This window comes from Opitutus sp. sgz309028 (assembly GCF_059821195.1).
This window is the reverse complement of record NZ_JCAMRR010000001.1, coordinates 345,382-403,052: the sequence shown is the minus strand read 5'-3', so window position 1 is coordinate 403,052 and position 57,671 is coordinate 345,382. Positions and strand designations below refer to the sequence as shown.

Genomic DNA, 57,671 nt, shown 5'->3' with positions numbered 1-57,671 from the left:
GCGGCGTGAAGCGGATGTAGCGCGCGTCGACCGGCGCGAAAGTCACCTCCTGCAGCATCGGATTGTTGCGGATGTTGCCGAACACACCCGATTCGACCTGCGAGGTCCAATGGCGGCCGTCGAGGCTGGTTTCGAACCGGTAGCGATCGACCACGCCTTCAAAGACCCAATCCTGTCGCGGCAGGTAGGCGAAACCGCCGATGCGCCGCACGTCGTTCAGGTCGATGGTGAGTCGCGGGGGCGCCGATGACCCGGGAACCGCGCGCGCTTTCCAAAGCGTGTGCGGGTCGGCATCGATGGCGTTGCCCGGGCCGTGGTCGGACTTCGCCTCCGCATCGTCGGCGGCCACGATGCGCCACCCCGTCGGGGCGAGACCGACGATCGTTCGCGCGGCGGTGAGCCCAAGGCGTCCATCGGATGTCAGTACCGCCGCGTGGACGGTGCCGCCGGACGGAAGCGCGATCGGCGAGCGATAGGTCGTGGAGTTGGGTGTCGGCTCGGAGCCGTCGAGGGTGTAGACGATTGGGAGCGGGTGAGGGTGGGAGAGGGCCACGAGGCCGTCGCGACCGCGCTCGGAGATCACGGGGGCGGCGGGAACCGATTGTTGGAACAGGCCGATCTCGGCGAGCGTGGGTTCGAGCCGAGACTGCGTAATATTAATTCTGATACGGTCCGTCGTCACCGGCGTGGCGAGGCGCAGCAGACGTTTGTGGCCGACCGTGGTCTGCTCCTCGGGCGTCGTCGGGGCGGACCATTGCGAGCCATTCCAGATTTCGAGCGCGAACGTCTCGATCCGCTGGCTGCGGTGATCAACGGCTTCCTGGAGGGAGACGACGTCGAACGAGACGGGGGCGGGCAAGGCGAGCGTGAACGCGGCGGTGGTCCGGCCTGGGGCCGCTTCCCACCAGGTATCGAGGTCGCCGTCGTGGGCGAGGGCAGGGCCGTTTGCGTCGTTGGCGGAGTCGGCGGAGAAGGTCGCGCCGGCGGCGAGGTCACGCGCGAAGGTGTCGTCGATCACCCGGGCCATCCTGGCGAGCGTCGCGAGTTGATCCTCCGGGATCAGGCCGCGCGTATCCGGGGAGAGGTTGAGCAGCATGTTGCCGTTGCGGCCCACCGAACGATAGAAATAGTCCACGAGCTCGGCGGGGCTCTTGGCGCGTTTTTCGGGGGACCAGAACCAGCCGTTGAGAATCGGCGTGTTCACCTCCGCGGGATACCACCAGAGGTGGGAGCCCGGTGTCAGCCGGGCCCGGCTGCCGAGATCGTTTTCCTGGCGGTCGGGCCAGGTGTAGGCAGCGGGCGGTTCCGACAACGGAATCACGCTCCACTCGGTCGTGCGGCCGTGGCCGCCTTCGTTACCGACCCAGCGCACGTCGGGACCTTTCACCGAGATCACGGCGTCCGGCTGCAGTTTGCGGATCAAATCATACCACGCGGTGTAGTCGTAAGTCTGGTGAACGCTGGGGTCGGGATTGGCGCCGTCGAACCAGACGGCACTGATCGGACCATAGTCGGTGAGCAGCTCGTAGAGCTGGTTGAGGAAGTATCGGTTGTAGTCGTCAACTTGATACGCGTAGGGGCCGGAGGCGGAGGTGCGGGCGTGCGCGGGAGCGGTGTGGAACTCAACGGGGTCGGTGGGGACGACGGAATGCAGCTTGGCGCTTCCGTTGCCATAGTAGCCGGCGGGGTTTGTCGGGTTGGTGCGCAGTTGGAAAAGGTCGGCCGGAGACAGATAGATGCCCAGCTTCAGGCCTTGGGCCCGGGCGGCCGCGGCCACTTCGCGAACCAAGTCGCCGTGGCCATCGCGCCAGGGACTGGAAGCGACGGAATGCGTCGTGTAGCGAGACGGCCAGAGGCAGAGCCCGTCGTGGTGCTTGGCGACGAGGATGAGCAGCTTGCCGCCGGCGCTTTTCACTGCCCGAACCCATTGCTCGGCATCGAGCGCAGTCGGGTTGAACAGGGTCGGTGACTCTCTGCCGTCGCCCCATTCGACGCCGCGAAAAGTGTTGGGACCGAAGTGAAGGAAGAACGTTCGCTCGAGTCGCATCCAGGTCGTCTGGTTGGGGCGAGGAAGGACCTTGGCCGCTTTCTCGACGATGACGTCTGGCGAATCTCCCGCGGAGATTGTTTGCACCGTGGAATACTCAATCGTGGCGGGTGGCGGGCATGAGGACGTGCTTGCGACGACTTGGGCTTGAAGCGCGGCGAAGGCGGCTGACGCGACGATGGCTGCGCCAACATGTATAACTGGACGGCTGCGGACCACGGCTTTCTCGTTCGATACACGTGGCCCGCGGAGTGGGAGCAGGCGGTTGAGAATGGAGCGAAAGCCGGATTTTGGCCGGGGAGACGTCAGGCCGAAGCTGGAACGAAACGGGAGGGCCTGAGTAGCGGACGGGGCGGGAGGTTGGGGCGCAACACGCATATCGAAACGACATGACCCGAATCGCGGCGGGCCTCCGGGTGCGTGTGCTGTCTCGAAAATAGAAAGGAGACGGGGAAGCGACACGACCGCTGTCCAGAAGGGCTGAGAAGTGGGAAGGGTGTCAGCCTCTATCGAGGGTTTGTCTGTCCCATGTTTTCGGGACAGGCGCACTCGAGCGATCAATGGTAATCTCGCCCCGCCGTGCTCGGTGAGTACGGAAATCCCCCAAAGCCTTGTTCACCCCCTTCGAGAGCGCGGGCGCGCGCGGCAGGCCGTCGTCCCGACCCCCTGCCCGTCCTTTGGCGGCGCCTCGTTTCCCGCGCCCCGCGGGAAGCGAGGAGCGCGGCGAAGGGGGGCATGCGTCGGCCATCGATAACGCCACGTCTGTTCTCCGCTCAATCCCGTGGAGTGCCTGGTTGGCCGTGCTGTTGGCGGTCGCGTCGCCGTCAGTCGCGCCCGCGCGCACCATCTCAGCAGATCTCGAACAAGTAGCGGGACCGACGAACCGCATGCCGGAGTTTTGCGTCGGCGCGGGCCGTGCCAACGAGGGCCTCCGGGCCGACTGGCAGCGCCAGCTTCGGCGGGCGCGGCACGAATGCGGATTCCGCTACATCCGGTTTCACGGATTGTTTTGCGACGACATGGGCGTCTACTTCGAGGAGAACGGGAAGCCGGTGTATAACTGGCAGTATATAGACGAACTGTTCGATTTTCTGCAAAGCATCGGGATGAAGCCGTTTGTCGAGCTGGGTTTCATGCCGTCGGGCCTCGCGAGCGGGTCACAGACGATTTTCTGGTATCGCGGCAACGTCACTCCGCCGCGGGATTATGCGAAATGGGAGGCGTTCGTCGCCGCGTTTGTACAACATTGTACGGAGCGTTACGGCCCGGAGGAAGTCCGCAGCTGGTATTTCGAGGTCTGGAACGAGCCTAACCTCGATGGCTTCTGGATGGGCAATCCGGAGAAGAAACCTTACGAGGAATGGGCGGTGCGGGCGCGCGCCGAGTATTTCAAGCTCTATGCGGCGACGGCGCGGGCGGTGAAGTCGGTCGATGCGCGTTATCGGGTCGGCGGTCCCGCCACCGCCGGCGAAGGCTGGATCGATGAGACGCTTGCCTTTTGCGCCGAGCAGAAGGTGCCGCTGGATTTCGTCAGCACGCACAGCTACGCGACGATGAGCGGCTATCTGGACGAGAGGGGGAACGCCGGCACGGTGCTTTCGCCGGACCGCCATGCGATCACCGCCGGAGTGCTGGGCGTGCGCGAGAAGATCGATCGTTCGGCGTTCCCGGAGGCGGAGCTGCATTATACCGAGTGGAGTGCGTCTTATACGCCCGCGGATCCGATCCACGACAGCTATCACAGCGCGGCCTTCATTCTCGACAAGATGCGCAATATCGGCCGGGCCGCCGACTCGATGTCGTATTGGACATTTACCGACATCTTTGAGGAGGCCGGTCCGCGCACGACTCCGTTTCACGGCGGGTTTGGGATGTTCAATTACCAGGATCTGCCGAAGCCCTCGTTCTTCGCCTACAAGTTTCTGCACCAGCTGGGCGACCGCGAACTGGTCTGCGCCGACCCGGCGGCCTTCGTTTGCCGCGACGGGGGCGGAGGGGTGCAGGCGTTGTTCTGGGATTTCACGATCACTCATCCCGGCCCGTCGGTGATCAATCAGCAGTTCTATGCGGCCGATCAGCCAGCGCGTCGGCTCGATGCTGCGGAGCTGAAACTGAGCGGGTTGCGGCCGGGATCCTATCGCCTCGTGGCGACCAAGGTCGGATATCGCGCGAACGACGTGCAGTCGGCCTGGCGCGATCTCGGTTCGCCAGGACAGCTCACCCGCGCGCAGGTCGCCACCTTGCGACAGTCCACCGCCGGTACACCGATCGTCGACACGCACGTCGAGATCGGCGCGGACGGAGCATTCGCCCACCGGTTCGAGATGCGGGAGAACGACGTTTGGTTCGTCGAGCTCCTTCCGCTCCAGCGTTGAACGCCCGCCTCCGCTAGAGCGATGCCGCCGTTTATATAGTCCCGTAAAGGTCATTTAGGACCATTTCATTTATCGCTAAATTTTCTCCGGCTCGTCCGGAGGACGTCACCAGAAACAAAGAACCCCAAACATGAAGCAAATGCGAACCCCCCGTGTGCTGGCGCTCCTGTCAGTACTCTCCCTCGGAATAGGTCCGTCCTGGGCGCAAGTGCCGCCCGCGACGTCTGATCAGAGCAACGCCAGCCGCTCCAGAACCGAATCGGAGCTTCCGTCCAGCGAGGACGACGCAGGGATGATCATCCTCGATCCGTTCACCGTCACCACCGAGCACGAAGGCTACAAGGCCGACGATACACTCGCCGGCGGGCGTGTTCGCACGAGCCTCAAGGATACGCCGTCCTCGCTGTCCGTGGTCACGAAGAAGTTTCTGAGCGACCTCAACGTTAATAATCAAGAGGACCTCTTCATCTACACCACCAATACCGAAGTCTCCGGACTGTACGGAAACTACTCGGGTATGTCCGCCCGCGGGCAGGGCATCCCGTCGGGCGCCGCGGAAGGCACGCGGTTGACCAATCCGGGAGGAATCAATCGCGGCCGCGGTCTGACGGCAATGGACAGCACGCGGAACTACTTCCCGAGCGATATTCCGTGGGACGGCTTCAATATCAGCCGCGTCGATATCTCGCGCGGGCCAAACTCGTTCCTGTTCGGCACCGGCAGCCCTTCCGGCATCTCCAATGTGTCTACGAATGAAGCCACCTTCAAGGACCGGGGCGTGATCGAGGCGCACTACGGCAGCTACGGCACGACGCGCGAGTCCGTGGACTTCAATAAAGTGCTGGTGCCGGACCAGGCGGCCATCCGGGTCGATCTGGTGAACGATCGGCGGCTTTATCAGCAGGAGCCGGCCTTCAATCACAGCCAGCGCGCCTACGGTGCCGTGCGCCTGGATCCCAAGTTCCTGCGCACGGATTCGGCTTATACCAAGATCCAGGCCAGCTTCGAGCATGGCAAGGTGGAGTCCAACAACCCGCGCATTCTCCCGCCGATGGACTATATCACCGGATACCTGAACGATCCGAGTGCCAGCAAGACCGGTTACAATCCGTGGATCTATCATCTCAACGGCGACGTCGGTCTCGACCCCACGGAAAGCCTTTGGGCCAGTGCCGGTTCGCTGGCCAATCAGTATCAGTGGGCGAACGACGCCCAATTGTATTACGACGGCAAAACCGGCGCGCTGCTGGACGGGGGACAGGCAAGCTTCACCGCACCCACCGGCAATGGCTATGGCTCCCATGAAAACACCTGGAACGTCCACTCGAACGGTTACTACTCGCATGCCGTGGCGTCGAATTACCTCTATCGGCAGGCCCACAACGACCAGGATGGAGGAGAATTTGCAGGCGCCTACCGTGGCACCGTTCGGTATTTCGACAAGACGCTCAGCGATCCGAGTCTCTTCGATTTCTACCACAAGCTCATCGACGGCGACAACAAGCGCGAGTGGCAGCGCTGGAACGCTTACAACGTCAGCGTGGTGCAGAGCTTGTTCAACGAGCGCCTGGTCATCCAGGGCGTCATCGATCACCAGGAGTATCTGAACGGCAACAAGGGCATCCTCAGCAATCCCTGGCTCGTCCTCGATCTCAATAGCCACAATCTGAAGACTCCGACCTGGCTCGACGGCGCCACCACCAATCCGAACGTGGGCCGCCCCGTAGTGTTTGGGAACCAGGGCAATCACAGTATCAACAATTATACGCGCGACAACCAGCAGGTCACGGCGGCGTATAATTTGAACTTCGAGCGCGACTTCGAAATGAAGGGGATTCTGGGCCGGATTCTAGGTCGCCAGGAGTTCACCGGGCTGGCCGGCAGCTACGACAAGTATGAGGAGCACCGGAACTACCGGCTGAATGGCATCGATCCGATGTATAAAGTTTATAACGGCGACAAGACCAGGGATCAGGTGCTTCAGACGGACAATGCCTTCAACTGGCTCGCCTATATCGGACCGTCGATGCTCGGCACGACCGGTGCCGGCGCCAACCTGAGCAATCTTGCGACCAAGATTGGTGTTCCCAGCGCATATCCGTACACCGTCTTCTCGAAAGAGTGGACGGCGGGCGGCGCGGTCGATCCGACGGCGCCATGGACGTTCACCGGCCCCGACGGCACGGCCATGACGCAGGTCCAGGCGGATAATCCGGCAAACTATAAAGGCTATACGCGGGTATCGGTCCCGACGATTTATGGAGATCGCCTCCCCGACGTGCTCGCCACCGGCGGCACGCAGAGGCGGCAGAAGATCACCTCCACGGCCTTTCTCTATCAAGGACACTTCTGGGACGATACGATCATCCCGACGTTCGGCTATCGTCGCGATACCACGTTTCAGCAAGGTTCGGATGCCAGCCGGCACCGGGACACCAAAACGGGAATCTACGATCTGAATTACAGTATCGATATCGACGATCCCACCGGAATCAAAGCCACCACCAATTCGATCAGCTACGGCGTGGCCATCCACCTGCCGAAGGCGATCAAGAGAAACCTTCCCGAAGGCACGGACCTCACCTTCTACTATTTCCACGGTGAGAATGAGACGCCTCGGGTGCGCTATGCGATCGATGGTTCGCTGCTCCCGAACGAATCCGGCAAGACGGACGACTTTTCGGTTCAGTTCGACGGACTCAATGGTCGGCTGACAGCGCGGCTCACCTACTTCAAGACGCAGAACAACAATGCCTCGGCGTCCGTCGGGCAGCCGCTCGGCACGTTCATGGTCCGAGCGCTTCCCGAATGGACGGTCGTGCAGCACGCCTACAGCATGGCTCGCCAGGCTTTGCCGAAGGATGCGAACGGGAACACCCAGTTCCCCGCGAGTTGGGATGCGTGGACCCACGAATCCTGGGCGGATTGGCCGTATTCCTGGATGAGCCAGCATCCGCAAGAGGCGGCCAAGGCCAATGCGGACATGATGACCAAGTTTACGGAGCTGTATCCGCAGTCCTACTGGGATGCCTACGGTTACCACATCGACGTGGAAGCCATCAAGCGGGGCGACTGGCTGCACATCGTCAAAGGCACGGATTTCCCGTATTTCCCGCCGCAGCTGGGAGGCGGCGATACCGTGCACGGGGAATATCCGACGATCGACCAGAACCTCGAGTCCAAGGGCTTCGAGTTCGAGGCCACGTTCCGTCCGATCAGGAACTGGGACATCACGTTCAATGCCTCCAAAGTCGATGCCACGCAGACGGGCCTTGGTGCGGCCGCCGCGAAACAGCTGCAGGGAATGGCGGACCTGTTCCTCGGCACAGGCGTTCAGTATGCCGGCATCTGGGGTGGTTATGAGGGAGCGAAAAACAGCTTCCTCAAGGACATCTGGGCTCCCTATCTCACCCAGATCGCGCTGATCGGCGGCGACCAGCCCGAGATGCGGAAATATCGCTTCAACCTCATCTCGAACTACCGCATCGACCGTGGCTGGGCGAAAGGCGTCGACATCGGTGGCGCGTGGCGCTGGGAGGACCGGGCCATCCTCGGCTACGGCATCCACGAGACCGAGATCTACGGCGAAAAGGCGTGGATCGCCGATGTCAGCAAGCCGATCTACGGACCCACGGAGTCCCACGTCGATGCCTGGATCGGCTATCAACGTAAACTGAACTCCAAGGTTGACTGGCGAATTCAGCTCAACGTGCGCAGCGTCGGAGAAGGCAATCATCTGGTGACCGTCGCGGTCGAACCGGACGGCTCTGTCGCTCAGCAACGCATCGTGAGCGGTGCTACCTACGATCTCAGCATGAAGCTCATGTTCTGAGTTGAATCCAAGGCGGCCGGGGCCGGAGGAACGCTCCGGCTCGGGCCGCCCGCTTATGTAATTACGCTTTTCGGGTCCCTAAAAGGATGGGGTTCACGAAGGGGTGGGGCGCCGGAGTTTCATGCTGGCGCCTCATTTCCCCTCGGGCCGGACCTGGTTTCGGGACGCGAGACGATGCGGTCGACTGACGCGCACGGTCGTTCTGTCATGATACAGTTCCGGTTCGTTCACCGGCGCGGGGCGCAGATGAGAGGGCGGGCGACGCGCGAGTCGTAGCAAGCGCCCCAAATATAAATCCATTCGGAGCGCGCCAACAACGCGTCCATCGCTGCTGCGTGCGCCCGCCGCGCCGACCCTTTCCCCATGAGAGTATCCAAAACCTCCCGACATCCCCTCCGCGGCGCCGTCCGGGCGCTCGCGTTTCTCCTCCTCCTCCTGCCGGCTGTCGCGTGCGCGCAGCTGCCGACGCCGACCTATGGCTGGAATCTCGGCAACACCCTTGAGCCGCCCAGCGGCGAAGGCACCTGGGGCCCGGCGGCCACCCAGCAATTGATCGATGCGGTCGCCGACGCGGGCTTCAACACGATCCGCCTCCCGGTCGCGTGGGACAGCCACGCCAATCCGCCCAGCTATCAGATCGATCCCGCGTGGATGGCACGCGTCAAACAGGTGGTCGACTGGTGCTACGCGCGGAATCTCTACGTCATCGTCAACTGCCACTGGGACGGCGGCTGGCTGGATAGCAGCCTCGCGAGCGGCTATAACGCGACGGTCAACGCGAAGATGAATTCGTATTGGACCCAGATCGCTACCGCCTTCAGAAGCTACGACCATCGTCTGATCTTCGCCGGAGCGAACGAACCGCCCGTGGAGAATGCCGGCGAGATGTCGACGCTGATGACTTATTATCAGACGTTCGTGAACGCGGTGCGTGCCACCGGCGGGAACAACAGCACGCGTTGGCTCGTGATTCAGGGGCCGAGCACCAACATCGACAAAACCTACGAGCTGATGACGACCTTGCCGTCGGATTCTGCCTCCGGCCGGCTCATGATCGAAGTCCATCACTATCCCTACCAGTGGAGCCTCATGACCAACGACGAGACGTGGGGAAAAATGTTCTACTTCTGGGGGCAGGGCTATCATTCGCCGACGATCACCGATCGAAACTCCACGTGGGGCGAAGAGGCCTACACGGACGAGCAGTTCCAGAAAATGTATGCCAGGTTCACGAGCCGGGGCATTCCGGTGATCGTCGGTGAATTTGGCGCGGTCAAACGCACGGGCTACTCCGGTCTCACGGGCACGGAGTTGAACCGGCATCTCGCGTCCAGGACGTATTACAGCAAAACGATCGTGGACAAGGCGAACGCTCTCGGCCTGAAGCCGATCTATTGGGACGCCGGCGGCACGGGGAGCAACACGATGTGGCTGTTCGACCGCACCACGGCCGCCGTGATCGATCAGGATAATCTACGTGCTCTGACCGGCGGTGCCGCGCTCCCGTCTCCGGGCGGCGGCGGGATCATTCCGAATGGCGTCTACAAGCTCGTCGCGCGTCACAGCGGGAAGGTCCTCGACGTGGACGATCTGCAGACCGCGAACGGCAGCAACGTGCAGCAGTGGGGCTATTGGGGCGGCGAAAACGAGAAGTGGGTCGTCACGCACCTCGGCAACAATCAATACAGCATCATCGGCGCGCAGAGCGGCAAGGCGCTCGACGTGTCCGGCTGGGGCACCAGCAACGGGACGAACGTCCACCTCTGGACTTACGGCGCCGCGGCCAATCAGAAGTGGACGGTCAGCGCCACGAGCGGCGGCTACTACCGTTTGACTCCGACGCATGCGACGAGCATGTGCCTGGACGTGAGCGGTGTGTCCACGGCCGACGGCGCGAACATCCAGATCTGGACTTACGGCGGCGGCAGTAATCAGCAATGGGCGTTCCAGGCGCCATGAGAATCTGGATACGCCTTTGATCGAACCCAGGCGCACCGCACCGGCGGTGCGCCTTTTTTTTTGGGGTGATGCAGGCATTGTCCGCGATCGAATCATTCGATTCTGGAGGCGGTCCGGGAGTGCGGGCGCGGCCGCGACACGGCGGCCCGCTGACCTGGGCGCAAAAAGAGGATCGCGTTGCCACCGTCCAGCTGCGGCCCAGCCAAACAAAAACCCACCCGGCGCGGGCACCGGGTGGGTCGAGTTGCAACGACCGGACCTTACGAGAACGAAACGCCCGACTATAACGTTGGCGCTTCGATGAGGCCGCCGCCGTTGATCGTCAGACGATCGGCGCTGATCCGGCCGTGGAGCGTGCCGCTTACCGTCACCGCGCCGTTCGGCGCCGCTACGATCGCGTGCACCATCGCGCCGCCGTTCAGCGTGAGGCCTCCATCGGCGATCTCGAGCTCGAGCCATTCCGGATGGTCGACCGAACCGATCGTGCCGTTGATCGAGGTGCCGCGGGCGAGTTTCAGCTTCACTGGCCCAACGATTTGCAGCGAGGCCTGGCCGTTGAGCGTGAGCGCCTGTAACTCGTAGACCGACGGCTGCGTCGCGCCCGTCGCGCCGAGGACGAGGCGGCTGTTGCCGTTGACGGTGAGGTGGCCATAAACGCCGGCCGGCACCGCGACGACGCCCGCGTTGCCGTTGAGCGTGAGGTTGCGGATCGTGGCGAAGTCGCCGGCGGTGTCGGTCGGCCGGGTGAGTGCCACGTCGCGCACGCCGGCGGGCGCCGCCGGAGCGGTGACGACCGGCATCGCGATGGGATCGACCCTCCGCACGACATAGCGTGCCACGGCGCCGCCGTTGAGCGTGACGGTGTAGTTCGTCGGCGTGGTCGCGCCCGCGGCGTCGACGAGGCCGGCGAAGAGCGGGTGGCCGTTGAGCTTCACCGTGGGCGTGCCGGGCACGAGCAGGTCGCTGGAGATCGAACCGCTGCCGTTGATGGCGAACGACTCGCCGCTGAGGACCTGGATGGAGCCGTCGAGATCTCCGTTGAGCGTCGGTGCGTGGCGGACGAGCGCGGTGCTCGTGATCACAAACCTGCCATCGACCGAACCGGTGTAATTGGGATCGTTGGACGTGATGACGACGCGATACGTGCCGGGGAGCGTCGGAGCCGTGGTGCTGCCGTTGTAGGTGATCGTGACGGGAACGCCGGCGGGGCTGGTCGTGCCTGACACGCTTAGCGGCGCGCCGTCATACGCGGCGTAAACCGCGGCGCCGAACGGCGTGTTGGCGGCGGGAAACGTGATCGCGACGGGGGCCGGATCGATCTTGATGGCGAGCGTCTGGGTGCCGTCGCCGGACGCGTTCGTTGCCGTGATCGTCGCCACATATGAACCCGCCGCCGTCGGCGTGCCGGAAATCACGCCGGTGGTCGGGTTGACGCTGAGCCCGGGCGGGAGGTCCGCGGCGCTGAACGACGTCGGCGCGTTGATCGCTTGGATCGTGTAGGCGAATGACAAGTCAAACCGGCCGGTGGCGTTCGTCGCGCTCGTGATCACGGGCGCGGCGCCACCGGTCACGAAGACGATATCCGACGGGTAGGCGGTGGTCAGGTGGATGTCGTCGATGTAGAAACGAGGCGCCGGGTTGCCGGAGCCGTTGGCGATCGTGATCGTGGTGATGTTCGGATTCTCCGCGACACCGATGGCGTCGAGCGGCACCTCGATCTTCGTCCACGTGTTGGCCGCCAGAGGACCGACCGTGACCGACGGGTGGCTGAAGTTCCAGTTCTCCGAGGCGCTGACGACGAGGCTCTGACCACCGACCGGACCGCCGTTCGCCCAGAAGATCAGCGTGCGGTAGTCGGAGCGATCGACGGCGCCACCGCCGAGGAACAACGCCGCCCACGGACCCGCGTCGACGGCGATGGACGTCGGAGCCGAATGCGGGAGTTCGGTGCTCGCGTCGTTGGTCGCGGCCCAGCTCCAGTTACCCCAGCCGTGGCTGAAGCCGTTCTCATACATCACGAGTTCCTGCGGATCGGCGATGATGTCGCCGCCGGGCTCGAACGTGAGGCGGTAGCTCGCCTTCCGTCCGCTCCAGAAATGGAACGTGAGTTCGACCGGTTCGTTCGTGGTCGCGGTAGTGAACTCCTTTTTGAGCGTGATCGTGTTGTTCGCGTAGTCCGGCTGGTAGGAGTCGCCGAATTGCTTGAACGCCGTCCACTCGGCCTGTCCGGGGTAAGGGTAGTTGGGGGCGGCCACGTAGCTGGCCTGCATCGTGGCGAGGACGTCGCCGTTGAACGCGGTGGGAATCACGATGCCGCCGGCCTTGGTGCCAGCCGCGGCGCCGAGCGCCGGCGCGGCGTGGTGGCGCACGTGCAGCCGCCAGGGCATGCCCGCGCTGAAGTTCGCCGTGAACACCGTTTTTTCGCCGTAGTTGCCGGACGCATACGCAGCGAGCGCGCCGGCTTTCACGGTCAGGACATCGCCAATCAGCGTGTAGTCGACGCCGGGCGTGAGCGGCGTGGCGCCGTCGGTGAGCGAGACGAAGGTGTTGCCGTTCAGGTTGAGCGGGATGACGACATCCTTGGGCGTGCCGTCCGGCACGAAGACGAGATCGGTCGCGGCGGTGGACGAGCGGGTCGTCACACTTTGCAGATAGTATCCGACCAGTTCGGGATCTTTCCACTGGTAGCTCGTGCGGTCGAAAAGCTGGCCCGCGTCCCACACCTGCCAGGTGATGCCCGTGGACTGGAGGCTGGCCGTGATGAGTTCGAAGAACTTCAGCACTTCGCCGCGTTCGGTGGCCGGGTTGTTCGGATCGTAACTGAGCAAGCCGAGCTCGCCGACGACGACCGGAATGCCGTTTGCGACGAACGTGTTGTAGGTGTTGTTGACGGTGGCGTTGATGTCAGCGATCACCGCGTCGTCGACGGTGGTCACGCCGGCGACGTTCACGCTGAACGGCCAGAAGCCGTAGAAATGCACCGTCGCGATCAGGTTCGGATCGTCGAGGGCGTCCATCGTGGCTTTGAGCGAATCGAGCCATTGCTGGCCCGAGTTCGTGTTGAACGAGGGCAACACGAGCGGACGGGTGGCGTTGCCGCCGCCGGTATTGCGCACGATGTGGAAGAAGGACGTGTTCAGCTCGCGGAGCAGCGACATCTTCGTCGCGTCGTCGGCGTTGGGAAAATCGGGCTCGTTGATGCTCTCGAACATCAGCTCGCGCGGGTAATCGCGGAAGCGGGGTGCGATCTGCGACCAGAGGGCATTGAACTTGGCGAGCACCGCGTCGTGCTGGGTCGGCATGTCGCGCACCCAGCCGGAGTCGTGATGCAGGTTGAGCATCACGTAGAGGCCGGCCTCCAGCGACCAGTCGACGACCTGCTGCACGCGATCCAGCCATGCGGGATCGATCGTGTAACTTGGAGCGGGGCCGACCCGGTTGCCGGTGTCCCACGTCACGGGGATGCGGATGCTCTTAAACCCCTGCGCCTTGATCTGCTGGATGAGCTCCGGCGTGGTGAGCGGATTGCCCCAGGCGGTTTCGTTTGGCGTGGCGTCGAGGGTGTTGCCGAGATTCCAGCCGGGCTGCATCGCCTCGACGTAGGCTTGCATCGCGGTCTTGGCGGACGCCGGGACCGCGAACGAAAGGACGGAACAGAACAGCAGGCTGGTGAGCAGCGAGAGAGCGCGCGCGGCCAAGGCGCGTCGCGAGACGGATGACGGAGGATGCAGCATGGGACGGATGAGCGCGACGAAGGCGCCCGAGTTGGGGTCCAGGGGTTGAGGGAACGGCGGTCGCTGGGGGCGCAGCCGCGCTCAGTCTACCAGCATCCTCGCGGCGGCGCCTGTCACGAAAACGTGTTACAGGCTTTTCCCGTGGGTGGCGGGATCCAGCCGTGCGAGACGACTTATCGGGCGGGCGACAACACCGCGGCATAGCCGCCGGCGGGTGCGAGCGCGAGTTCTAGCGTGCCCGTCGCGGTGACCGGCGTCGTGGTTTCTGCGAGCGCTTCGGGGCGGGTGCCGGATTCCGGCGTGTCGGCGAACGCGCGCAGCTGCCACGAACCGTCGCCGAGGAAATTCAGCGGCACGCGCAGTGCGAGCGGCGCGTCGCCATTCATCGCGGCGAGATACCAGCGCGAACCGGACCGGCGCGCGAGGACGACATGGTGTGCGACTTCGGCCGAGAGGACGACCGTTTCGTCCCACACGGTGGGCAAGCCGCGGAAGAATTCGACGCCTGGCTGGCCGCGATAGTTCGTCGGACTATCGCAGAGCACGGTCAGCGGGCTGAGGTAGACGACGGTTTCGGCGAGCTGCCGCGCACGCGTGCCCATGACCTGCGCCGGCGCGGTGATCTTGAACTCGGCGGCGGTGCGATTGAGGAAGCCGCCGGGCGTAAAATCCATCGCGCCCAGCAGGCCGCGCGTGAAGGGCAGCGTGATGGTGTGCCGCGTGTCGCATTGGTTGCCGCCGAGTTTGTTGTATTCGTTGCCCAGCACGCCCTCCTGGGTGAGGAGATTGGGGTAGGTGCGCGCGAGCCCGGTCGGTTTGTAGACGCCGTGGAGATCGACCATCAGGCGGTGCCGCGCGGCGCATTCGAGCAGTTCCACGATCCATTGCACCGTCTCCTGCGAATCGCTGTTGAAGAAATCCACCTTGATGCCGACCACGCCGAACTTCGCGAGATGTTCGAGCGCACGCTCGAGGCCGAAGGTTTTGATATCGAGCGAATGCGCCCAGATCCAGAGGCCGACGCCGCGCTCGCGCGCATAGGCGACGAGGCCAGGCACGTCGATGTGCGGCAGCGGCCGCGTGAAGTCGCCCGACGGCTGGTTGGGCGGCGAGTGCAGGCCCTTGTCCCAGAGCGTCATGTGGTCATACCAAAACCAGTCCATGAGCTGATAGCGGAAACCCATCTCCGCGGCGAAATCGATGAACTCCCGGTGCGAACGGGTATCGCCGCGCGAATACACGCCGGTGTTCTCCGGTTGCGAAGGGTTCACGCCGGTCCACCACGCGTCCCACGCCGAGACGCCGGGCTTGATCCACGAGGTGTCGGCGAGCCGCGAGGGCGTGGCGAGGGTGGCGACGAGATCGTTGGTCAGCAGCTCGGCGGCGTGGCGCGCGAGCATCACGATGCGCCACGGGCTGACGCGGCGATCGCGTCCGACGACCAGACCACGTCCGTCGTGGCGCGGCGCGAGCGTGACTTTCGCGCCGGGGCGTGCGCCGCCGTCGGCGCGCGGGTTCAGCGCCGAGACGAACATGCCGGCCCAGTCGAGCAGATCGGACTCGGCGACCGCAGCGTAGCCGTTCGGCAACTGCACGAGCAGCGGCAACACGTGGGGCTGGGAAGGGTCGGCGTTGAGCTGGCTCAGACGCTTCTCCGGATACTGATTTTCCGCGCAGCCTGAAGGATTGCCCGCCCAGCATTTCAGATCGGAGGGGAAAACGAATTCGGTGAGCTCGTCCGTGACGACATAGTCGAGGAGACCGGGCTGGGGTGGAATCTCGTAGCGCAGCGCAACCCCGTTGTCGTAGGCGCGAACGACCAGGTTGATTCGCCGCGGAACGTTGGCGGTTTCCGTGAGCTCGAGTTTCAGCTCGCGATAGCGGTCGGGCTCGATGCAGCGTTGGCCGAAGTCGTTTTGCCAGGTGCCGTCATGCTCGCGGCGGGCCGCGGCGGTGATCCTCGTGCTGCGGCCGGAGGAGAAACCGCCGGCAAATTCCAGGCCGAGCTGCGAATCCACCAGCACCGGCTGCCCATCGAGCGTGACGCGGTAACGCAGGCCGTCGGAATCGCTCACGGTCACAACGACGCGGTTGTCGGGCGACGTGAGCGATTCTTCGGCGGCGTGGGCGCGTAGCCCGGCGAGGATTACCAGACCGAAAGCGAGAACACGGAAACGCTTGGCCGACGCCGCAGCGCGGGAATCGTCGACGGTCGAAAGCCTGATACGTCGAGAAGCAGCGCAGAGCGTCTGCCAGAGGCGGGCGGCCGGTGACTCCTTTGCGAGCGGCGGCAGGTCGCTCGGACCAGGTCGGCATTCGGATGGTTTCGTGTCCATTTTTGTTTCAGTTCCGTTTCGAGTGTCGGCCTTCCCAGTATTCATGTCCATGGTGGTTCACCTCGCGGGTCAGGTGGTCAGCGGCGCGTTTCCACCGGCTTGATCTCGAACACGACGGCGATGTCGTTTGGCACGTGGCGTGGTGCGGAGATCGTCAGTTTGTCGGCGGAGTGCGACCACGTGAGCTGCTCGTCGCTGCCGAGCAGCCTGACGCTGCCGATGGCGCCCTCGTAAAGCTTGGCCGCGGTGCCGAGCGACTTGATCGCGAGGGTGGAGGTGGGCGCGCCCATGACGAACGCGTAGAGCGTTGCGCCCTTGGTCGTGAAGCGCACGTCCTCAGCCGTGAAGGGCTTCACCTTGTCTTCGTTGAAATTACCGCCGTTCGACGGCTCCGTCGCGGCCATCTGCGGGCCCTCGCCCAACACCTTCCAGGGACGCGTGCCATGGATCGCTTCCTGGTTGATCTGCATCCATGCCGCGATGCCTTCGACGACCGCGATTTCGTCCTCATCCGGCATGCCGTCGCCGCGGAGAGGCACGCTGAGGAGCAGGTTGCCGTTCTTGCTGACCACGTCGATAAGCGTGTGCACGACGGTTTGCGCGGACTTGTAGGCGTGGTGCTCGAAGATGCCGCGGTCGTAGTGCCAGCTGCCGATGCAGGTGTCGGTCTGCCAGGGGAACGGTTCGATCACGTGACTGCGTCCGCGCTCGATATCGAGGGCCATGCACTGCTTTTGGTCGGGCTCGAGGCCTTTGCCGAAGAGCACGCCGTCGTCGCCGCGCCACTGACGATTGCGGTTGTAGAAATGCGCGGCGATCTTCAGGCCTGCGTCGCTGGCGGGCCAGAGCGGCAGCGCCGTGTCGTCGAAGTAGACGAGGTCGGGCTGATAGCGATCGATCAGGTCGATGGTGCGGTTGTAGAATTTTTCGCAATACGCCTGGTCGGGCGGCGTCACGCCATGGTCCCAGTCCCAGCGCGCGTGGATCGTTTTCGGATCGTCGAAGTGGGGGCTCGGCGTGTGGCGTTGTTCATACAGGTCCTGCGGATCGAGCCCTTCCCACCACGTGCCCTGGCCGTCGGCTTTCGTGAGTTTGCCGTCGTAGGGCACCCCGGCGAACGGGCCTTTCTGGTCGGCGCCCTGCGCGGGCTCATACCAGCTCCACGCGTGGGCGGCGTGGACGCTGACGCCGAACTTCAGGCCATTCGCGCGCGCCGCTTTCGCCCAGCCGGCGACGAGGTCCTTCTTAGGGCCGACGCGAACCGAGTTCCACGGCTGATATTTCGAGTCCCAGAGGTCGAGATTGTCGTGGTGATTTGCGAGGGCGAAAAAATACCGGGCGCCGGCGCGCTGGTAGAGCGCGACGAGTTTCTCGGGATCCCATTTCTCCGCCTTCCACTGGTGGATGACGTCCTTGAAACCCGCTTGCGAGGGATGGCCGTATTTCTCGCGGTGAAAGGCCGTGACGTTATTGCCCCAGGCCGGGCCGTCCTCGAAATACAGATGACGCGCATACCAGTCGCCGCGTTCGGGCTGGCACTGCGGACCCCAATGCGCCCAGATGCCGAACTTCGCGTCCCGAAACCACGCGGGCACCTCGTAGTGGCGGAGCGAGGACCACGTCGGATCGAACGGCCCCGACGCGACCGGCTCGGCGGCAGTGTCGACGATGATCGTGGGTGTCGCGTCGCTGGAGATCGCGTGCGCGAGCGATGCGGCGGCGAGGAATGCGGCAAGGCATGAGGAACGGAGGACGGGGTGACGGGGTTTCATGAGAGATGCGAAAACACGGGAGGACGCACGAGGGTGGAGCGGTTCAGTGGCGCTCGACGGGAGCGGCGCGGCCGTTGACGATCGCCTGAAGTGGGGCCGTGGGGTGTGGGCGTTGCAACGGAGTGAGCGGGTCGAATTCCACGATGGGGACCTGGCCAAAGAAGTCCCGGTCGCTTATCGCGGGGGCGCCAAAGCGCGCCCTGCATTCGGGCAGCTTGCTTTATTGCGCTCCTCGCAATCGCGGTGCGGAGTAAATTCTTCGGGTAGGTCTCAATGAATGCGGGACCGCCGCGCGCTCCGTCAAGCGGCGCGCCATAGCACAAACATGGGACAAGCGCCCGTCCCGTTCGCCGCCGGGCGCGAGCGGCTCAACGATTCAGGCTCGTGTAACGCGCGACCGCCTGCGCCCGCGAGTGGACGTGGAGCTTCTCGTAGATGCGGCGGATATAGGTGTTCACCGTCTCGAGCCCGATGCCGAGCGCGTCGGCGATCTCCTTGTAAAGATAACCCTGCGCGAGCAGCGCGAGCACTTCGTTTTCCCGTTTCGAGAGTTCGTTCGCCGGCTTCAGCGCGGACTTCGGCTGCTGAAGCGACTGCACGACCTTCCGGGCGATGTTGCCGCTCATGGGCGAGCCGCCGGCATGGACCTCGCGCAACGCGGCGATCAGGTCCTCGCGCGACGTGGTTTTGACCAGATAGCCGGTGGCGCCCGAGGACAGAGCGTCGAAGATGTGGTTGGAATCCTCATACACCGTCAGCATGACGAACTGGGTCTGCGGCGTGACGGGCTTGAGCTGGCGCACGCACTCGATGCCGCTGAGGCCGGGGAGGTTGATGTCCACGAGCGCGACGTCCGGCTTCGCCCGGGCGAGGTGGGGCAACGCGCTTTCGACATCGGGAAACACTCCGGCGCAGACGAAGCCCTCGGCCTCCTCGAGCCATCGCGTGAGGATGGTGCGCACGGAGGGGTCGTCCTCGACCACCATCGCGGTGATCGCGGCGGACGGAGCTGCAGAGACATTCGAACTCTCGGTTTTCGCGGACATAAAAGTGAGGAGGGCGCGACGGTAGCGGCTTCGGCGGGTTCAGGGGACGGGCGGCGCGGAGGCCGGAGGCGCGGCGTCGTGAGCCACCTGGACGACGAAGGAGACGTTGGTCCCGGCGCCGTCCTCGCTCGCGATCTCGCACCGGCCGCCGATCCGCGCGAGCCGCGATTGCATGTTGGCGAGCCCGTGCCCCGAGGTGAGCCGGTCGGTTTCGGTCGACGCGCGGCCGGGCGCCAGGCCCGCGCCGTTGTCTTTCACCGAAATGGTGAACGACTCCGCGTCCACCCGCAGCGAAATGCGCACCTCGCTCGCGCCGGCGTGCTTCGCGGCATTGTTGAGCGCCTCCTTGAACGCGAGAAACAGATTGTGGCGCGCCTCCGCGGTGAGTGGCCAGGACGGCACCTCGACCGGGAGATCGAGCCGGCAGCGCAGGCCGGCGGGCGCGAGGAAGCTCTGCGCGAAACGGCCCATGTAGTCGACCAGGCTGTCGAGCGTGTCGTGACGCGGGTCCACGGCCCAGACGATTTCGTCGAGCGAACGCGTGACTTCGCGCGCGGTGCTGTAGATGCGCGAGAGCATGTCGGCGGCGCGTTCCGGCGCGGAGAGCTCGCCGCGCGCAGGCTGGCTGAGCATCGCGATGCGCGAGAGGCTCGCGCCTACATCGTCGTGGATGTCCTGCGCGATGCGCGCGCGCTCGCGTTCGAGCTCGTGCCGTCGCTCCATCGCCTCGATCTGGCGCTGCATGCGGCGGCGCGTGATCGCGCGGGCGAGCCACCCGACGATGCCCGCTGCGGCGAGGATGCACAGGACGATGAACCAACTGGTCTGCCAGAAAAAGGGCGCGACGGTGAATGCCAGCGTCGCCCCTTCGAGGTTCCACACGCCGTCGTTGTTGCAGGCCATGACGCGAAAGCGATAGGTGCCCGCGGGGAGGCGGCTGTAAAACGCGGTGCGCTTTGATCCGGCGTCGATCCAGTGGCGATCGATGCCGTCGAGGCGGTATTTGAACAACACCTTCGTCGGCGCGACGAAGCTCAGCCCGCTGAAACGAAACTCGAGGCGCTCGTGATCGGGCCGCAGGCGGCTCGTCACCTGCGCGGCCGCCACCGGCTCGCGGCGGCCGTCCGTCCACAGCGAATCGATCACAACCGGCGGCGGAAGGGGATTTGCCTCGATGCGGGCGGGATCGGCGCTGATGACGCCCTTGCCGCTCGCGAACCAGAGCTTTCCGTCAGGCGTCTTGGTCGCGACGGATTGGAATCCGTTGGTGAATTCGATGATCGGCAGGCCGTCGTTGCGGTCGTAAACTTGGCTCGGGAACGTCGCGCTGGCGCCGTCGGCGCAGCGGTGAAGCTCGGTTTTGGCGATCCGCTGGAGTCCGTGATGCGTGCTGAGCCAAAGATAGCCCCGACCGTCGTCGAGGATCGCGCAGAGGGCGTTGTCGGCCAGCCCGTGCTGGCGATTGAGGTTCGCGAACCGGCCGTCCTTGAAGCGGCTCAGACCCTGATCCGCGGTGCCCACCCAGAGCGTGCCCTCGTTGTCGATGCATAGACTGGAAATGGCGTCGCTGGCCAGGCCGTCGCGCCGGCCAAACCGCGTCGTGCGACCATCGGCGATGCGCACCAACCCGCCCTGGGTGAACCCGCACCAGAGGACGCCCGCGGGGTCGCGCGCGATCGCGCACACCTCCGCCGCGGCGGATCCGTGAGGCTCGGCCAGCCAGGTGGAGTGCCCGTCCTTCCAGCGCCGCAGGCCATCGCGGTTGCCGACGAGCCACTCGCCTCCGGGGAGGGGCAGGAGCGAGTAAACGGGGTTCGCGTTCTCCTCGATTCCCGGCGGACGGACGAACCGATCGTGCTCGAGCCGATACGGGCCACCCCACCAGAAATCGCTCGCCCACACCTCGCCGCCCGGGGCGGCGGCGACTGCGGGGATGTAATAGTTGGCCAGTCCTTTTTCCGGGCCGTAACGCTCCCATTCTCCCGCGGCGTAGTGATACAGGTTGGCGCCATCGGTGCCGATCCACAGCGATCCGTCCGCTGCGCCCGCGACCGAAAGGACGCTGCAACCGTGCGCTTCCTCCGGCAGGCTCAGGACGGAAAAGGCGGAGGCGTGGATCGAGACGAGTCCCGCACTGCCGGCGCCGGCCCAGAGATTGCCCTCGCGATCCTCGTAGAGAAAACGGACCCAGTTTTGCGGCAGGCCGTTGCCGAGATCGAAATGCACGGGATGGCGGCCATCGGGATAGAGGAGATACAGTCCCGTCGTGATGTTGCCGACGGCCAGGGTGCCGTCGCGCAACTCCAGGGCGCACCCGACGAGCCCCTGCGACCATGGATATGGGCCGCGATCTTCGGTCCAGCGATCGTGGTGCCATTTGCGCACGCGACCGTCGCAGAAAATCCACACGCCGCCGTCGGCTGACGTGGCGACGCATTCGACATAGTTGGCGAGTCGCGGCGGCGGGAACACGGCGACGGACAAGCGTCCGTTTGCCAGCTGCGCCGCCTGGCCGTTTTGAGAAAGCCAGACGTTTCCGCTCCGGGATGAAAAGCTCATGACCTCCGGACGCCTGCTCGGGGAGACCAGCGTCGGGAGTCGTGTGTTGCCTTCCACGGCATCGATCGAGCCCGCCTCGTGCATCGCCCAGAGCCGGCCGTCCTCGTCGTCGCCCAGCCCGATGATCTTGTCGTTCAAGCTGCCGGGCGGAAGCGAGAATGACTCGAAGCGTCCGTCGTGAAAACGCGAGACCATCCCTGATTCGTGTCCGACCCACAACTGGCCGCGGGCGTCTTCGAACAGCCGCGTGATGCGCCGGTCCGGCAGGCTCGGCGTGTTGCCGGAATCGAACACCTCGAACCGTTCGCCGTCGAAGCGGGCGAGACCGCCGTTGGTGCCGAACCACAGGTAGCCGTCACGGGTTTGCACGGCGGAGGTCACCATGTTTTGCGGCAGCCCGTCGTCCGTTTGCCAGACCCGCACCGCATAGCCGTCGGCGAGAGACGCGGCACCCAGGACCTTCCCGCCCAGCGAGGAAAGAAGGATCAGCAGGCTGACAAAAATCGAACGGGAATAGGATGGCATGGGGCCCGGACGGTGAACCGCTACCGAGGCTGGCAAATACGGTTGCGGGCGAAACGCTAGATTCGTCGCCGGACGCAGCAAGGATGGAGAGGGTGAGCGAAATGGGTTTTGCGCCACGGTCGGGCGAACGAGACGATCGCCGCCGCGCGGGCGGGGCGCCCGGCGACAACCTGCAGAATAGCGGCAGACGCCCGGGATCGCATGTCACCAATTCCTGTGACACGAACCGGAGCGCGGCCGGCTGAATCGAGGCGCAGCGGCGCAGCTTCGGCTCACATCGGGGGACGGATGAAGCGAATCAGCGATCGTGACGGAACAGCCGCTGGTGCGAGTGGCGACGCGGAGGAAAAGGCCGCGGTTGGGCGGCACGTTCATTTGAACGGACTCAAGCGCGAGCGACGCGGGCTTGAAGAAATCTAAAACTCTCAGCGACGCTCTCGAAAGGATCCCGGCCGTAAGTCATGTCCTGCTCGATGATGAACGATTGGCAGCCTCCTGCGGTGGCGGCCGCGAGAATGGGATCGAAATCGAGGTTGCCGGCGCCCAGTTCGGCGAACTGCACTTCGCCGTCGGCCGTGACGCGGAAATCTTTGAGATGAATCAGCGGGAGACGTTTTTGTGCGGCGAGTTTTTCCGTCCATTGCAGCGGGCTGCCGCCGCCGGCCTGAATCCAATAGGTGTCGGGCTCGCCGGCGAGGGACGTCTCGGCGAAGATTCGGTCCAGAAGCAATCGCCCGCCGAGCTTGGTGAATTCTTGATTATGGTTGTGGTAGCACAATGTGATGCCGGCGGCGCGAAGCACGACGGCGGCCTGGTCCAACTGCCGAAGCCATCGCGAAACACCAGCTTCGTCGCCGAGATCGACGGCGCCGGCGGGAGAGGGATAGGCGGTGAAAGAAACGCCGAGCCGCGCGAGCCGCTCGACCGAACGTTGCGGTTCCGCGAGCAGTTGCACGGCCGGTTCATGAGTCGCGGTGATCTTGATTCCTGAATCCGCACAAATGCTGACGAAGTCGGCATCGGGGATGAGGCCGGGAGCCACGCCGCTGAGTTGCACGGATTGGAATCCGATTGCCGACAGCCGTTTGATCGAGGCGATGAAGTCTTCGCGGGTGGTCAGGAAATCGCGAAGACTATAGAGATTAACCGAAATTTGCTCGAGTCGCATGAGGAATGAAAACGGAAGGGTGCGCGCCCAAGAATCAGCTTCGCGTGACCTACGCGGATTTCGCCTTCGTGACGGCTTCGTTGGAAGGAGCGGTTGGCTGGAAGCGCGAACCCGCGATCTTTTCAGCGAGCCAGCGAGCGTAATCGTCGCCTTGCAGCGGCAGCGTGAGCGTCTTGTCCTGCGCCGACGAGAGTAGCATGGCGTTGGCGAGCTCGACCGAGTGAATTCCCTCGGCCGCCGGAGCGATGAGCGCTTCGGAGCGCAGACATGCGCCCGCAAAGTTCTTCATGATTCCCACGTGCTGCTCGCCGCGACTGGAAACAGGGATGTCGATCTCCCACACTTCGGGTCGGGAGAAGCTCTCCTTGGCGGTCCGAAGGTGCTCGCCCGTGGAGATCTCGTTGCGGGAGAAATGCAGCTTCCCGCCCTCGGCCACGAGCTTCCCGCGCTCGCCGGCGATTTCGAGCCGGTTGGTGCCGGGCGCTTCACCCGTGGTGGTGATGAAGACGGCGGTGGCGCCGCTGGCGTGTTCGAAGTAGGCGGTGACGGAATCCTCGACCTCGATATCGTGAAAACGACCGTATTGGCAGAATGCGCGCACGCGCACCGGAAGTCCGAAGAGCCATTGGTAGAGATCGAGCTGGTGCGGACATTGATTGATCAAGACACCACCGCCTTCGCCTGCCCAAGAGGCCCGCCAACCGCCCGAGTTGTAATACGCCTGAGTGCGATACCAATCCGTGATGGTCCACGCGATCCGCTGAATTTTTCCCAACTCGCCGGTGTCCAGCAGTTGCTTGATCTTGATATACAAAGGATCCGTTCGCTGGTTGAACATCGCCGCGAACACCTGGCCCGGCTTGGTGTGAGCGGCGACGAGTTGTTCCGCATCGGCCTTCTGCACGGCGATCGGTTTTTCGACCAGAACATGCAGGCCGGCCTCCAGGGCGCTGACCCCAAAGGGAACGTGGCTGAAATGAGGAGTCGCAATGAGGACAGCCTGAATGCCGGAAGAGAGGAGCGATGGATAAGAGGTGAAGACGGCGACGCCGCGCGCCTTCCACGGAGCGAGCCGGGACTCGTCGGCGTCGCACACACCCGTGAGTTCCAAGCCGGGGACCTCGCCGGCGAGGATGCGGCGGGCGTGATCCGAGCCCATGTTGCCCATGCCGACGATGCCGATCTTGAGTTTGAGGGAGTCCATGATTCCGCCACGAAAGTAGCAAATTGGGGTGACTCGGAGAATGGACGGCGGAAGAATTTTGCATGGACGCAGCGCTCATGGCGAAGGAGGTGCTCAACCTGCCCGAAATCCGGCTGGTTCATCGCCCGGCGGTATGGACGAATCTGAATCCCTGGCACTGGGAGGCGGAGATCGGCGACTACTACAATCTCTGGATCGGTCTCGCCGGCGAAGGCAGCCTGGACCTGGACGGAGTATCTCACCAAATCGCTCCTGGTCGGGCGTTCCTGTTTGCACCGCGAAGCCGGGTAAAAGCGCGGCAGGTGGGCGACGGCACGATGGTGAACTTTGCCGCTCATTTCGTTTTTGCCAAAGGGCGACCGCCGGCGCGACGTGCCTTCCACGGTATTGAGGTCCCGCGCGACGCGGATCTGGATCTTCGCCTTCGCGAAATCGCGGCGCGGGCGCGGTGGAACGATCCGCTTGCAGCGCGAGAAGTGCAGGCAATGGTTTTTCTTGTGCTGGCCCAGCTCTGGCGGCTTCACCATCAGCGGCAGCGCCCCAAAGCGCCGCGGCTGGAAGCGTTGCTCGAGGCGATTGACGCCGAGCCGCACCGCTTTGGCCGGGTGGAACAGATGGTCACTTTCATGAACGCTTCGCCCGCACACCTTCGCCGAATGTTCGTGGAGAGGGTGGGGTGCAGCCCGCGCGATTATCTCGTGGCGCGAAAAATCGAGCGGGCGCAGATGCTTCTGCAAACGAGCAGGCTGAACGTCGCCGAGATCGCCGACGCTCTGGGCTACGACGACGCCTTCTATTTTTCGCGGCAGTTCAAACGCATCTGCAAACTGAGTCCCCAGCACTGGCGGCGGCGCGCGCCGACGGCGAAAGTCTTCGGCTGATCGAGCGGGGGCCTTCTGCGCAGGCTGAAAGGATTTTCAGGGGATCTTCAGAATCGGTTAAGCCTGACTTGGACGCCTTTGTGAATTCGTTAACGGTGATGGCTAGCCCTCGTGCGGACGTTGCGCGCCTGAGCGATGTTCGCGTTTGCCGCCGCGATCCGGATCTACGTGGCCGTGCAACCCGTGGACATGCGGAAATCCTTCAACGGACTGTGGAGCGACGTGAGCGAGCAATCGCACGAGGATCCGAAAATGCGGTGCGTTGTTCGCGTTCATCAACAAGGAGCGCACGCGGCCGAAGCTCGTGTATTGGGACGGTATCGGCGTGTGGGTGCGGGTGAAGCGGCTCGAAAGTGAATCCTGAATCTGAATTGCCCGCGACGGGCGACGGACGCGAACGAAGCAGGGCGCGACGGAGACGTCGCAGCTCCAGGCCCCCCAGACCTCAGATACGAGACGCCAGATCCGAGCTCCCGTCTCGATTTTGGGACTTCGGGGTTCCGGGAACGGACGCGGCTGGAGCCCGGCGGCTAGGTGACAAAGATTTCCTCACTGGTGCGGGTGCGCGGCAGCGGTCGGTGGCATCAAAGTTGCGAAGGGGATGGCTCCCTCTTGCCGAAGGAGCGGATCCTTCACCCACTTCGGTTCCGCCACCTGCCCACGCCACTTCCACATGTTCTCCGATCTCTGTCTCGCCTTTCGGTCGTTTCGAAAATCGCCCCGCTTTGTGGCGGTCGCCGTCCTCACTCTGGCGCTGGGCATTGGAGCGAACACCGCGTTTTTCAGCGCGCTCTACGGCGTCGCGCTGAAACCGCTCCCGTTTCCGCAACCGCACCAGCTCGTCGAAGTCCAGAATGTCGGCGAACGACTCGGCGCCAACCTCGGCCGGGTGTCGCGCTACGAGTTGGCGGAATACCGGGCACGGCAACGCAGTTTCGACGGCATCGGGTCGCATTCGATCGGACGCGTCACCTTGGGCAGCGATGATGGCGCGGAGCGCGTGATGTGCGCGGTGGTGACGGCGAACCTTTTCCCACTGCTCGGCGTGCAGCCGGCGCTGGGACGCGGCTTCGAAGAGATCGAAGAGACCTCCGGGCGTGGCAGAGTGCTGGTGATCAGTCACGCGTTTTGGCAGGCGCAGTTCGGCGGCGCGGCCGATGTGCTGGGGCGCACGGTGCGGGTCGACGGGAAGTCACACACGGTCGTAGGCGTGATGCCGGCGGGGTTCGTGTTCGAGGATTCGGCGATCGCTTTCTGGCAACCGGCGGATCTGTCGAGCAAGGGCGCGGCGGATCGGCTCGAGCATTATCTGCCGACTACGGCGCGGATCAAAGCGGGCGTGACGCTCGCGCAGGCGCAGGCGGACCTGGACCGGATTGCGCGCGAATTGCGGGCGACCTCGCCCGACGTCTTCCCCGCGGCGCCCGATTGGTCGCTGCGCGTCGTGCCGCTCAAGGAAACGCAGTTCGGAAAATTTCGGGCTCCGCTCGGCGCGTTGCTTGCGGCGGCGAGCGCGGTGCTGCTGATCGCGACGGTCAACGTTGCCATCATGAGCCTGCTCCGCTCGGCGGTGCGGCGGAGAGAGATGGCGATCCGGTTGTCACTGGGCGCGGGACGCTGGCACGTCGTGCGTCAGCTGCTGGCCGAAAGCCTGCTGCTCTGCGTCGCGGGCGGGCTCGGTGGCCTGGCGCTCTCGGTCGGGGCGATTCATCTGCTGAAGGCGTTTCCGCCCGCGGAAATTCCGCGGCTGGAGGACGTGGCGCTGAACGTGCCGACGGCCGCGTTCATGGTGGGCGTCCTCGGGCTCGTGACGATCGTGGTGGGGCTCGCGCCGGCGTTGCCGGTGTTATCGGCGCAAGTGGTGGGCGGCCTCCACGCCACGGCGCGCGTGACCGAGGGTCGTGCGGCGACGCGGGCGCGCGAAGCATTGCTCGTGGTGGAAATCGCGCTCGCGGTCCTTCTGCTGATCGGGGGCGGACTCGCGTTGCGCAGCCTGCAGAATCTGTTGCGCGACGATGTAGGTTTTCGCGCGCCGCAACTTTTCACGTTCAAGACCAACCTGACGAGCGACGCGTACCCGGACATGGCCCGCGCGAATGCGTTTTATGAGCGACTTGGGTCCAGGCTTGAGGCGTTGCCTGGCGTGACGGCCGTCGCGGGGGTGTCGTACCTGCCCTTGAGCGGGGAGTCACAATACCGGGCGGTGGCGCCGCTAACACCGACCGTTCCCATCGCGGCGGATGCACCGGCGTCGTCCCCGTGGCGCGTGGTGCGCGGGCCGTATTTCGCGACCCTCGGGACACGGCTGCTGCACGGCCGGGATTTCGGGCCGGAGGACACGGCGAAGTCGCTGCCGGTCGCGATCGTCGACGATGTGTTCGCCGAGCGCTACTGGGGCAGTCCCGCGAACGCGGTCGGGCAGGCCGTGAAGTTTAGCAACGGGAGCGATGCGCACGTGCGCACGATCGTGGGGGTGATTCATCGCATGAAGCACTGGGGCCCCGGCCGGCTGCCGCAGCCGGAGGCGTACGTGCCGCACGCGCAATACTACCAGCGCGGCATGTACACGGTCGTGAAGACGACGTTGCCGGCGGCGACGCTCGCCCGGGCGGCGCGCGCACAGCTGGCGGCGGTCGACGCGACGGTGCCGATGTACTTCGCGGATACGATGGAGCACCGGGTAGGCTCGGCGCTCGCGTTGCCACGATTCATGGCGAGCCTGGTCAGCGCGTTTTCGGTGCTGGCGGTGATTCTCGCCGCGGTGGGCGTCTTCGGTGTAACGGGTTACGCGACAGCGCAACGCACGCGGGAATTTGGCATTCGTTTCGCGATCGGGGCGTCACGGGCGCACGTGATCCGCCTCGTCCTCGGTCGAGTCGGCGTGCTGGCGTTGATCGGCACGGCGCTCGGTGGCTGGGCCGCGTTGGAGTTAGGAGGGCTGGTGCGGAGCCAGTTGTACGGCGTGGACGGAGTAGATCCGGTGGCGCTGTTGGGCGCGGTGGCCTTGCTCACGGTCGGCGTGTTCGCGGCGACGCTGGTTCCAGTGTTGCAGGCGCTGCGGGTGAACCCGGCGGAGGCGTTGCGGGCGGAGTGACGGCGACCCGATATAGAGCTGACCAGGGCGAAGCCGAAGGAAATAGACGACAGAGAGCTCGTCCATTTGATCTCCAATCAGTCGCCTCGCCTGTTCGCAGCGGTGGTGAAAAAAGATTCTTCCGGACGGACTGCACGTCGAGGGCGAGAATCAGCAATATGCGGAAGTCGTAGTGTCTTCGGCGAAGGATGCTCGCCTCTTCATTCTTTTTCTTGCATTCGCTACGGATACTTCCAAAGTATCCGACTGTGGCTTCCGTGAACACGCAATTTTCAATCGCCGTCCACGTGTTGGCGGCACTTGCGCATTACGAGAGCAATTTCACGTCAGAAGTGCTGGCAGGCAGCGTGAACGCGAACCCGGTTTTCGTTAAGAGAATTCTGGTCAAACTCTCCAAGGCCAAGCTGGTCAAAACCACGGTGGGCAAATCCGGGGGCTACGATCTGGCTAGAAGTCCGAAAACGATCTCCCTCTTTGACATCTACTCTGCGGTCAGCGCCCCAAGCGTTTTTGCCATCCACGCCTACGCCAAAAGCAAGGGGTGTGTGGTGAGTGGCAACATCAAGGAAGTAATGGGCGAGGTTCTGCTCGGCACACAGAACTCTGTCGAAAGTGATCTGAAGCGGACCACTCTCGCGGATGTGGTTTCAAAAATCAGGAAGAGGGCCAGCTAGTTTTTTTGCCCCTAACGGATACTTTGATAGTAACTATAACAATGAATGAAGGGGGAAAGCATATGAAAATTGGATTTATTGGAGCAGGAAATGTGGCGCAGACCTACGCCAAACACTTTGTCCGGCATGGGCACGAGGTGGTTCTCAGTAACAGCAAGGGGCCGGACTCGCTGACCGAGGTTGTTCGCAGTATCGGCCCGAAGGCCAAAGCGGGCACCGTGAAAGAAGCGGCAAACCAAGACATCGTAATTTTGGCGGTGCGCTGGGAACAGGCAGAGCAAGCCCTTGCCGAGGTTTCTGACTGGACCGGGCGTATCCTCGTCGATGCGACGAATCGCCCTCTAGACGAGGACTCCAAGGGCAAGATTGGGAGCGAGATTATTGCGAGTTATGCTCCTGGAGCCCGTTTGGTCAAAGGGCTCAATACACTCGTGGTGAATTGGATTCAGGACTATTCGGAGCAGAAGCCTAAATTAGTTCTGTTCCTTTCGGGTGACGATCCCGACGCCAAACAGAAACTAGCCCGTGCGCTGGCGGAAAGCGGCTTTGTCCCAGTGGACCTTGGCGGGCTCATCGATGGCGGAAAACTCCAGGAAATGGGCGCCGCGCTGAGCGGGCTCCATTTGGACCTGATCAAGCGACTGGAATTTTGAATCGTTATAAAAACTAAATACGGAAAACACATGAATAACAAAAACGGGCAAAAATTGGCGGGAAAAATTGCGGTGATCACAGGCGGAAACAGTGGGATTGGCTTGGCCACCGCTAAGCGTTTCGTGGACGAAGGCGCCTACGTCGTGATCACTGGCCGACGAGAGAAAGAGCTGAAAGAGGCTGCAGCCCTGATCGGGAGAAACGTCACGATCGTCGTGGGCGATGTGACGCGTTTAGAAGATCTGGACCGGCTTTTTGCCATCGTGAAAGAAAAGCACGGCCACATCGACGTGCTCTTCGCAAATGCCGGCTGGGGTGAAGTCGCGCCGCTTGAGACCGCGACCGAAGCTCATTTCGACAAGACCTTCGATTTGAATGTTAAGGGAACGTTCTTCACGGCGCAGAAAGCCCTTCCCCTTCTCAAAGATGGCGGCTCGATCATTCTGAACTCTTCGGTCTCGAACGTGATGGGACTGCCATCGTTTACCGTCTATGCCGCGAGTAAGGCAGCTGCGCGCAGCTTCGCGCGTGGCTGGACGGTGGAGCTGAAAGACCGGAAGATTCGCGTGAATACGGTAAGCCCTGGACCAATCGATACTCCGGCCCTCGAAAAAACGGGACTTACTCCTGAACAGGTCAAGCAGGTGGCCGCTCAGTGGGCCTCAGAGATTCCGCTCGGGCGCAGAGGCAATCCCGAGGAAATTGCTGCCGCCGTCGTGTTCCTCGCCTCCGCTGAAAGTTCATATATCACCGGCGTGGATCTCGCCGTCGATGGAGGCATGGCGCAGGTCTAACTCGAAGAGGTTCCGTCACCCGACGGAGCCTCTCCTTTTTCCACGAGGAGAACGCGAAAACCGATCCCTTCGTCCAAGCACGGAGCCGCACCGCCTGCGCCGGTCAGTTCAGTGAACAGGCCCTACGGGATAAGGCCCGTGGGGCTTTTTTGTGAGGTCAAGGGACAAAGTTGGTCCAAAGTGGGGTAGGATATGGCAATTCGGGTGGCATCCGCAACTGGCGCTATCGGCCTATTTTCTGGCGGTGGCATCTGCCTGATTTTCGTTTTACCTATGAAAATTGGCTGCCCGGGCTGGGATCGAACCAGCGACCAAGTGATTAACAGTCACCTGCTCTGCCACTGAGCTACCGGGCAACGTGGCTCGCCGGCTTTCACCGCGCGAAAGAGCCGACGAAAAACAGAACCGGCCGCCGCATTGTCAATGCCTGTTTTCATCTTCCCCACAGAAAGTCCGCCGCGCCGCCAAAGTTTTGGTTGCGTTCACCCAGGCCACCGTATCACCTGACCCTCTTTTCCATTACGCCTGCCCTCAATTCCGGGGCGACAGGCGGAACGAATCCATGAGCCAACAGTTCACACTCAACGTCGCGTCGCGCGCCCAGACCGGCCGCAGCGCCTCCCGTCGTCTCCGCAAAGTCAACCGCGTCCCCGCGGTGCTCTACGGAAAGCACACGAATCCCGAGTCGCTTTCGGTCGATATCCCGGAGTTCGTCAAACTCGTGAAGAGCGTCGCAGGCCGCGCCGTCCTTCTCGAGCTCCAGCGTTCGGACAAGCCGGAAAAGGCGCTCTCCTTCCTCCAGGAAGTGCAGCGCGACCCGATCACGGACAAATACGTCCACATCGATTTCCAAGAGGTAAAGGCGGACGAGAAATTCGAGATCCGCGTCGGCGTCCGCCTGACGGGTGAATCGTTCGGCGTGAAGAATCAGAGCGGCGTGTTGGAACTCGCCACGCAGCTGCTGCGCATCCGCACGCTGCCGAAGGATCTTCCTGAAGCCGTTGTCATCGACGTCACCGAACTCAAGGTCGGCGAGACGATCAAGGTGGGCAGCCTGAAGCCGATCCCGGGCGTCGAATTTCTCGACGCGCAGGGCCAGCCGGTCGTTTCCTGCGTCGAGCCGCTCGCCGAAGTCGCCTCCGCGACCGAGACGGCTGCCGCTGCTCCCGCCGCCGGTGCCGCCGCTCCTGCGGCCGCCGCCGCGGCTCCCGCCGCTGGTGCGACCGCGGCGACGCCCGCCGCTCCTGCCGCTGGTGCGAAGCCGGCTGCCGGTGCCGCCGCCGCGGCGAAGCCCGCCGCGCCCGCGAAGAAGTAAGTTTGCTCCGTCGGGTCCGCCGCTTGACCGCGGCGGGCCGCGACGATTGTTCTTTGAGTCATGTCCATTTCGCTCGTTGCCGGTCTCGGCAACCCGGGCCGCGAGTATGCGGCCACGCGACACAACTTGGGTTGGATCGTGCTCGATGCCTTCGCCGAAAAACGCGGTCTGCGCTGGAAAGCCGCGCCGCAGTTCGAGGCGGAAATCGCGCGCTGGGATCGCCCCGGCGGTCGCACGTGCTACCTGGCCAAGCCGCAGACGTTCATGAACGAGAGCGGCAAGGCGATCGGGGCGCTGGCGCGGTTCTACAAATTCGAGCCCGCATCGATCGTCGCGCTCTACGACGATCTCACGATCGACCTCGGCCTCGTCAAAATCTCCGTCAGCGGCAGCGCCGGCGGTCACAACGGCGTCGCGAGCCTCCTCGAACACATGGGCAACGGCTTCGTCCGTTACCGGCTCGGCATCGGACCGAAGGAGCCACCGCAGATGGACCTCAAGGATTTCGTCCTCGGAAAGTTTTCAGAAAGCCAACACGCTCTCGTCACTCAACAACTCCCCCATTACCTGTCCGGCCTGGATTTGCTGCTCTCGCGCGGCGTCGAGGCGGCCATGAATCAGCTTAATCGCAGAGATCCAAAATGAACGCCACCAAACGCAATTACCGCGCTTCCTTCATCCTCGATAATCGCGGCAAGGAAGACTCCATCGACCAGATCGTCGATGGCGTGAAGAACGAGATCGCCGCCGTCCAAGGCGAGGTCACCGCGGTCGAAAACCTCGGCAAGCGCGACTTCGCGCGCGTTACGGACCGCAAGCTCACCAGCGGCGCCTACGTGCAGATCGTGTTCGCCGGCCCGCCGCAGGCTCCCTCGCAGCTGAAGGAGCGCCTCCGCCTGAACAACAGCGTTTACCGCACGTTCGTTCAGAGCCTTTGATTCTTTTCGGGCGGGCGGCCCTGACAAAAATAACAAAACAGCGCCGCCCGTCCGGTTTGCTTTTCCGTCACTCCGCAGCCCTCACTTCCCATGGCCAACTTCAATAAAGTTTACCTGATCGGAAATCTCACGCGTGACCCGGAACTGCGAGTCACGCCGAAGGGCACCGCGATCTGCCAGTTCGGACTCGCGGTCAACCGTCAGTTCAAGGACGAGTCCGGCGCGATGCGCGACGACACGACGTTCGTCGACATCGAAGCGTGGGGAAAGCAGGGCGAGACCATCTCGAAATACTGCACCAAGGGCCGCCCGCTGTTCGTCGAGGGCCGCCTGAAGCTCGATCAGTGGGAGGACAAGACCTCCGGTCAGAAGCGCAGCAAGCTGAAGGTCGTGCTCGAGGGATTCCAATTCCTCGGCAGCGGCCAGCGCGACGGCGCTCCCGGTGGCGGCGGCGAATACGACCAGAGCGCGCCTTCGCCCGAGCGGCATGCGCCGCCGCCGCGCAGCAGCCAGAGCCGGCCCGCGCCCGCCGAGAATCTGGACGAAGACGTGCCGTTCTAAAAACACGTCCCGCTCATCTCATCAATTTGCAACGCCCTCGGTTCGCCGAGGGCGTTTTTGTTGGCGGACAGGCGCGCGTCGCCAAGGTCCGGCCGCCTGCGGCAAACGTTCTCAAATGTGTTGGGTTCGCATTCCTAGACGTCGGCGCGTCCAGCTGCGAAGATGGCGATTCCGTAGTGCCTTGGTTGCGACACTTCGAAACCCGATCACCCCGATGAAAAAACTGCTCTGTCTGCTTGTTTGCTTCGCTGTCCCCGTGTTCGCCCAGAAATGGGAGGGCATCGCCCTCACTCCGCCTATGGGCTGGAACAGCTGGAACACCTTCGCTCAGCACATCAACGAAAAGGTCGTGCGCGAGACGGCCGAGGCGATGATCGCGAACGGCATGCGCGACGCCGGTTACGTTTACATCGTGATCGACGACACGTGGTCGAAGAAGGAGCGCGACGAAAACGGCAACCTGGTCGCCGATCCGGAAAAGTTCCCCAGCGGGATGAAGGCGCTCGGCGACTTCCTGCACGAGCGCGGTTTTAAGTTCGGCATCTACAGCTGCGCGGGCATAACGACGTGCGGCGGTTATCCGGGCAGCTGGGGCCATGAGTTTCAGGATGCGCGCACGTTCGCGTCGTGGGGCGTCGACTACCTGAAATACGACTGGTGCGACCACGGCACCGCCGACGCGCGCGATGCCTACAAGCGCATGAGCGTGGCGTTGCGCACCGCCGGCCGCCCGGTGGTCTTCAGCCTCTGCGAGTGGGGCCAGAACAAACCCTGGGAATGGGCCGAGCCGATCGGCCATCTCTGGCGCACGACCGGCGACATCTACGATTCCTACGACGGCCGCAAAGGCTGGGAGTCCGGCTGGAAGCTGCTGCTCAACGCGCAAAACGATCTCGTGACCGGCAACGGCCCCGACGGCCTCGGCAAATACGCCGGCCCGGGACATTGGAACGATCCCGACATGCTCGAAGTGGGCAACGACGGCCTGACGCTCGCCGAGTCGCGCGCGCATTTCAGCTTCTGGTGCTTGCTCGCCGCGCCGCTCATGGCCGGCAACGACGTGCGCCACATGTCTCCAGAAATTCGTGACATCCTCACGGACCGCGAAGCCATCGCGATCAACCAGGATGCGGCTGGCAAACAGGGTTTCCGCGCTCTGGCCGAACCTGCGGCGACGATCGAGGTTTGGGTCAAGGAGCTGAGCAACGGCGAGTGGGCGGTCTGCGCGCTCAACACCAGCGACGCGCCCGCGGACATCACCGTCGAGTGGAACCGGCTGTGGACGATCCAGGGCAAATTTAGCGTTCGCGACGTCTGGGCCAAAAAAGCGCTGGGCGACACCACCAAAGCGACGACCGTGCGTCTGGCGGCGCATGACGTGCTGCTCGCGCGTCTCACGCCGGCGAAATAACGCCGGCGGCCTGCGCTTTCGTTTCCGTTCAACCTCACCCCGTCACCATTTCAACCCCATGCGCTCATCCATTCTGCTCCTCGCGCTGGCGTGCCTCGCCGGCTCCGTCGCGGTTGCCGCCGACACGCCGATCACGCCCGTGCCGCCGCAGGCCACGTTTCGCGTCGCCGCCGTCCAGGTGCGCGTCGCGCCCGATCATCGCGACTGGACCTACCAGCCCGGCGAACCGGTGAAGTTCAAGGTGCAGGTCGTCGCCGATAACGAGCCGATCGACAACGTGACCGTCACCTACGCCGTCGCGCCCGACATGAAGCCGGGCGAAAAGAAAACGGCGACCGTGCCGCTCGACGGTTTGGTGATCGACGGCGGCACGATGTCGGAACCGGGCTTCCTGCGCTGCATCGTGACGACGGAAGTCGCCGGCCGCAGTTATCGCGGCGCAGCGACAGCGGCGTTCGCGCCTGAGAGGATTCAGCCGTATCAGACGGAGCCCGACGACTTCGATGCGTTCTGGAAAAACGAACTCGCCGAGCTGGCGAAAGCGCCGCTCGAGCCGCAGCTGACGTTTCTGCCCGAGGCATCGAACGACAAGGTGAACGTCTACCACGTGAGCTTCCGCACGATCGGTGGGCTTAGCTGGGCGAAGCTCAGCGCGCGCGTGTTCGGCATCCTGTGCGAGCCGAAGGCGCCCGGCAAATATCCCGCGGTGCTGCGCGTGCCGGGCGCGGGGGTGCGTCCCTACAACGGCGACAAGGACCTCGCGGCGCGCGGCGCGATCACGCTGGAAATCGGGATCCACGGGATTCCGGTGAACATGCCGCAGAACGTTTACGACATGCTGGCGGCGGGCGCGCTGCAAGGGTATCAGGATTTCAATTCCGACAACCGGGAGACGTTTTATTACCACCGCGTTTACCTCAGCTGCGTGCGCGCCAACGATTTTCTCGCGTCGCGCGAGATGTGGAACGGCAAGGACCTCGTCGTCATGGGCGGCAGCCAGGGCGGCATGTTGTCGATCGTCACGGCCGCGCTCGATCCGCGCGTGACCGGTCTCGCGGCGATTCATCCGGCGGGCTGCGACGTCGTCGCGCCGCTGCACGGCCGTGCGGGCGGCTGGCCGCATCCGTTTTACGACTGGTCGACGGGCGGCGCTGCGAAGGAGCGCGCGACGGAGGCGAAGCTGCGGACGTGGCGCTATTACGACACGGTGAATTTTGCGCGCCGCGTGAAGGTGCCGGGTTATTACACGTGGGGTTACAACGACGACGTGTGTCCGCCGACCTCCGTGTATGCGGCCTACAACGTCATCGCGGCGCCGAAGACCGCCGGTCTCACGCTGGAGCTGGCGCACAGCTACAATCAGGAGCAGGGCGAGGCCTTCAACGGCTGGGTGGCCCGTTTCCTCGGGTTGAAGTAAGCCCGCGCGCTCGCACGCAATTTCCCTCATGTCATTCCCGAAACAGTTCACGTGGGGCGCGGCGGCCGCGTCCTTCCAAATCGAAGGTGCCTGGAACGAGGACGGCAAAGGTCCGTCCATCTGGGACGTGTTTTCCCAGCAGCCCGGCAAGGTTTTCGGGAATCACAACGGCAACGTCGCGTGCGACCATTACCGGCGCTGGCGCGAGGACGTTGGTCTGATGCAGGAGATCGGCCTGCAGGCCTACCGGCTCTCGCTCTCGTGGCCGCGTATCCAGGCTTTGGGCACGGGCAAGGTCAACGCCAAGGGCCTTGCGTTCTACGACCGCTTGATCGACGCGCTGCTGAAGGCGGGGATCACGCCTTGGGTGACGCTGTTTCACTGGGACCTGCCGCACGCGTTGCAGCAGCGCGGCGGGTTTCTCAATCGCGACTTCGTCGAGTGGTTCGGCGACTACGCCACCATCGTGGCCGACCGGCTGGGCGATCGCGTGAAGCACTGGATGACCTTCAACGAGCCGCCGTGCTCGATCGGGCTCGGATTGCAGGAGGGTATTTTCGCGCCGGGGTTGAAGCTGCCGTTCGCGGACTGCCTGCTCGGCGGGCATCACCTGCTAATGGCGCACGGTCGCGCGGTGCAGGCGCTGCGCGCGGGTTGCCGCGGCAAGGTGAAGATCTCGATCGCGCAGACGAGCCGCGAACGCATTCCGGCGACCGACAAACCCGCTGACATCGAGGCGGCGCGCCGCGAGTATTTCGGCTGCACGGGACGCGGCATGTGGGATCTGGCGTGGTGGGCGGATCCGATCGCGTTTGGCCATTATCCCGAGGAAGCGGTGAAGACCTTCGCGGCCGACATGCCGAAGATCGGTGCGGGCGACATGAAGTTGATCGCGCAGAAAATCGATTTCCTCGCCTACAACTGCTACTCGGGCTGGCGCGTGCGCGACAATGGTCGCGGCGCGACCGAGAAGGTGCCGGAAGGCTGGGGGATCGGCAACGCGCGCGGCACACTGCCGTGGCTCGAGGTGGCGCCGGACGCGATTTACTGGGCGGCACGTTTTCAGACCGAGCGTTACCAGCTGCCGATCGTTTTTTCCGAGAACGGCTACTGCAACACGGACTTCGTCCATCTCGACGGTCAGGTGCACGACCCGCAACGGATCGATTTCATGCGTCGCTATCTGCGCGCGGTGGAGCGCGCGATGGGAGAAGGCGTGCCGGTCGAGGGTTATTTCTACTGGTCGATCATGGACAACTTCGAATGGGCCGAAGGTTACAAGGACCGTTTCGGCCTGGTGCATGTCGATTACCAGACGCAGAAGCGGACGTTGAAGGACTCGGCCTTCTGGTATCGCGACCTGATTCGCAGCCACGGCGCGAATCTGTGACGCGGAGGGAAGGGGCGGGATTGTTTCCGTCCTTGACCCTCGAACGTCGCGGCGCAGCGTAACCCTTCCTCACTCCACTGCCTGGTGGTGTAATGGTAGCACAGGCGACTTTGACTCGCCTAGTCATGGTTCGAATCCATGCCGGGCAGCCAAATTGCAGGAGCGGTGCCAAGGATTGAGGGCCGCTGTTGCTTACGCCTGCGAAGCAGGCGGTGGCAGGCCCCGGTTCTACCCTCGGCGATCGAACGCCGTGCGTTACTTGCGAGTTGCGCCTTCCCTGCGTAGGATCCGCGCGCAGCGGTGACTTCGCCGGAAGGCAAGCGCCGAGAAACACACACGCCAACGCGGCCGAGTTCAAAACATGCAGCCCGACGACGCCCATGCGGGGGAATGGCGCGGAATGAGCCGGCGAAGCTTCGTGTCACTCGCGGCCGCGGCCGGAGCGGCGTCGCTCGCGCGCAGCCCCGCGCTCGCGCAAGGCCAGGCTCCGTCTCCCCTCGCTCCCACGCCGCGACCAGCCATGCCGCCCGGACGCGGAGGGTTGCTTTACCCGCAGCAGAACCTGATCCGGAATGTGCTGGATGCATCGGGACTCTGGCAGTTTCAGCTCGATCCGAATGAGGAAGGCGAACGCCAGGGATGGTTCAGGGCGTTGCCCGCTCCGCGCCAGATTGCGGTGCCGTGCAGTTGGAACGACCTCTTCGACGACGCACGCGATTACCTCGGCCTCGCGTGGTATCTGCACGAAATCCACGTTCCGGTTGCCTGGCGCGGGCAGCGTGTGTTCCTGCGCATCGGGTCGGCGAACTACGCTGCGAAGGTGTGGGTCAACGGACGTAAGGTTGCCGAGCATCTGGGCGGACATCTGCCATTTGTCGCCGAAATCGGCGGCCAGCTGGGGTGGGAGCGGAAGAACGTCATCGCCGTCTCGGTGGAAAACAAGCAGCTCGTGGACCGCGTCCCGCCGGGCCCGGGACCCGGCGGCGGCGGGGTGGCAGGCGTGTTGGGCGGATTCCCGCTGACGACGTATGATTTTTTTCCCTACGCGGGGCTGCAGCGTCCGGTGCTGCTTTATTCCGTCCCGCCGGCCGCGCACATCGACGACATCACCGTCATTACCGAGATCGAGGGCGACGAGGGGGTGGTAAAGGTCGCCGCCGCGGTGGCGGGCGACTACGCGGGGAATGGGAAGGTCCGATTGGGCGGGAGCGAGGCGGACTTGAGTTTTCGCGACGGCTCGGCCGAGGCGATCGTGCGGGTGCCGTCCGCGCGGCGGTGGAGTCCCGCCGATCCGTTTTTGTATCCATTGACCGTCGAGCTGACGGAAGGTCCGACGGTCACCGATTCCTACACGCTTGAGGTGGGCATTCGCACCATCGCAGTCCGCGGCGACCAGCTGCTGCTCAATGGAAGGCCGGTCAAACTTACCGGCTTCGGGATGCACGAAGATTTTCCCGTGCATGGCCGTGGATTGGACGTGCCCGTGTGGGTCCGCAATTACGAGCTGTTGAAGTGGGTTGGGGCCAATTCCTTTCGCACCTCACATTATCCCTACGCGGAGGAAGCGATGATGCTCGCCGACCGTCTCGGGTTTCTGGTGATCAATGAGATTCCGGCGGTCGGTTTGAATTTTGAGGATCCATCCGAGGCGACCGCTGCGCGACTCGTCCAGTGCAAGCAGCAGATCCGCGAGCTCGTCGCGCGGGACAAGAATCACCCGAGCACGATCATGTGGAGCGTTGCGAACGAGCCGATGGGAGGTCCGTTGCTTGGGAAAGGCCCTCCGGTCGCCGCTGCCGTCGAAGCGGGAATGACGTTCTTCCGCGAGATGTTCGAGGAGACGCGTCGGCTCGACGCCACCCGTCCCATTACGTTGGTGGGCGTGCAAGGCGGCCCGGCGGACTGGCACGGCATCTTCGATGTCGTCTGCATCAACCGCTACTACGGCTGGTATGTTCTTGGCGGGCGCCTCGAAGCAGGAGCGGTGGAACTGGCGCGCGAGCTCGACGCGCTGCACCGCGCCTTCGGAAAACCGATCGTGCTCGCCGAATTCGGCACGGACACTCTGCCGGGAGCGCACAACACGCCGCCGGAAATGTGGACGGAGGAGTATCAGGTCGAGTATCTGCGGCGCTATCTGGACGTGGCAGACGAGCGTCCCTTTGTTGCGGGGATGCACGTGTGGAACTTCGCGGATTTCAAGACGGGGCAGGGCACCAGTCGCGCGGGCGGAATTAACTACAAGGGCCTGTTCACCCGCGACCGCCGGCCCAAGATGGCGGCGCATTTTCTGCGCGAACGCTGGGCCCGCAAGTGACGGTCGCATGGTCTCCGCGGCGCGCATTCATCTTCGGATCGGCCGACCTGGCTCCATCAACCAGCCCATGGCGATCGCGATATTGCTGGTGATTTCAGTCCACAAAAAGCGGGCGGCGCCTTCTTATCGCTGACCAAGGCTCATGAACGATTCCCAAATCAGAGGTCGGAACTTTCGCCATGCGTTCGTGCTGCTGCTGGTCGCGGCGATTTCCCTGCTTGCTCTGGCGATCGCGTGGCCCTTTCTGCGGCCGTTGCTCCTGGGCGCGATGCTCGCCGGCTTGTGCCATCCGCTCTATCGCTGGCTCACCCGTTGTTTTCGAGGCCGGACGTCGCTGGCTTCGTTCACGACTCTGTTGATTCTCGTTGTGCTCGCCGTCGGTCCTCTCGGCGCATTCACCGGCGTGGTGATCAGCCAGGCCGTCGAGGTGAGCGAAAAGGCGCTGCCTTGGGCGCAGGAGCACTTCGGCTCATCGAGCCGGTTCGATGTTCACGACTGGCTGGTGGAGCGGTTTCCCATCCTGGCGCCCTACGTCCCGAGCCAGGAAGCGATCGTCGGACATCTCGGTCAGGCCGCGAAATCGGCGGGAGGGTTCCTGGTGGCGGCAGCCTCCAAGATCACGGCCGGCACGGCGTCGTTTTTGCTCAACGCGTTCGTGATGCTCTACGCGATGTTTTTCTTTCTGCGCGACGGCAGAGCGATCCTTGAAAAAGTGATCTACTATATTCCTCTGCGTCACGAGGACGAGCTGCAGATGATCGAGCGCTTCAGCTCTGTGACGCGGGCGACCATCAAGGGGACGGTGATCATCGGCATCGTTCAAGGGACGCTGGCGGGCCTGGCACTCTGGATGGCCGGCATCGAGGGCGCTGCCTTCTGGGGAACGATCATGGTGATCCTCTCGGTCATCCCGGGCGTCGGCTCGGCGCTGGTCTGGATCCCCGCCGTGATCTACCTCTACGCGACGGACCATGTCTTGACCGCGACGCTGGTCGCCCTGTGGTGCGCCGCCGTGGTCGGCACGATCGACAACCTCCTGCGCCCGATGCTCGTCGGCAAGGATGCCCGGATGCCCGATCTGCTCATTCTGGTGGGGACGCTGGGCGGCCTCTTTCTGTTCGGCCCGATCGGATTCATCGCGGGCCCGCTGGTGTTCGGATTATTCCTGACCGTCTGGGAAATTTATGGCGCGGCTTTTCGCGACATTCTTCCGCCGGTGAAGCCGTTGACCCGGGCGGGAATCGCGAAGTCAGCCAAGACCGCCGGACGCGATCGTTGAGCAGATCGCGCCGGGTCTCGCCGACGCCGTCCGATCAATCCGGAGGCGAACTGAGATCCCGAACGACGCCACCGCGGACAACAGCGTCGCGGTAGCCGGTTGGGAACGGTCGCACTCCGCTCGATTTCAAACTCGCAGCAAACTGCGGAAGCCGCGGGCGCTGTAGTAGGATTGGGCGCCGTTGTGATAGATGAAAACGCGGCCGAAGCGACGGTCGCCGAACAGCGCGCCGCCGAGCTTTCGTATCTCCGCCGGCGTTTTCACCCAGCTCGACGATTTCAGGTCGAACGAACCCAGCTGCTGCAGGGCAAGATACTCCTCTTCGGTCAGCAGCTCGGTGCCCATCGCGGCGGCCATCTCGATCGCGCTCGTCTTCGGCTTGAACTCCTTTCGCGACTCCAGCGCCTCGCGATCGTAGCACACGCTCACGCGGCCTTTGGGACTCTCCGGCGAGCAATCGGCGAAGACGATTTCGCCCGTCTTTTTCTCCCGACTGATCACGTCCGGCTCGCCGCCGGTGCGCTCCATCTCGCTCAGCGACCACAGCTTTTCCGGGTGCGCGTTCAGCCGTGTCTCGACGGTTGCCCAGTCGACGCCGGCATGACGCGCCGGGTTCTCCTCGAAGCGCGTCTTCAGCGTTTCGAGCAACGCGTCGCGCTGTTTCGGGGGCAACACCTGCGAGCTTTTGGCGTTTTTCATCGTCGGTAACTAACGCGGCCGGCGCGCCGCCGGCTAGTTTTTTCACGCACTCGCGTCCCTTGCGGCGGCGCCGGGCCGACGTAAGTTCCCGGCCATGAACTCCACTCCCCGTATCCTGGCTTTCTCCGGCAGCGCGCGTCGCGAGTCGCTCAATCGGAAACTGCTCGCGGTCACCGTCGACGCGGTCCGCGCGGCCGGGGGCGAGGTGACGCTGGTCGATCTCAACGATTATCCGCTGCCGCTTTATCACGGCGATCTGGAAGACGCGGAGGGACTGCCGGCGCCGGCGACGCGGCTGATCGAATTGATCGTGCAACATCCCGCGCTGCTGATCGCCTCGCCGGAATACAATTCGATGATCACGCCGCTGCTGAAGAACACGATCGATTGGTGCACGCGCGGCGACGACAATCCCTTCGAAGGCAAGGTCGCCGCGGTCGTGTCGGCATCGCCCGGCGCGCTCGGCGGCGCGCGCTCTTTGAAAATGGCGCAACAGCTCCTCCTGCATCTCGGCGCGCATATTGTGCCGGGCAACACCATCCTCCCGCAGGCGCACAAGGCTTTCGCACCCGACGGCTCGCTGCTCGACCCGCGCTCACAGGCGTCGGTGCAAACGCTCGCGCAGAAGCTCGTCGAGACGACGCGAAGGTTCGCCAACTGACGCGACATCGCGCGGGAAAACAAAAACGCCCCCGGCAGCGAGCCGGAGGCGTGTCACATGAACGTGTGATGGATTTGAAACCCGTGCCGTTACGCGGTCGCAGCGGCGCGGGCGCGGTTCGTCGCGCGGAGCGCGAGCGGCGGAATCGCGCCGAGCGCTCCGAGGGCGAGGGCGGTCACACCCCAGGTCGCGCCGGCGAACGCGTTGCCGAGCAGCGCATCGAGCGACAGCGCGCCCGAGCCGGTGAACGCGATCGCGGCAACCGCCGTGGCGAGAATGAGCGGATACTCGTAGCCGCCGGACTGTGCGAAGAAACCCTTGTCGGCGTGGACGGCGATCGCGACTACCATCGTGCTCAACAGCACGGCCGAGGCGAACGGCGTGAACAGGCCGACGGCCAGCAGGAGTCCGCCGAGGGTTTCGCCGAGGCCGGCGATGAACGCGAGCGGCTTGCCGGGCCGGAACCCGATCGACTCGAAGTATCCGCCCGTGCCGGCGAGACCGTAGCCGCCGAACAGGCCGAAGAGTTTCTGCGCGCCGTGGACGGCGAGCGTGGTGCCAATGACGAGGCGAATGATCAGATAACCGATGTCCATAAATCCTTTCGTAGTGATGAGGGTTGTGACGATGCCGAGAGGATAACCCACCAAAGTCCTCCCGCCTACTGCGCGGCCCGCGTCCCAGCCATGCGCGAAACGCATGACCGGCCTTGCGTCCGGCCCGAAGTTGCGCTGCACTCGGTGCGCTCCGCGTGAATCTCGATTACCTCAACTCCTTCGTGGTGATCGCCGAGTCCGGCAGCCTCAGCAAAACGGCCGAGCGCTTCCGCGTTTCGCAATCGACGCTCACGCGCCAGGTGCAGGCGCTCGAGCAGGAGATCGGCGGCCGGCTGTTCGAACGCAGCCACAGCGGCGTCGCGCTCACGGCGGCGGGTCAGACCCTGTTCAACCGGCTCACGCCGCTGCTCGAGAAGTTCGAGGCCGCGGTGGCCGAGGCGCGGAAACGGGCGCGCGGACAGAGCGGTTCGCTGCGGATCGGTTACCTGCTGTCGGCGGCGGCGGAGTATTTGAATCCGGCGCTTAAGGACGTGCGCGCGCATCATCCCGAGGTGAAGGTGAAGCTCATCGACATGTCGCCGGGCGAACAGATCGCGGCGCTGCGGCGCGGCGAGCTCGACATCGGCATCGTGGGCAACGCCGACGCGTCGCTCGCGCGCGAGTTTTACGTGAAGCGCATCGCCTCGCTGCCGGTCGCCGTCGCGTTGCCGGAGGAGCACGCGCTGGCCAGGCACGAGTCGATCGCGCTCGCGGACCTGCGCCGCGAGGTGTTCGTCGGCGCGAAGGAGGAGGATATTCCCGGCTACAACCGCTGGGTGGTGCAGCTCTGCCGGCGGGCACGGTTTCGGCCGAAGTTCGTGGAGAACGCCGACAGCCTCACGCACGCCCTCTCGCTGCTCGTGGCGGAAAACGCCGTCACGTTCGTGCCCGCGCTGACGGGAAGGCTGCGCGCGCCGGGCGTCACCTACCGGCCGCTCGACGAACGGACGGCGCGGTGGCATTTGCTCGTCGCGTGGCAGCGCGGCCCGATGACGACGCCGGTGCGCGCGTTGGTCGACGCGCTCTCGCGTCGTGCGGAGGCGTCGACACGCGCCCGCACGCGCGACGAATGAGACAGGAAGTTATTTGCGCGCGAGCTGCGCGCCGATCTGCGTGGCGTGGCGACCCTGATACGTGGCGATCGCGAGTTCGTTTTCGCTCGGCATCCGTTCGCCTCCGCCGCCCGTGATCGTGGTCGCGCCGTAGGGCGTGCCACCGGTGATTTCGCCCATGTGCAGCAGCCGCTGCTCGGCATAAGGCACACCGACGATCACCATGCCCTGGTGCAGGAGAAACGTCATCATGCTGAGCAGCGTTGTCTCCTGGCCGCCGTGCTGGCTGGCCGATGAGGTGAAGAGGCTGCCGACTTTTCCGACCAGCGCGCCTTTGTTCCAGAGCGAACCGGTGGCGTCGAACAGCGCCTGCATCTGCGCGGTGGCGCTGCCGAAACGTGTGCCGGTGCCGAAGAACAGCACGTCGGCTTCGGCGAGTTTTTTCGGGTCGGCGATCGGGATGTGCGCGAACGGCTTCTTCGCGTCGGCGGCGCCCATCTTGGCGAGGACTTCCGACGGCAACGTTTCCGTGACCTGCAGAAGTTCCACCTCGGCGCCGGGGACTTCGCGGGCGCCGGCGGCGACGGCTTCAGCCATGCGGTGGACGTGTCCATACATGCTGTAGAATACGACTTTAACTTTAACGCTCATGATCGTGCTCGGTTGAGGATTGCGGTGGGGGGCGAAGCAGGGCGCCACGATGGTGCGGTGCGCCCTGCGTAGGTTCCGTGGAGATCGACGTCAGGCGTATTGCCGGGCGCCGACCAACGGCGGCAGCAGGGCTTCGATCTGCCGTCGTGCGGGCTGGAATTGGCGGGGAAGCTTCAACGCGGTGCCGAGGGATTCGGCCGGCTCGTCGACCGCGAAGCCTGGGACGTCCGTGGCGATTTCAAAGAGAATGCCGCCACGCTCGCGATAGTAGATCGAGTGGAAGTAATCCCGATCGCGCACGTCGGAGACGTGATAGCCGGCTTGGGTCAACGCGTCCTGCATTTCCAATTCGGCTACGTCGGTCGCGACACGATACGCGATGTGGTGAATCGTGCCGGCGCCGCCCGTGCCGCGTGGCGCGCGGACGTCGGCGATGACGTCGACATAGCGTCCGGAGCCGCCCGGACCGGCTTCGAACCGCGCGCGTTCTCCGTCACGACGCACGAGCCGGTAGCCCATGAGGCCGGTGAGCAGTTCCTCGGTGGGCGCGGCTTCGCGGACCGTGAGCTCCGCGGTGTGCATCCCGCGCAGCGCATGTTCGGTGGAAACGCCGGCGCCGCTCCAGCCGCGCCGCGAATCGTTTTCCACGGCGACGATCTCGATGGGAATACCGTCGGGATCGGCGAACGTAAGCACGTCTTCGCCGAAACGCGTGCGGGCTTCGACGGCGACGTCGTGCCGCGTCAGGCGGTCGCGCCAGAATCCGAGCGACGCGGACGGTGCGGACAGCGAGATGGCGGTGACTTGTCCGGAACCGATGCGGCCGCGCGACGCGCCGGGCCAGTAGAAGAATGTGACGATCGATCCGGGCGTGCCGGCTTCGTCGCCATAGTAGAGATGGTAGGCGGACGGATCGTCGAAGTTGACGGTCTTCTTCACGAGCCGCAGTCCGAGCAGCCCGGCGTAGAAATCGATGTTCGCCTGCGCATCGGTCGCGATGGCGGTGAGGTGGTGGAGACCGGTGATGGGTGTTTTCATAAAGTGAAAGGAGTCAGGAAAGAGGGATGAACAGCGAGCGGCGGGGGCCGGGGCTGAGTTGCTTCGTGCGGTGGCCGCGGCCGTGGGTGTCTTCGACGAGCAGCACGTCGCCGCCGCGAAACGTGCGGGTCTCGCCATCGCCCGTTTCGATGGAGATCTCACCATCGAGAAGCACGATCCACTGCGGCTGCGGCGGCTGGTGCCAGTCGTAGTCGTAGGTCGGCTCGGTTTCGCGGAAGATCACGCCGCGGCCGGGCTGGGGCGGCGAGATCCGGCCGATTTCGCCGGAGCTTTCGAGGGGCACGGCGACGGCTTCGAAATGGGAAATCCCGGCGGCGTCGGCGTAGAGGCGGGTGTAGTTCATGGCGGATGGCGGTCGTGGTTTTCGGTGACGGCGAAAGGATAACGCAGGGAGCGACGCGCCGCCACTGCGTCGGGCGGGGCTTGGGCATGCGGGTTTCGCATGGTCGCGGACGGGCACGAAAAAGGCGCCGTGGGAGCGGCGCCTGGTTTTGGGAGAGGGCGGGAGGTTGTTCGCGGACGTCTCGGAGAGACGTCCCTACCGGAGTTGGTTACCGGTGGATCCGGAAATTGCGGATCTCGAGATGGCTTTTCACGGTGCGGAAACCGAACCAGCCGCTCGTCAGGGGAGAGGGATCCTTGAATGAGAAGATTTTTTCGCCGTCGCGCCAGTATTCGGCGACACCGTCGCGGGCGACGACGCGGATCTTGTAAGTGCGATTCGGCTCCAGCAGGAACTTCGCGTCTTTCAAATCGTGTTCAGGAAGGAGCGGTTTCGAGCCGTCGCCGGCGTAGCGGCGGAAACGCGTGAAGGTGTTGTTCCAGCCGCCCATGCCGACGTAGTAGGTCGCGAGCGAATCGTAATCGGCGAACGCGCCCGAACGGCCGGAAGGCAGTTCGTGCGGCGTCTTCGGATCGCTGGCCATCCAGAAGCAGTTCACGTCGGACACGCGATCGTGCGGCCCGCCTTTCGACACGGCGGTGACCTCGTAGGTGATCTCGACCGGCGCGGTGAGTTTGTGACGATACCAGACGGTGCAGCCGCCGTCGTCCTCGATCACGAGCGTGTCGCCGCGCGTGGTGACGCTGCCGCCGGGCATCTGTTCGACGGACCACTGCGAAAGATCGCCGGTGGGTTCGGCGGCGCGCGCGAGCGACGCGGACGAAATCACACCGAGCGCGAGGAAGAGGGGAACGCGAATGCAGCGAATCATGACGCGGACGATTTCAGTCCGGCCGGCGGGAAACGCGAGTCGCGAGCGCAAAAAAAACCCGGCGGTTTTGCCGGGCTTTGATGAAGCGAGGCGCTGGCCTCAGACGTTCTCGAGCAGCTTGTAGAGACGTGCGACCATCGGCGTGGCGTCGTCGAGGAGGCCGGCGCTGATGAGCGCGTTGTCGAGGATCTGTTCGGCGACGAGCTTCGCGCGGTCGGGCGCGGCGGTGTGCGTCTCGAACAGGCGCTTGATCACCGCGGAGCGCGGGTTGATCTCGAGGTTCACGCGCAGCGGCGAGTCGGCGCCGTCCTTGTTCATGGCCTTCATCATGCGGCGCATGTGCGGCGACATGAACTTGTCGGCGTTGAGTGCGAGCGCGGGGGAATCGACGAGGCGATCGGACGCCTTCACCTCGGCGACGCGTTCGCCGAGCGTGTCCTTGAGCCAGCTTGTGAGTTTCTTCGTGTCGTCCTCGCTGAGCGCGCCCTCGGGTTTCGGCAGGTCGGAGAGTTTCACGTCGGCGTGATCGGCGGCGGTGAGCTTCTTGCCGTCGAACTCGCGCAGGCTGTTCATCACGTATTCGTCGACCGCTTCATAGCAGAACAGCACCTCGAGATTGCGGGCTTTGAAACCCTCGAGATACGGGCCGCTTTCGATGGCCGCGCGGTTCGGACCGACGAGGTAATAGATCTCCTTCTGGTCGCCGCCCATGCGGGAAACGTAATCGGCGAGCGAGGTGGTCTTGCCCTTTTCGGTCAGCGACGACTCGAAGCGCAGCAATTTCGCCAGCTGGTCCTTGTGGGCGAAATCCATCGCGGCACCTTCCTTGAGGAAGATACCGAACTCGGCGAAAAACTCGTTGTAGCCGTCGACGCGATGCTTCGCCTCTTCTTCGAGGAATTTGAGGAAGCGTTTCGTGATGACCTTGTTGAGCTTCTCGATGAGGGCCTTGTCCTGCATCGTCTCGCGCGAGATATTGAGCGGCAGGTCCTCGCTATCGACGACGCCCTTCAGGAAGCGCAGCCATTCGGGCAGGAGGTTCTTGGGCTTGGCGTCGATGAGGATCTTGCGGCAGTAGAGTGCGACGCTCGGCTCGAGACGGGAAAAGCCCAGCTTCTCGGTGTTTTCCTTCGGGACGAAAAGCAGTGCGTTGATCGAGAGCGGCGCGTCGGCCGAGAAGTGGAGCCGCAGCCGCGGCTCGTCGTAGGCGTGGGCCTGGAATTTGTAGAACTCGGTGTATTCCTCGTCCTTGATCTCGTTCTTGTTGCGCAGCCAGAGTGCCTGGACGGTGTTGATGCGCTTGCCGTTGAGATTGATCGGAAACGAGATGAATGCGCTGTAGCGCTCGAGGATCTCCTTGATCTTCCAGTCCTGCGAGAAGTCGGCGCAGTCGTCCTTCAACTCGATCACGATCTTCGTGCCGCGACGCTCGCCCTCGCTTTCCTCGATCTCGTAGCTGCCGGAACCGTCGCTAGTCCAGACGTGGCCCGGCTCGTTCGCGCGCCAGGAGTGCGAGTAGACGCGCACGCGCTTCGCGACCATGAAGGCGGAGTAGAAGCCGACGCCGAACTGGCCGATCAGGTTCGCGTTTTTCTGGCCGCCTTCGCCGAGGGCTTTGAGAAATGCCTTGGAGCCGGAGTGGGCAATGGTGCCGAGGTTTTGCACCAGTTCGGCGCGCGTCATGCCGATGCCGAAGTCCTGGATCGTGATCGTCTTGGCCTTGTCGTCGGTGGTGACGTTGATCTCGAGGTCGAGCTTGTCGTCGAAGATCTCCTTCTCGGTCAATTGGGTGTGGCGGAGCTTCTCGAGGGCGTCGGACGCGTTCGATACCAGCTCGCGGACGAAGATTTCCTTCTCCGTGTAGAGCGAGTGGATGACGATATCGAGCAGCTGCTTGATCTCGGCCTGGAACTCGAATTTTTGCGGAGTAGCGGTGGACATAGAAGTGTGGTCGTTAGCGATGAGCTAAGGTTCTAGAGCTGAAGATGCAAAAGAGCCCGCTAGTTTAGCGTCCCGCGGCAAAAATCAAGAGCCGGCCTGATCCCGCGCCGCGGAACGCAGCGACCGTTCGCCTGTCGGCGGCGCCACCCATGAAACCGACAAAGCACTGGCGAGGCAGCCCTTATCCTCTCGGCGCGACCTGGACCGGCAACGGCGTCAACTTCGCGGTGTTTTCCGAAAATGCGACCAAGGTCGAACTGTGCCTCTTCGATCGCCTTGGCGAACCCGAGGTCGCGCGCATCGTGCTGCGCGATCGCAGCGACCAGGTGTGGCACTGCTTTCTGCCCGAGATTCGCCCCGGGCAGCTTTACGGCTATCGCGTGCATGGCCCCTACGAGCCGGAGAAGGGGCACCGGTTCAATCCGAACAAGCTGCTCCTCGACCCCTACGCGAAGGCGATCGCCGGGCAGGTGCAATGGGCGGATGAGAATTTTGGATACACGATCGGCGATCCGGCGGGAGACCTGTCGTTCGACTCGCGCGACGATGCCGTGCTGATGCCGAAAGCGGCCGTGATCGACCCGACGTTCGCCTGGGGCAACGACACGCCGCCGAACCGGCCGCTGCACGAAACGGTGATCTACGAGGTCCACGTGAAGGGTTTTTCCAAGCTCTGGGACGAATTGCCGTCCGAGCTGCGCGGCACCTACGCCGGCCTCGGCTGCCCGCGTGCGATCGAGTATTTCAAGCACCTCGGCGTCACCGCGATCGAGCTGCTGCCGGTGCACCAGCACGTCACGTCAAAGCACCTGCTCGACCAGGGACTCACGGACTATTGGGGCTACAACACGCTCGGCTTCTTCGCGCCGGAGCCGACCTACCGCAGCGGCGACGCGATCGCTTCGGAAGTGGATGAGTTTCGCACGATGGTGCGCAGCCTGCACGCCGCGGGACTCGAGGTGATCCTCGACGTCGTCTACAATCACACCGCCGAGGGCAATCACCTCGGACCGACGCTGAGCTTTCGCGGGATCGACAACGCGAGTTACTACCGTTTGGTCGGCGACCAGCCGCGCTACTACATGGATTACACGGGCACGGGCAACACGCTCAATGTCCCGAATCCCCGCGTGCTGCAGCTCGTGATGGACAGCCTGCGCTACTGGGTGACGGAGATGCACGTCGACGGTTTCCGCTTCGACCTCGCGCCGGCGCTCGCGCGCGAGCTGCACGAGGTCAGCCGGCTGTCGTCGTTCTTCGACGTGATCCATCAGGATCCGGTGATCTCGCAGGTGAAGCTGATCGCGGAGCCGTGGGACGTCGGCGAGGGCGGTTATCAGGTGGGAAACTTTCCCGTCCTCTGGGCCGAGTGGAACGGCCGCTACCGCGACACCGTGCGCCGTTACTGGAAAGGCGAGTCCGGCCACATGGGCGACTTCGCGTATCGGCTCTGCGGCAGCTCGGATCTGTATGCCGGCAGCGGCAAGACTCCGACCGCGAGCATCAACTTCATCACCTCGCATGACGGTTTTTCGCTGCGCGATCTCGTGTCGTTCGACCAGAAGCACAACGAGGCCAACGGCGAAAACAACCAGGACGGCGACAACAACAACCACTCCGCGAACTGGGGCCACGAAGGCCTCGACGCGCCCGAGCCGGTGCTCGAATTGCGGCGCCGCATGCAGCGCAATTTCCTCGCGACGCTGTTCCTCTCGCAAGGCGTGCCGATGCTGCGCGGCGGCGATGAGGCCGGCGCGACGCAGCGTGGCAACAACAACGCCTACTGTCAGGACAACGAAATCAGCTGGCTGCCGTGGTTGCGCGATGTGAATGCGCGCCGGCTCGCGGACTTCACCGGCCGCCTGATCAAGTTCCGCCTCGCGCATCCGATTTTTCACAACTCGAGCTTCTTTCGCGGCCGCCGGCTTCGCGGCAGCGAGATGAAGGACCTCACCTGGTTTCATCCGGACGGTTCCGAGATGGACGACGAGGCTTGGGCGGCGGATTTTGCGAAGGTGCTCGGCGTGGTGCTGAGCGGCGATTCGCTGGCGCTCTGGACCTACGAAGGCGAGCGCGTGCGCGACGACACCTTCCTCCTCTATTTCAACGCACATTCGGAGCACGTCGAGGTGACGCTGCCGAGCGCGGCGCAGGTGCGCTGGCGCCAGATTTTGGATACGGCTTCGGAATACGGGTTCATTGACGAGCCAATGGTCCTCCGCCAGGGCGGCGACGCGCATGTGCTGCCCGCGCATTCGATGGCCCTCTTCCAGCAGGAAACCGGCACCGGCGACGAAGCCCGCAATCCTTCCCGCAAACGCGCACCGATCGCCCTGTTGTCCCCGCCGAAGAAAGACTGAGGCGAAAACTCAGACTTGGACTGATTCAGCCCACGGAACACACGGATGACACGGAAACGGAAACAGTTCTTTCCGTGTTGTCCGTGTGTTTCGTGGGCTCTCCTTGTTTCGTGAGGTTCAGCCCTGCAACAGCGATTGCGCGCCGTCGATGTAGACTTCCGTGCCGCTGATGTGCGACGAGAGGTCCGACACGAGAAACCAGATGAGTTGCGCGACCTGCTCTGAGGTGCCGGGCTTTCCATCGGTGAGCGGCACCTGGCCTTCGGGAAATTTCACCGGCTCGCCCGCTTTATTGAGATCCTGACGTTTCGTGTTTTCGTCGATGTTGGTGTCGATCGCACCAGGACAAATCGTGTTCACCCGGATACGATGCTTTGCGAGCTCGAGCGCAATCATCCGCGCAAAGGCGCGCTGGCCGGCTTTCGAGGTCGCGTAGGCGGAGGCCCCGGAATTGCTGAACATGCGCGTGCCGTTGACCGACGAGACAATCACGACGGCACCGCCTTTTTTTTTCAACAACGGTAGGCTGTGCCGGATCGTGAGGAAAGTGCCCGTAAGGTTCACCTCCAGGGTGCGTGACCATTCCTTCTCGGGCAGCTCGTCGAGCGGCGCCCACAATCCGTTGATGCCGGCATTAGCGACGACGATGTCGAGCCGGCCCCACTTTTCCTCGATCTTCTGGACCGCGGCGGCGACGTCCTCCGACGAGGAAACGTCGCCTCCGAACCCGAGCGCTTCGCCCCCCGCCTGACGAATCGTCGCGGAGGTCGCCTCCGCCTCCTCGAGTTTGTGCGTGAAACCGCCGATGCGAGCACCGGCCCGGCCGAGGAGTAGGGCGGCGGCCTGGCCAATGCCGGAGCCGACGCCGGTGACAAAAGCGACCTGATTGCGAAGCGTGTTCTCGTAGACGGCCATGATTGAAAGGGATTTTGCACTCCTCTTCGCAATCGGCCCGCCGGGCAACGCGCTGCGGCAGGAAATCCCCCCGTTCCGGGAATAGGGAGGAACACGGCCCCGCAACTGAGCGGACGCGCCAAACCCGGCCGGTTCGGAACCGGTGGCTGGCCGCAACCGACTAAGCGCGTTCGCGCTCTCCTGCCATGACCCGAATCCTCGATGACCGCACCGGTCCGACCGTTTCGCCGGCGCCCGCTCTCGGCGCAGCCGTGGGCGGGCAGGGCGTGGTTTATCGGGTTTGGGCGCCGGACCACGCCACGCTGCAGGTGCGGATCTCGGCGGCGGACGGTCGCGAACGCCGGCTCGCGATGAAACGCGAGCAGGCCGGATATTTCGCCGTTCACGATCCGGAGGGCCGGAGCGGCGATCGCTATAACTATGCGCTGCCGAACGGCGCGGAACTGCCCGATCCCGCCTCGCGCTTCCAGCCCGAAGGGGTGCACGGCCCGTCCGCGTGCGTCGACGCCTCGGCGTATTCATGGAAATGCGACACCTGGCAGCGGCCCGGCTGGCGCGGGCAATCCATCTATGAGTTGCACGTCGGCACGTTTACGCCGGAGGGCACGTTCCGGGCCGCGATCGCGAAGCTCGATCACGTCGCTGCGTTGGGAATCGAGGCAATCCAGCTGATGCCGGTCGCGGATTTTCCCGGCGAGCGAAACTGGGGTTACGATGGCGTGGCGCTGTTTGCCCCGGCGCGGTGTTACGGGCATCCGGACGACCTGCGCGCGCTCGTCGATGCGGCGCACGCGCGGGGCCTGGCAATGATTCTCGACGTCGTTTACAACCACCTCGGCCCGGATGGGAATTATCTCGCGCGTTATGCGTCGCATTATTTCGACCCGCACCGGCACACGCCGTGGGGACAGGGTTTCAACCTGAGCGCGGAGGACAACGTGCCGGTGCGGGATTTCTTCCGCGCCAATGCGTGTTACTGGCTCGACGAGTTTCGCTTCGACGGGCTGCGGCTGGACGCGACGCATGCGATCGTCGACACGACGCCCCGGCACTTGCTCGCGGAGATCGCTGCGGAAGCGCACCGTCGCGGCGCATTCCTGATCGCGGAGGACGACCGCAACGCCGGTTTCGTCGTGGAGAAAAGCGGCGGTGGCTGGGGCCTCGATGCCGCGTGGGCGGACGATTTTCACCACGAGATCCGCGTCGCGCTGACGGGGGTGCAGGAATCGTATTTCAAGAGTTACAGCGGTTCGGCCGAGGATCTCGCGGACACGCTGCAGCACGGCTGGTTTTATCGGGGGCAGCCGTATCCGCAGTGGAAAGGTAAACCCCGCGGCGAGCCCTGCGATCACCTGCCGGCCAAGACCTTCGTTGTTTGCATCGAGAATCACGATCAGGTCGGCAATCGCGCGCGCGGCGAGCGGCTCGAACATCTGATCGCGGCGTCGGCCTTTCGGGCGGCCTCGGCGCTCCTGCTGCTCGGGCCGTATCCGCCGCTGATCTTCATGGGCCAGGAATGGGCGGCGAGCTCGCCCTTCCTGTATTTCACCGATCACGAAGGCGAACTCGGGCAACAGGTGTCGGCGGGGCGCCAGAAGGAGTTTTCCTCGGTCGGGCTGAATGCGACGCTGGCGCCGGAAGACGTTCCCGATCCGCAGGCGGAGACGACGTTCGCGCGATCGAAGCTGCGGTGGGACGAGCTTCGGCAATCGCCGCACGCGGGTATGATCGCGCTTTATCGCGAATGCCTGCGGCACCGCGCCGCGTGGGTGCGGGACTGCGCGCGAACGCGAGAAGGCTGGCGCGCGTTCGCCATCGGAAACGTCGTGGCGCTGCGTTATCGCACGTCCGGCCAGCCAGACCGGTTGGTGATCAGCGCGCTCCGCGGCGAGGCGCGGATCGCGTGGGGGACGGACGAACGTCTGGCGCCGCCGCCCGGCATGGGCTGGGCGATCGAGCTCGAGAGCGCCGCTGCGACGGCCGGCGAAACGAGTGTCGGCCGGCCGGGAGCGAGCTGCCTCGATGCGCTGGTGCTGGATCGGCCGTCGACGGTCCTGCTGGTGGCGAGGAACGCCGCGCTCTGAACTTCCATGTCGTTGAAAACCGCCCGGCGCGTCCCGCGCGCCACCTATCGTCTGCAGCTGCACCGCGAGTTTCCGTTTTCCGCGGCGACGGCGATCATCGATTATCTTTCCTCCCTCGGGATCTCGGACCTGTATGCGTCGCCGATCTTTCTCTCCACGCCCGGCAGCACGCACGGCTACGATGTGAACGATTACCGTCGCGTCGATTTGAAGCTCGGCGGCCGCGACGCGCTGCGGGAACTGCATGCGAAGCTGCGTGAGCGGGAGATGGGGTTGTTGCTCGATTTCGTGCCGAATCACATGGGCATCAACGGACCCGGTTTGTTGAACCGCTGGTGGCGCGACGTGCTCGAGCACGGCGAGAACTCCGCCTACGCGCGCTTCTTTGACATCGACTGGAATGCCGGCGCGAGCGATGGGCGTTCCCAGGTGCTGGTGCCATTGCTGGAAGATCACTACGGCCGGGTGCTCGAAGCGGGAAAACTGAGTCTGGTGCTCGAGGAGGGCACGCTGAGTGTCGCGTATTACGAAATGCGTTTCCCGCTGAGTCCGCAGAGTTATCCGGCCGTGCTGATGCCGGCGGACGACGGCGCACGCGAGGCGCGGCTGGCGGAGTTGTTGCGCGAATTGGGTGCGCTGCCGTGGTTGCGCGCGCGCGAGGAGTCCGCGGGTGCGAATGCCCGGACCGCGGAGCTGGCGGCGCGAAAACAACGGCTGGCGGACCTGCTCGCGGGCGACGCCGGTTTGCGCGCGCGCGTGGATGCGCGTCTGCAATCATTGAACGGCACGGAGGGAAACCCGGCGTCGTTCGACGAACTCGACGCGATCCTGCAGCAGCAGCACTACCGGCTGGCGTTCTGGAAAGCGGGCGTGCACGAGACGAACTATCGCCGCTTCTTCGCGATCGACACGCTGATCGGTCTGCGGATGGAGAATCCCGAGGTGTTTCGCGAGTGCCATGCGCTGCTCGCGGAGTTGCTGCACACCGGCGTCGTCACGGGTTTGCGGATCGACCACATCGATGGCTTGCGCGATCCACGGCAGTATTTGAATCGCCTGCAAAGCCTGCTCGCGGATGACGGCGGGGGCGCGGCGTCGCTTTACGTCGTCGTCGAGAAGATCCTCGAGGATGAGGAGAGCCTGCCGGAGAACTGGGCCACGCACGGCACGACCGGCTACGAATTTATCGCGCAGGTCGCGGGCGTGCTGGTGGATTCGCGGGCCGAGCGTCGCTTCACCGAAACGTATGGCGCGTTCACGGGCGAGACGGCGTCGTTCGAGGACGTCGTTTATGCGAAGAAGCGGCTCGTGTTGCAGGAGATGTTTGCCAATGCGGTGACGCGGCTCGCGCACGACCTCACCGAGCTGCTGCAGCAGGACCGGCGCTGGCGCGACGTGACGCGTCATGAACTCACGGTGGCGGTGCGCGAGCTCATGGCCGCGCACGGCGTGTATCGCACCTATCGCGGAGAGGACGAGCCGTTGACACCGCAGGATCGGCACACGATCGAGCGCGCGTGCGCGGTGGCGATCGCGAGAAACCGGCGGCTCGATGCGGGACCCTTCGAGCTGGTGCGCGATGTATTGGCTGGAGATTATCCCGGCGACGGAGCGGGGGGCTTTCTGCGCGAGCGGCTGGTCGCGTGGGTTTTGAGCTTCCAGCAATACACGGGCGCCGTGATGGCGAAGTCGGTCGAGGACACGGCGTTTTACACCTACAGTCGTTTCGTCGCGCTGAACGAGGTCGGCGGGAATCCGGGGCGCTTTGGCGGGACGGTGGCGGGATTTCACACCGCGAATCTCGAGCGTCTGCGGCGCACGCCGCAGACGTTGCTGGCGAGTTCGACGCACGACACGAAGTTCGGCGAGGACATGCGTGCCCGACTGTATGCGTTGTCGGAGATGCCGCATGCGTGGCGCGACTGGCTGGCGGAGTGGTCGGAAATCAATCGCGGACACAAGACGGTGCGCGACGGTCGTGCGGCGCCCGATGCGAATGAGGAATATCGGTTGTATCAAATGTTGCTGGGCGCGTGGCCGGTCGACGATACCGACCCGGACGAAACCTTTCTCACCCGGATCCGCGAACACTGGCGCAAGGCGGTGAACGAAGCGAAACGCAACACCTCGTGGGTGCATCAGAACGAACCATGGATGGAAGCGGGCGATCGCTTTATCGCGGCGATCCTGCATCCGGAGACGGGCCGCGCGTTTCTCGAGAGTTTCCGGCCGAAGGCGCGGCGGCTCGCGCATCTCGGGATGATCAACTCGCTCGCGCAACTCGTGCTGAAATGCACGTCACCGGGCGTGCCCGATTTCTATCAAGGCTGCGAACGCTGGAACTTCAGCCTGGTCGATCCCGACAACCGCCGGCCGGTCGATTTCGCCGACAACGCCGCGGTGGCTCGCCGTGCGGAACACGCCGAGTGGCGCACCCTGCTGGCGCAGTGGGAGGACGGCGCGGTGAAATTGAAACTCACGCGGGTGCTGCTCGCGTTGCGAGCCGCGCGTCCGGAGTTGTTTCGCGCGGGCGAGTATCGGCCGCTGGAACTGACGGGCCGGTTTGCGGACAACGCGATCGCCTTCGAGCGCTGGCGCGAGAAGGAGCGGATCTGTGTTCTGGTGCCGCGACTGACGACCGCGCTGGGATGTCCGCCGCTGGGATTGGTATGGGCGGACACGGCGGTGGAGGTGACGGCCGCGGGCGGATGGCGCGACGCGCTGACGGGGAGAAGGTTCGACGGCGACGCGACGCTGGCGCTCGCGGAAGTCTTCACCGATCTGCCGGTCGCCGTGCTGGAGGCGCGTTGACCGGCCCGCGCGGGAAAGCGGTCAACCGCCGAGGTAAGTGGCTTTCAGGCGCGGGTCGTTGCGGAGCTGCTTCGAATCGCCTTCCATCACGACGCGACCGGTTTCGAGGACGTAGGCGTAGGACGAAACCTCGAGGGCGAGATTGGCGTTTTGTTCGACGAGCAGGATCGTGATTCCGTGGTCACGGTTAATCTCCACGATCTTCTCGAAAATCGTCGAGATGAGCCGCGGCGCGATGCCGAGGGACGGCTCGTCGAGCATGAGAAATTTCGGGCTGCCCATCAGGGCGCGGCCGATGGCGAGCATCTGTTGTTCGCCGCCGGAGAGCGTGCCGGCCATCTGCTTG

General features: G+C 64.1%; 40 protein-coding genes, 2 tRNA genes and 1 pseudogene (2 of these 43 only partly in view). 25 read left to right on the top strand and 18 right to left on the bottom strand.

Annotation, left to right across the window (positions count from 1 at the left end):
* Positions 1–2,134: the 5' portion of an alpha-L-fucosidase gene (locus AC6RV7_RS01605; RefSeq protein ID WP_500092143.1), read on the bottom strand. 65 nt of this gene lie to the left of the window's left edge; the window shows 2,134 of its 2,199 coding nt (coding positions 1–2,134); the start codon lies at positions 2,132–2,134; its stop codon lies beyond the left edge, outside the window.
* A gap of 713 nt (positions 2,135–2,847) precedes the next feature.
* Between AC6RV7_RS01605 and AC6RV7_RS01600 the strand changes: the two genes are divergently transcribed.
* The 3 genes from AC6RV7_RS01600 to AC6RV7_RS01590 all read left to right on the top strand — a co-directional run bounded on the left by AC6RV7_RS01600 (position 2,848) and on the right by AC6RV7_RS01590 (position 10,213).
* Complete coding sequence (locus AC6RV7_RS01600) at positions 2,848–4,422, top strand: GH39 family glycosyl hydrolase (RefSeq protein WP_500093004.1); 1,575 nt, start codon at positions 2,848–2,850, stop codon at positions 4,420–4,422.
* A gap of 292 nt (positions 4,423–4,714) precedes the next feature.
* Positions 4,715–8,254 (top strand): TonB-dependent receptor plug domain-containing protein, encoded by a 3,540-nt coding sequence (locus tag AC6RV7_RS01595; protein ID WP_500092142.1) that lies wholly within the window; start codon positions 4,715–4,717, stop codon positions 8,252–8,254.
* 363 nt (positions 8,255–8,617) lie between these two features.
* Complete coding sequence (locus AC6RV7_RS01590; RefSeq protein WP_500092141.1) at positions 8,618–10,213, top strand: cellulase family glycosylhydrolase; 1,596 nt, start codon at positions 8,618–8,620, stop codon at positions 10,211–10,213.
* A gap of 281 nt (positions 10,214–10,494) precedes the next feature.
* On the opposite strand, the gene AC6RV7_RS01585 is transcribed toward AC6RV7_RS01590, so the two are convergent.
* The 7 genes from AC6RV7_RS01585 to AC6RV7_RS01555 all read right to left on the bottom strand — a co-directional run bounded on the left by AC6RV7_RS01585 (position 10,495) and on the right by AC6RV7_RS01555 (position 24,557).
* Positions 10,495–13,947, bottom strand: a complete 3,453-nt coding sequence (locus AC6RV7_RS01585) for a cellulase family glycosylhydrolase (RefSeq protein WP_500092140.1) — start codon at positions 13,945–13,947, stop codon at positions 10,495–10,497.
* A 173-nt stretch (positions 13,948–14,120) separates the two neighbouring features.
* Complete coding sequence (locus tag AC6RV7_RS01580) at positions 14,121–16,283, bottom strand: glycoside hydrolase family 97 protein (protein ID WP_500092139.1); 2,163 nt, start codon at positions 16,281–16,283, stop codon at positions 14,121–14,123.
* 77 nt (positions 16,284–16,360) lie between these two features.
* Positions 16,361–18,055: an alpha-L-fucosidase gene (locus AC6RV7_RS01575; protein ID WP_500092138.1), complete on the bottom strand. Its 1,695-nt coding sequence runs from the start codon at positions 18,053–18,055 to the stop codon at positions 16,361–16,363.
* Positions 18,056–18,423: 368 nt separating this feature from the next.
* Entirely contained in the window at positions 18,424–19,101 is a 678-nt protein-coding gene (locus AC6RV7_RS01570) for a response regulator (protein ID WP_500092137.1), read from the bottom strand.
* A gap of 39 nt (positions 19,102–19,140) precedes the next feature.
* Positions 19,141–22,185, bottom strand: a complete 3,045-nt coding sequence (locus AC6RV7_RS01565; protein WP_500092136.1) for a sensor histidine kinase — start codon at positions 22,183–22,185, stop codon at positions 19,141–19,143.
* A gap of 385 nt (positions 22,186–22,570) precedes the next feature.
* Positions 22,571–23,353 carry a sugar phosphate isomerase/epimerase family protein gene (locus AC6RV7_RS01560; RefSeq protein ID WP_500092135.1) on the bottom strand — a complete coding sequence of 261 codons (783 nt, stop codon included), beginning with the start codon at positions 23,351–23,353 and terminating at the stop codon, positions 22,571–22,573.
* Between the two features lie 49 nt (positions 23,354–23,402).
* Complete coding sequence (locus AC6RV7_RS01555; protein WP_500092134.1) at positions 23,403–24,557, bottom strand: Gfo/Idh/MocA family protein; 1,155 nt, start codon at positions 24,555–24,557, stop codon at positions 23,403–23,405.
* A 62-nt stretch (positions 24,558–24,619) separates the two neighbouring features.
* Here AC6RV7_RS01555 and AC6RV7_RS01550 point away from each other — a divergent pair, with 62 nt between their 5' ends.
* From AC6RV7_RS01550 to AC6RV7_RS01520, 7 genes and pseudogenes are all read left to right on the top strand, one after another.
* Positions 24,620–25,438, top strand: a complete 819-nt coding sequence (locus AC6RV7_RS01550; RefSeq protein WP_500092133.1) for a helix-turn-helix domain-containing protein — start codon at positions 24,620–24,622, stop codon at positions 25,436–25,438.
* A gap of 135 nt (positions 25,439–25,573) precedes the next feature.
* Positions 25,574–25,684, top strand: a pseudogene (locus AC6RV7_RS01545) (hypothetical protein); the annotation flags it as partial.
* A gap of 16 nt (positions 25,685–25,700) precedes the next feature.
* Entirely contained in the window at positions 25,701–25,802 is a 102-nt protein-coding gene (gene tnpB, locus AC6RV7_RS01540) for an IS66 family insertion sequence element accessory protein TnpB (RefSeq protein ID WP_500092132.1), read from the top strand.
* Between the two features lie 309 nt (positions 25,803–26,111).
* Positions 26,112–28,532: an ABC transporter permease gene (locus AC6RV7_RS01535; protein WP_500092131.1), complete on the top strand. Its 2,421-nt coding sequence runs from the start codon at positions 26,112–26,114 to the stop codon at positions 28,530–28,532.
* A gap of 257 nt (positions 28,533–28,789) precedes the next feature.
* Complete coding sequence (locus AC6RV7_RS01530; RefSeq protein WP_500092130.1) at positions 28,790–29,206, top strand: RrF2 family transcriptional regulator; 417 nt, start codon at positions 28,790–28,792, stop codon at positions 29,204–29,206.
* A 62-nt stretch (positions 29,207–29,268) separates the two neighbouring features.
* Positions 29,269–29,859 carry an NADPH-dependent F420 reductase gene (locus tag AC6RV7_RS01525; RefSeq protein ID WP_500092129.1) on the top strand — a complete coding sequence of 197 codons (591 nt, stop codon included), beginning with the start codon at positions 29,269–29,271 and terminating at the stop codon, positions 29,857–29,859.
* Between the two features lie 30 nt (positions 29,860–29,889).
* A complete protein-coding gene (locus tag AC6RV7_RS01520) occupies positions 29,890–30,654 on the top strand; it encodes an SDR family NAD(P)-dependent oxidoreductase (RefSeq protein ID WP_500092128.1) in 765 nt (254 codons plus the stop codon).
* 281 nt (positions 30,655–30,935) lie between these two features.
* Here AC6RV7_RS01520 and AC6RV7_RS01515 read toward each other — a convergent pair.
* Positions 30,936–31,010: transfer RNA gene (locus AC6RV7_RS01515), tRNA-Asn, on the bottom strand.
* Between the two features lie 206 nt (positions 31,011–31,216).
* Between AC6RV7_RS01515 and AC6RV7_RS01510 the strand changes: the two genes are divergently transcribed.
* From AC6RV7_RS01510 to AC6RV7_RS01465, 10 genes are all read left to right on the top strand, one after another.
* Positions 31,217–31,969 (top strand): 50S ribosomal protein L25, encoded by a 753-nt coding sequence (locus AC6RV7_RS01510; RefSeq protein WP_500092127.1) that lies wholly within the window; start codon positions 31,217–31,219, stop codon positions 31,967–31,969.
* A 60-nt stretch (positions 31,970–32,029) separates the two neighbouring features.
* Positions 32,030–32,614: an aminoacyl-tRNA hydrolase gene (pth, locus tag AC6RV7_RS01505; protein ID WP_500092126.1), complete on the top strand. Its 585-nt coding sequence runs from the start codon at positions 32,030–32,032 to the stop codon at positions 32,612–32,614.
* Positions 32,611–32,907 carry a 30S ribosomal protein S6 gene (locus AC6RV7_RS01500; protein ID WP_500092125.1) on the top strand — a complete coding sequence of 99 codons (297 nt, stop codon included), beginning with the start codon at positions 32,611–32,613 and terminating at the stop codon, positions 32,905–32,907. The genes pth and AC6RV7_RS01500 overlap by 4 nt, the downstream gene beginning before the upstream one ends.
* A gap of 90 nt (positions 32,908–32,997) precedes the next feature.
* Positions 32,998–33,468 (top strand): single-stranded DNA-binding protein, encoded by a 471-nt coding sequence (locus tag AC6RV7_RS01495; RefSeq protein ID WP_500092124.1) that lies wholly within the window; start codon positions 32,998–33,000, stop codon positions 33,466–33,468.
* 214 nt (positions 33,469–33,682) lie between these two features.
* Positions 33,683–34,879 carry a glycoside hydrolase family 27 protein gene (locus tag AC6RV7_RS01490; RefSeq protein WP_500092123.1) on the top strand — a complete coding sequence of 399 codons (1,197 nt, stop codon included), beginning with the start codon at positions 33,683–33,685 and terminating at the stop codon, positions 34,877–34,879.
* Positions 34,880–34,937: 58 nt separating this feature from the next.
* Positions 34,938–36,296, top strand: a complete 1,359-nt coding sequence (locus AC6RV7_RS01485) for an acetylxylan esterase (protein ID WP_500092122.1) — start codon at positions 34,938–34,940, stop codon at positions 36,294–36,296.
* Positions 36,297–36,324: 28 nt separating this feature from the next.
* Positions 36,325–37,686 (top strand): GH1 family beta-glucosidase, encoded by a 1,362-nt coding sequence (locus AC6RV7_RS01480; RefSeq protein WP_500092121.1) that lies wholly within the window; start codon positions 36,325–36,327, stop codon positions 37,684–37,686.
* 78 nt (positions 37,687–37,764) lie between these two features.
* Positions 37,765–37,838: transfer RNA gene (locus tag AC6RV7_RS01475), tRNA-Gln, on the top strand.
* Positions 37,839–38,047: 209 nt separating this feature from the next.
* The gene (gene uidA / locus AC6RV7_RS01470; RefSeq protein WP_500092120.1) at positions 38,048–40,003 is read left to right on the top strand and encodes a beta-glucuronidase; all 1,956 of its coding nucleotides are present in this window, start codon (positions 38,048–38,050) and stop codon (positions 40,001–40,003) included.
* A gap of 142 nt (positions 40,004–40,145) precedes the next feature.
* Complete coding sequence (locus AC6RV7_RS01465; protein WP_500092119.1) at positions 40,146–41,282, top strand: AI-2E family transporter; 1,137 nt, start codon at positions 40,146–40,148, stop codon at positions 41,280–41,282.
* A 126-nt stretch (positions 41,283–41,408) separates the two neighbouring features.
* Here the strand turns inward: AC6RV7_RS01465 and AC6RV7_RS01460 are convergent, their stop codons facing one another.
* Positions 41,409–41,981 carry a DUF4256 domain-containing protein gene (locus AC6RV7_RS01460; RefSeq protein ID WP_500092118.1) on the bottom strand — a complete coding sequence of 191 codons (573 nt, stop codon included), beginning with the start codon at positions 41,979–41,981 and terminating at the stop codon, positions 41,409–41,411.
* 94 nt (positions 41,982–42,075) lie between these two features.
* On the opposite strand from AC6RV7_RS01460, the gene AC6RV7_RS01455 reads away from it, so the two are divergent.
* A complete protein-coding gene (locus AC6RV7_RS01455; RefSeq protein ID WP_500092117.1) occupies positions 42,076–42,642 on the top strand; it encodes an NADPH-dependent FMN reductase in 567 nt (188 codons plus the stop codon).
* 89 nt (positions 42,643–42,731) lie between these two features.
* Here AC6RV7_RS01455 and AC6RV7_RS01450 read toward each other — a convergent pair whose 3' ends face one another.
* Positions 42,732–43,343 (bottom strand): DoxX family protein, encoded by a 612-nt coding sequence (locus AC6RV7_RS01450; RefSeq protein ID WP_500092116.1) that lies wholly within the window; start codon positions 43,341–43,343, stop codon positions 42,732–42,734.
* A gap of 50 nt (positions 43,344–43,393) precedes the next feature.
* On the opposite strand from AC6RV7_RS01450, the gene AC6RV7_RS01445 reads away from it, so the two are divergent.
* Positions 43,394–44,311, top strand: a complete 918-nt coding sequence (locus tag AC6RV7_RS01445) for a LysR substrate-binding domain-containing protein (protein ID WP_500092115.1) — start codon at positions 43,394–43,396, stop codon at positions 44,309–44,311.
* Positions 44,312–44,320: 9 nt separating this feature from the next.
* Here AC6RV7_RS01445 and wrbA read toward each other — a convergent pair whose 3' ends face one another.
* The 5 genes from wrbA to htpG all read right to left on the bottom strand — a co-directional run bounded on the left by wrbA (position 44,321) and on the right by htpG (position 49,155).
* On the bottom strand, positions 44,321–44,941 hold the full coding sequence (gene wrbA, locus AC6RV7_RS01440) for an NAD(P)H:quinone oxidoreductase (RefSeq protein WP_500092114.1): 621 nt from the start codon (positions 44,939–44,941) through the stop codon (positions 44,321–44,323).
* Positions 44,942–45,031: 90 nt separating this feature from the next.
* Positions 45,032–45,979 carry a ring-cleaving dioxygenase gene (locus tag AC6RV7_RS01435; RefSeq protein WP_500092113.1) on the bottom strand — a complete coding sequence of 316 codons (948 nt, stop codon included), beginning with the start codon at positions 45,977–45,979 and terminating at the stop codon, positions 45,032–45,034.
* 13 nt (positions 45,980–45,992) lie between these two features.
* Entirely contained in the window at positions 45,993–46,343 is a 351-nt protein-coding gene (locus AC6RV7_RS01430) for a cupin domain-containing protein (RefSeq protein ID WP_500092112.1), read from the bottom strand.
* Positions 46,344–46,551: 208 nt separating this feature from the next.
* Positions 46,552–47,214 (bottom strand): DUF6250 domain-containing protein, encoded by a 663-nt coding sequence (locus AC6RV7_RS01425; protein ID WP_500092111.1) that lies wholly within the window; start codon positions 47,212–47,214, stop codon positions 46,552–46,554.
* Between the two features lie 99 nt (positions 47,215–47,313).
* Positions 47,314–49,155, bottom strand: coding sequence for a molecular chaperone HtpG (gene htpG, locus AC6RV7_RS01420; RefSeq protein ID WP_500092110.1), 1,842 nt, complete (start codon positions 49,153–49,155; stop codon positions 47,314–47,316).
* A 149-nt stretch (positions 49,156–49,304) separates the two neighbouring features.
* Here htpG and glgX point away from each other — a divergent pair, with 149 nt between their 5' ends.
* On the top strand, positions 49,305–51,515 hold the full coding sequence (gene glgX / locus AC6RV7_RS01415) for a glycogen debranching protein GlgX (protein ID WP_500092109.1): 2,211 nt from the start codon (positions 49,305–49,307) through the stop codon (positions 51,513–51,515).
* 117 nt (positions 51,516–51,632) lie between these two features.
* Here glgX and AC6RV7_RS01410 read toward each other — a convergent pair whose 3' ends face one another.
* A complete protein-coding gene (locus AC6RV7_RS01410; protein ID WP_500092108.1) occupies positions 51,633–52,430 on the bottom strand; it encodes an SDR family oxidoreductase in 798 nt (265 codons plus the stop codon).
* 185 nt (positions 52,431–52,615) lie between these two features.
* Here AC6RV7_RS01410 and treZ point away from each other — a divergent pair, with 185 nt between their 5' ends.
* Both treZ and treY read left to right on the top strand, forming a co-directional pair.
* Positions 52,616–54,514 (top strand): malto-oligosyltrehalose trehalohydrolase, encoded by a 1,899-nt coding sequence (gene treZ, locus AC6RV7_RS01405; protein WP_500092107.1) that lies wholly within the window; start codon positions 52,616–52,618, stop codon positions 54,512–54,514.
* A gap of 6 nt (positions 54,515–54,520) precedes the next feature.
* A complete protein-coding gene (gene treY, locus AC6RV7_RS01400; RefSeq protein WP_500092106.1) occupies positions 54,521–57,325 on the top strand; it encodes a malto-oligosyltrehalose synthase in 2,805 nt (934 codons plus the stop codon).
* Positions 57,326–57,346: 21 nt separating this feature from the next.
* On the opposite strand, the gene AC6RV7_RS01395 is transcribed toward treY, so the two are convergent.
* Positions 57,347–57,671 carry the end of an ABC transporter ATP-binding protein gene (locus tag AC6RV7_RS01395; protein ID WP_500092105.1) on the bottom strand. The gene runs 383 nt beyond the window's last position, so only the last 325 of its 708 coding nucleotides appear in the window; its start codon lies beyond the right edge, outside the window; it ends in the stop codon at positions 57,347–57,349.

Coding starts and splice junctions, on each gene's coding strand:
- AC6RV7_RS01525 (WP_500092129.1), top strand. CDS start 29,269: ATGAAAATTGGATTTATTGGAGCAGGAAATGTGGCGCAGACCTACGCC.
- AC6RV7_RS01485 (WP_500092122.1), top strand. CDS start 34,938: ATGCGCTCATCCATTCTGCTCCTCGCGCTGGCGTGCCTCGCCGGCTCC.
- AC6RV7_RS01555 (WP_500092134.1), bottom strand. CDS start 24,557: ATGGACTCCCTCAAACTCAAGATCGGCATCGTCGGCATGGGCAACATG.
- AC6RV7_RS01585 (WP_500092140.1), bottom strand. CDS start 13,947: ATGCTGCATCCTCCGTCATCCGTCTCGCGACGCGCCTTGGCCGCGCGC.
- AC6RV7_RS01465 (WP_500092119.1), top strand. CDS start 40,146: ATGAACGATTCCCAAATCAGAGGTCGGAACTTTCGCCATGCGTTCGTG.
- AC6RV7_RS01550 (WP_500092133.1), top strand. CDS start 24,620: ATGGACGCAGCGCTCATGGCGAAGGAGGTGCTCAACCTGCCCGAAATC.
- AC6RV7_RS01575 (WP_500092138.1), bottom strand. CDS start 18,055: ATGAAACCCCGTCACCCCGTCCTCCGTTCCTCATGCCTTGCCGCATTC.
- AC6RV7_RS01490 (WP_500092123.1), top strand. CDS start 33,683: ATGAAAAAACTGCTCTGTCTGCTTGTTTGCTTCGCTGTCCCCGTGTTC.
- treY (WP_500092106.1), top strand. CDS start 54,521: ATGTCGTTGAAAACCGCCCGGCGCGTCCCGCGCGCCACCTATCGTCTG.
- AC6RV7_RS01520 (WP_500092128.1), top strand. CDS start 29,890: ATGAATAACAAAAACGGGCAAAAATTGGCGGGAAAAATTGCGGTGATC.
- uidA (WP_500092120.1), top strand. CDS start 38,048: ATGCAGCCCGACGACGCCCATGCGGGGGAATGGCGCGGAATGAGCCGG.
- AC6RV7_RS01435 (WP_500092113.1), bottom strand. CDS start 45,979: ATGAAAACACCCATCACCGGTCTCCACCACCTCACCGCCATCGCGACC.
- AC6RV7_RS01425 (WP_500092111.1), bottom strand. CDS start 47,214: ATGATTCGCTGCATTCGCGTTCCCCTCTTCCTCGCGCTCGGTGTGATT.
- AC6RV7_RS01580 (WP_500092139.1), bottom strand. CDS start 16,283: ATGGACACGAAACCATCCGAATGCCGACCTGGTCCGAGCGACCTGCCG.
- wrbA (WP_500092114.1), bottom strand. CDS start 44,941: ATGAGCGTTAAAGTTAAAGTCGTATTCTACAGCATGTATGGACACGTC.
- pth (WP_500092126.1), top strand. CDS start 32,030: ATGTCCATTTCGCTCGTTGCCGGTCTCGGCAACCCGGGCCGCGAGTAT.
- AC6RV7_RS01535 (WP_500092131.1), top strand. CDS start 26,112: ATGTTCTCCGATCTCTGTCTCGCCTTTCGGTCGTTTCGAAAATCGCCC.
- AC6RV7_RS01560 (WP_500092135.1), bottom strand. CDS start 23,353: ATGCGACTCGAGCAAATTTCGGTTAATCTCTATAGTCTTCGCGATTTC.
- AC6RV7_RS01455 (WP_500092117.1), top strand. CDS start 42,076: ATGAACTCCACTCCCCGTATCCTGGCTTTCTCCGGCAGCGCGCGTCGC.
- AC6RV7_RS01410 (WP_500092108.1), bottom strand. CDS start 52,430: ATGGCCGTCTACGAGAACACGCTTCGCAATCAGGTCGCTTTTGTCACC.
- AC6RV7_RS01460 (WP_500092118.1), bottom strand. CDS start 41,981: ATGAAAAACGCCAAAAGCTCGCAGGTGTTGCCCCCGAAACAGCGCGAC.
- AC6RV7_RS01495 (WP_500092124.1), top strand. CDS start 32,998: ATGGCCAACTTCAATAAAGTTTACCTGATCGGAAATCTCACGCGTGAC.
- AC6RV7_RS01595 (WP_500092142.1), top strand. CDS start 4,715: ATGATCATCCTCGATCCGTTCACCGTCACCACCGAGCACGAAGGCTAC.
- glgX (WP_500092109.1), top strand. CDS start 49,305: ATGAAACCGACAAAGCACTGGCGAGGCAGCCCTTATCCTCTCGGCGCG.
- htpG (WP_500092110.1), bottom strand. CDS start 49,155: ATGTCCACCGCTACTCCGCAAAAATTCGAGTTCCAGGCCGAGATCAAG.
- treZ (WP_500092107.1), top strand. CDS start 52,616: ATGACCCGAATCCTCGATGACCGCACCGGTCCGACCGTTTCGCCGGCG.
- AC6RV7_RS01570 (WP_500092137.1), bottom strand. CDS start 19,101: ATGTCCGCGAAAACCGAGAGTTCGAATGTCTCTGCAGCTCCGTCCGCC.
- AC6RV7_RS01450 (WP_500092116.1), bottom strand. CDS start 43,343: ATGCGTTTCGCGCATGGCTGGGACGCGGGCCGCGCAGTAGGCGGGAGG.
- AC6RV7_RS01500 (WP_500092125.1), top strand. CDS start 32,611: ATGAACGCCACCAAACGCAATTACCGCGCTTCCTTCATCCTCGATAAT.
- AC6RV7_RS01565 (WP_500092136.1), bottom strand. CDS start 22,185: ATGCCATCCTATTCCCGTTCGATTTTTGTCAGCCTGCTGATCCTTCTT.
- AC6RV7_RS01430 (WP_500092112.1), bottom strand. CDS start 46,343: ATGAACTACACCCGCCTCTACGCCGACGCCGCCGGGATTTCCCATTTC.
- AC6RV7_RS01480 (WP_500092121.1), top strand. CDS start 36,325: ATGTCATTCCCGAAACAGTTCACGTGGGGCGCGGCGGCCGCGTCCTTC.
- AC6RV7_RS01590 (WP_500092141.1), top strand. CDS start 8,618: ATGAGAGTATCCAAAACCTCCCGACATCCCCTCCGCGGCGCCGTCCGG.
- AC6RV7_RS01510 (WP_500092127.1), top strand. CDS start 31,217: ATGAGCCAACAGTTCACACTCAACGTCGCGTCGCGCGCCCAGACCGGC.